Origin of the sequence: Spiroplasma endosymbiont of Amphibalanus improvisus, assembly GCF_964030645.1 — a bacterium.
In the GTDB taxonomy this organism is placed as follows: domain Bacteria; phylum Bacillota_I; class Bacilli_A; order Mycoplasmatales; family Mycoplasmataceae; genus CAXIPX01.
Genome location: NZ_CAXIPX010000003.1, coordinates 115,344 through 173,014 on the forward strand (window position 1 = coordinate 115,344; position 57,671 = coordinate 173,014).

48 protein-coding genes (2 of these 48 cut by a window edge) are annotated in these 57,671 nt (G+C 26.3%); 45 read left to right on the top strand and 3 right to left on the bottom strand.

Annotation, left to right across the window (positions count from 1 at the left end; translation table 4 throughout):
* The 7 genes from mnmA to infB all read left to right on the top strand — a co-directional run.
* Positions 1 to 1,081: the 3' portion of a tRNA 2-thiouridine(34) synthase MnmA gene (mnmA, locus tag AAHM77_RS00995; protein WP_342252607.1), read on the top strand. It extends 80 nt beyond the left edge of the window; only the last 1,081 of its 1,161 coding nucleotides appear in the window; its start codon lies beyond the left edge, outside the window; the stop codon is at positions 1,079 to 1,081.
* 10 nt (positions 1,082 to 1,091) lie between these two features.
* Positions 1,092 to 3,272 (top strand): SF1B family DNA helicase RecD2, encoded by a 2,181-nt coding sequence (recD2, locus tag AAHM77_RS01000; protein ID WP_342252274.1) that lies wholly within the window; start codon positions 1,092 to 1,094, stop codon positions 3,270 to 3,272.
* Between the two features lie 50 nt (positions 3,273 to 3,322).
* Positions 3,323 to 4,606, top strand: a complete 1,284-nt coding sequence (hisS, locus tag AAHM77_RS01005; protein ID WP_342252275.1) for a histidine--tRNA ligase — start codon at positions 3,323 to 3,325, stop codon at positions 4,604 to 4,606.
* Positions 4,590 to 6,335: an aspartate--tRNA ligase gene (aspS, locus tag AAHM77_RS01010; RefSeq protein WP_342252276.1), complete on the top strand. Its 1,746-nt coding sequence runs from the start codon at positions 4,590 to 4,592 to the stop codon at positions 6,333 to 6,335. Before hisS ends, aspS begins: the two co-directional genes overlap by 17 nt.
* Positions 6,336 to 6,447: 112 nt before the next feature.
* On the top strand, positions 6,448 to 7,692 hold the full coding sequence (gene nusA / locus AAHM77_RS01015; protein WP_342252277.1) for a transcription termination factor NusA: 1,245 nt from the start codon (positions 6,448 to 6,450) through the stop codon (positions 7,690 to 7,692).
* Positions 7,693 to 7,725: 33 nt separating this feature from the next.
* Positions 7,726 to 8,028 carry a L7Ae/L30e/S12e/Gadd45 family ribosomal protein gene (locus AAHM77_RS01020; protein ID WP_342252278.1) on the top strand — a complete coding sequence of 101 codons (303 nt, stop codon included), beginning with the start codon at positions 7,726 to 7,728 and terminating at the stop codon, positions 8,026 to 8,028.
* A 503-nt stretch (positions 8,029 to 8,531) separates the two neighbouring features.
* Entirely contained in the window at positions 8,532 to 10,388 is a 1,857-nt protein-coding gene (gene infB, locus AAHM77_RS01025; RefSeq protein ID WP_425288818.1) for a translation initiation factor IF-2, read from the top strand.
* A gap of 67 nt (positions 10,389 to 10,455) precedes the next feature.
* Here infB and AAHM77_RS01030 read toward each other — a convergent pair whose 3' ends face one another.
* Positions 10,456 to 10,854, bottom strand: a complete 399-nt coding sequence (locus AAHM77_RS01030; protein ID WP_342252280.1) for a hypothetical protein — start codon at positions 10,852 to 10,854, stop codon at positions 10,456 to 10,458.
* A 2-nt stretch (positions 10,855 to 10,856) separates the two neighbouring features.
* The gene (locus tag AAHM77_RS01035) at positions 10,857 to 11,702 is read right to left on the bottom strand and encodes a bifunctional 5,10-methylenetetrahydrofolate dehydrogenase/5,10-methenyltetrahydrofolate cyclohydrolase (RefSeq protein ID WP_342252281.1); all 846 of its coding nucleotides are present in this window, start codon (positions 11,700 to 11,702) and stop codon (positions 10,857 to 10,859) included.
* Between the two features lie 118 nt (positions 11,703 to 11,820).
* Between AAHM77_RS01035 and AAHM77_RS01040 the strand changes: the two genes are divergently transcribed.
* The 9 genes from AAHM77_RS01040 (at position 11,821) to AAHM77_RS01080 (ending at position 20,200) form a co-directional block, all read left to right on the top strand.
* Positions 11,821 to 13,038 carry a hypothetical protein gene (locus AAHM77_RS01040; RefSeq protein ID WP_342252282.1) on the top strand — a complete coding sequence of 406 codons (1,218 nt, stop codon included), beginning with the start codon at positions 11,821 to 11,823 and terminating at the stop codon, positions 13,036 to 13,038.
* A 416-nt stretch (positions 13,039 to 13,454) separates the two neighbouring features.
* The gene (locus AAHM77_RS01045; RefSeq protein WP_342252283.1) at positions 13,455 to 14,759 is read left to right on the top strand and encodes a hypothetical protein; all 1,305 of its coding nucleotides are present in this window, start codon (positions 13,455 to 13,457) and stop codon (positions 14,757 to 14,759) included.
* A 154-nt stretch (positions 14,760 to 14,913) separates the two neighbouring features.
* Positions 14,914 to 15,282: a hypothetical protein gene (locus AAHM77_RS01050; RefSeq protein WP_342252284.1), complete on the top strand. Its 369-nt coding sequence runs from the start codon at positions 14,914 to 14,916 to the stop codon at positions 15,280 to 15,282.
* A 24-nt stretch (positions 15,283 to 15,306) separates the two neighbouring features.
* Complete coding sequence (locus tag AAHM77_RS01055) at positions 15,307 to 16,647, top strand: hypothetical protein (protein ID WP_342252285.1); 1,341 nt, start codon at positions 15,307 to 15,309, stop codon at positions 16,645 to 16,647.
* Between the two features lie 196 nt (positions 16,648 to 16,843).
* The gene (gene truB / locus AAHM77_RS01060) at positions 16,844 to 17,737 is read left to right on the top strand and encodes a tRNA pseudouridine(55) synthase TruB (RefSeq protein WP_342252286.1); all 894 of its coding nucleotides are present in this window, start codon (positions 16,844 to 16,846) and stop codon (positions 17,735 to 17,737) included.
* 18 nt (positions 17,738 to 17,755) lie between these two features.
* Complete coding sequence (gene ribF, locus AAHM77_RS01065) at positions 17,756 to 18,658, top strand: riboflavin biosynthesis protein RibF (RefSeq protein ID WP_342252287.1); 903 nt, start codon at positions 17,756 to 17,758, stop codon at positions 18,656 to 18,658.
* A gap of 55 nt (positions 18,659 to 18,713) precedes the next feature.
* Positions 18,714 to 18,980 carry a 30S ribosomal protein S15 gene (rpsO, locus tag AAHM77_RS01070; RefSeq protein ID WP_342252288.1) on the top strand — a complete coding sequence of 89 codons (267 nt, stop codon included), beginning with the start codon at positions 18,714 to 18,716 and terminating at the stop codon, positions 18,978 to 18,980.
* Between the two features lie 17 nt (positions 18,981 to 18,997).
* Positions 18,998 to 19,360: a hypothetical protein gene (locus tag AAHM77_RS01075; RefSeq protein ID WP_342252289.1), complete on the top strand. Its 363-nt coding sequence runs from the start codon at positions 18,998 to 19,000 to the stop codon at positions 19,358 to 19,360.
* Positions 19,361 to 20,200, top strand: a complete 840-nt coding sequence (locus AAHM77_RS01080; protein ID WP_342252290.1) for an aldose epimerase family protein — start codon at positions 19,361 to 19,363, stop codon at positions 20,198 to 20,200. It abuts the gene before it with no gap.
* Between the two features lie 12 nt (positions 20,201 to 20,212).
* Here the strand turns inward: AAHM77_RS01080 and AAHM77_RS01085 are convergent, their stop codons facing one another.
* The gene (locus tag AAHM77_RS01085; protein WP_342252291.1) at positions 20,213 to 20,872 is read right to left on the bottom strand and encodes a hypothetical protein; all 660 of its coding nucleotides are present in this window, start codon (positions 20,870 to 20,872) and stop codon (positions 20,213 to 20,215) included.
* Between the two features lie 387 nt (positions 20,873 to 21,259).
* On the opposite strand from AAHM77_RS01085, the gene AAHM77_RS01090 reads away from it, so the two are divergent.
* The 29 genes from AAHM77_RS01090 to AAHM77_RS01230 all read left to right on the top strand — a co-directional run.
* Positions 21,260 to 23,290, top strand: coding sequence for a hypothetical protein (locus AAHM77_RS01090; RefSeq protein ID WP_342252292.1), 2,031 nt, complete (start codon positions 21,260 to 21,262; stop codon positions 23,288 to 23,290).
* Positions 23,238 to 23,669: a hypothetical protein gene (locus AAHM77_RS01095; protein WP_342252293.1), complete on the top strand. Its 432-nt coding sequence runs from the start codon at positions 23,238 to 23,240 to the stop codon at positions 23,667 to 23,669. Before AAHM77_RS01090 ends, AAHM77_RS01095 begins: the two co-directional genes overlap by 53 nt.
* Before the next feature lie 116 nt (positions 23,670 to 23,785).
* Positions 23,786 to 24,349 (top strand): hypothetical protein, encoded by a 564-nt coding sequence (locus AAHM77_RS01100; RefSeq protein WP_342252294.1) that lies wholly within the window; start codon positions 23,786 to 23,788, stop codon positions 24,347 to 24,349.
* 103 nt (positions 24,350 to 24,452) lie between these two features.
* Complete coding sequence (locus AAHM77_RS01105) at positions 24,453 to 26,159, top strand: hypothetical protein (protein ID WP_342252295.1); 1,707 nt, start codon at positions 24,453 to 24,455, stop codon at positions 26,157 to 26,159.
* A 71-nt stretch (positions 26,160 to 26,230) separates the two neighbouring features.
* A complete protein-coding gene (locus AAHM77_RS01110; protein ID WP_342252296.1) occupies positions 26,231 to 26,698 on the top strand; it encodes a hypothetical protein in 468 nt (155 codons plus the stop codon).
* Between the two features lie 73 nt (positions 26,699 to 26,771).
* Positions 26,772 to 26,993 (top strand): hypothetical protein, encoded by a 222-nt coding sequence (locus tag AAHM77_RS01115; protein ID WP_342252297.1) that lies wholly within the window; start codon positions 26,772 to 26,774, stop codon positions 26,991 to 26,993.
* A 391-nt stretch (positions 26,994 to 27,384) separates the two neighbouring features.
* Complete coding sequence (locus AAHM77_RS01120; protein ID WP_342252298.1) at positions 27,385 to 27,507, top strand: hypothetical protein; 123 nt, start codon at positions 27,385 to 27,387, stop codon at positions 27,505 to 27,507.
* Positions 27,508 to 27,543: 36 nt separating this feature from the next.
* Complete coding sequence (locus AAHM77_RS01125) at positions 27,544 to 28,554, top strand: alpha/beta hydrolase (protein ID WP_342252299.1); 1,011 nt, start codon at positions 27,544 to 27,546, stop codon at positions 28,552 to 28,554.
* 175 nt (positions 28,555 to 28,729) lie between these two features.
* On the top strand, positions 28,730 to 33,142 hold the full coding sequence (locus tag AAHM77_RS01130; RefSeq protein WP_342252300.1) for an AAA domain-containing protein: 4,413 nt from the start codon (positions 28,730 to 28,732) through the stop codon (positions 33,140 to 33,142).
* Between the two features lie 46 nt (positions 33,143 to 33,188).
* The gene (locus tag AAHM77_RS01135; RefSeq protein WP_342252301.1) at positions 33,189 to 34,133 is read left to right on the top strand and encodes a DNA adenine methylase; all 945 of its coding nucleotides are present in this window, start codon (positions 33,189 to 33,191) and stop codon (positions 34,131 to 34,133) included.
* 50 nt (positions 34,134 to 34,183) lie between these two features.
* Complete coding sequence (locus AAHM77_RS01140; RefSeq protein ID WP_342252608.1) at positions 34,184 to 35,029, top strand: DpnII family type II restriction endonuclease; 846 nt, start codon at positions 34,184 to 34,186, stop codon at positions 35,027 to 35,029.
* A 22-nt stretch (positions 35,030 to 35,051) separates the two neighbouring features.
* Complete coding sequence (locus AAHM77_RS01145) at positions 35,052 to 35,831, top strand: MurR/RpiR family transcriptional regulator (RefSeq protein ID WP_342252302.1); 780 nt, start codon at positions 35,052 to 35,054, stop codon at positions 35,829 to 35,831.
* A gap of 115 nt (positions 35,832 to 35,946) precedes the next feature.
* Positions 35,947 to 37,677 carry a PTS transporter subunit EIIC gene (locus tag AAHM77_RS01150; protein WP_342252303.1) on the top strand — a complete coding sequence of 577 codons (1,731 nt, stop codon included), beginning with the start codon at positions 35,947 to 35,949 and terminating at the stop codon, positions 37,675 to 37,677.
* A gap of 13 nt (positions 37,678 to 37,690) precedes the next feature.
* Positions 37,691 to 38,593, top strand: coding sequence for an N-acetylmuramic acid 6-phosphate etherase (gene murQ / locus AAHM77_RS01155; protein ID WP_342252304.1), 903 nt, complete (start codon positions 37,691 to 37,693; stop codon positions 38,591 to 38,593).
* Between the two features lie 204 nt (positions 38,594 to 38,797).
* Complete coding sequence (locus AAHM77_RS01160; protein ID WP_342252305.1) at positions 38,798 to 39,850, top strand: MupG family TIM beta-alpha barrel fold protein; 1,053 nt, start codon at positions 38,798 to 38,800, stop codon at positions 39,848 to 39,850.
* Between the two features lie 424 nt (positions 39,851 to 40,274).
* The gene (locus tag AAHM77_RS01165; protein WP_342252306.1) at positions 40,275 to 42,449 is read left to right on the top strand and encodes a PTS fructose transporter subunit IIABC; all 2,175 of its coding nucleotides are present in this window, start codon (positions 40,275 to 40,277) and stop codon (positions 42,447 to 42,449) included.
* A gap of 144 nt (positions 42,450 to 42,593) precedes the next feature.
* Positions 42,594 to 43,637, top strand: a complete 1,044-nt coding sequence (rmuC, locus tag AAHM77_RS01170; protein ID WP_342252307.1) for a DNA recombination protein RmuC — start codon at positions 42,594 to 42,596, stop codon at positions 43,635 to 43,637.
* Positions 43,638 to 43,670: 33 nt separating this feature from the next.
* Positions 43,671 to 44,561 (top strand): type I phosphomannose isomerase catalytic subunit, encoded by an 891-nt coding sequence (locus AAHM77_RS01175; RefSeq protein ID WP_342252308.1) that lies wholly within the window; start codon positions 43,671 to 43,673, stop codon positions 44,559 to 44,561.
* Between the two features lie 230 nt (positions 44,562 to 44,791).
* Positions 44,792 to 45,916, top strand: a complete 1,125-nt coding sequence (locus tag AAHM77_RS01180) for a hypothetical protein (RefSeq protein ID WP_342252309.1) — start codon at positions 44,792 to 44,794, stop codon at positions 45,914 to 45,916.
* Positions 45,917 to 46,067: 151 nt separating this feature from the next.
* Positions 46,068 to 46,823 (top strand): type I phosphomannose isomerase catalytic subunit, encoded by a 756-nt coding sequence (locus tag AAHM77_RS01185; RefSeq protein WP_342252310.1) that lies wholly within the window; start codon positions 46,068 to 46,070, stop codon positions 46,821 to 46,823.
* Positions 46,824 to 47,053: 230 nt separating this feature from the next.
* Positions 47,054 to 48,181, top strand: coding sequence for a hypothetical protein (locus AAHM77_RS01190; RefSeq protein ID WP_342252311.1), 1,128 nt, complete (start codon positions 47,054 to 47,056; stop codon positions 48,179 to 48,181).
* A gap of 93 nt (positions 48,182 to 48,274) precedes the next feature.
* On the top strand, positions 48,275 to 49,693 hold the full coding sequence (locus tag AAHM77_RS01195) for a hypothetical protein (protein WP_342252312.1): 1,419 nt from the start codon (positions 48,275 to 48,277) through the stop codon (positions 49,691 to 49,693).
* A gap of 14 nt (positions 49,694 to 49,707) precedes the next feature.
* On the top strand, positions 49,708 to 50,565 hold the full coding sequence (locus AAHM77_RS01200) for a hypothetical protein (RefSeq protein WP_342252313.1): 858 nt from the start codon (positions 49,708 to 49,710) through the stop codon (positions 50,563 to 50,565).
* Between the two features lie 206 nt (positions 50,566 to 50,771).
* Entirely contained in the window at positions 50,772 to 51,944 is a 1,173-nt protein-coding gene (locus AAHM77_RS01205) for a hypothetical protein (RefSeq protein WP_342252314.1), read from the top strand.
* A gap of 81 nt (positions 51,945 to 52,025) precedes the next feature.
* Positions 52,026 to 53,036: a hypothetical protein gene (locus AAHM77_RS01210; protein ID WP_342252315.1), complete on the top strand. Its 1,011-nt coding sequence runs from the start codon at positions 52,026 to 52,028 to the stop codon at positions 53,034 to 53,036.
* A gap of 164 nt (positions 53,037 to 53,200) precedes the next feature.
* Positions 53,201 to 54,127 (top strand): hypothetical protein, encoded by a 927-nt coding sequence (locus AAHM77_RS01215; protein ID WP_342252316.1) that lies wholly within the window; start codon positions 53,201 to 53,203, stop codon positions 54,125 to 54,127.
* Between the two features lie 349 nt (positions 54,128 to 54,476).
* The gene (locus AAHM77_RS01220) at positions 54,477 to 55,298 is read left to right on the top strand and encodes a hypothetical protein (RefSeq protein ID WP_342252317.1); all 822 of its coding nucleotides are present in this window, start codon (positions 54,477 to 54,479) and stop codon (positions 55,296 to 55,298) included.
* A gap of 362 nt (positions 55,299 to 55,660) precedes the next feature.
* Complete coding sequence (locus AAHM77_RS01225; protein ID WP_342252318.1) at positions 55,661 to 57,196, top strand: ABC-F family ATP-binding cassette domain-containing protein; 1,536 nt, start codon at positions 55,661 to 55,663, stop codon at positions 57,194 to 57,196.
* Between the two features lie 126 nt (positions 57,197 to 57,322).
* Positions 57,323 to 57,671, top strand: the 5' end (the start) of a protein-coding gene (locus AAHM77_RS01230) for a hypothetical protein (protein ID WP_342252319.1). Its footprint extends 1,034 nt past the window's final position; only the first 349 of its 1,383 coding nucleotides appear in the window; the start codon lies at positions 57,323 to 57,325; the stop codon falls past the right edge of the window.

The following is a 57,671-nucleotide window of genomic DNA, read 5'->3' on the forward strand; positions in this document are numbered from 1 at the left end:
ATTGTTGTTAAAACAAAATCCGGACTATTCTATTGAATTATTATTTATGCGTAATTGAGATAGTAATGTTAATAATGATATTTTAGGTAATAAAAGTAATGATTTAATATGTCCACAAGAACAAGATTATAATGACGCCAAAAACATTGCAGAACATCTGGGGTTAAAAATTCATCGGGTAGATTTTAGCAAGGAATACTGGGATATGGTTTTTACTAATTTTTTAACAGAATACCAAAATGGAAGAACGCCTAATCCAGATATTTTATGTAATAAGTTTATTAAATTTGATGCTTTTCTAAAATATGCAAAAACTAAATTGCATGCAGATTATATTGCGATGGGTCATTATGCAAAAGTACAGTATATTCCAGAAGTTAAAGAATTTCAATTGTTAAAACCAAAAGATACAAATAAAGATCAAACTTATTTTTTGAGCCAATTAAATCAAAGCCAATTGTCACAGACCATTTTTCCATTAGCTAATTTGACTAAAGAAGAAGTTAGAAAAATTGCTCTTGATAATAATTTATTGACTGCAAATAAAAAAGATTCAACAGGGATTTGTTTCATTGGTGAGCGTGATTTTCAATTATTTTTAGAAAATTATATTCCTAATCAACCAGGTAATGTTATTGATATTAATACCAAAAAAATAATTGGTCAACACATTGGTGTAATGTACTACACTATTGGTCAGAGAAAAGGTTTGAATTTATCTGGTTTTGAACATCCTTATTTTGTAGTGGGTAAAGATATGGAGAATAAAATTTTATATGTAGCAAATAGTGAAAATGAACATTATTTATTATCTGATAAATGCAAAGTTACAAATGTGAATTGAATTAATAATAATTTAAATCAATTCAAAAATATTAGAGTTAAGTTTCGTTATCGGCAAAAAGATATAAATATTGAATTAGAAATAATTGATCAAAACTCAGTTTGGGTAAAATATCCTCAAAGAGCAAAATCAGTATCACCCGGACAACAAGCGGTGTTTTATAGTGGCGATGTTTGTTTAGGTGGCGGTGTAATTGATACAATTTATTTAAATAATAAAAAAATAACTTTTATATAGGTAAAGAATTATGGAATTAGAAACTGTAACTGGAAAATTATTGAAAATTGTTTTTGAATCAAATAATGGTTTTATAATAGCGCATTTTAAAACCGAAGATAAAAAAACAATATCTATCAAAGGTAATTTGTCAGTTATGAACGAAAATAAAACTTACGATCTAAAAGGTTCGTGAACACAAAATAATCCAAAGTACCAACCTTCATTCAATGTTTCTGAAATTATAGAAAAAAAAATCAGTGATAATAAATCTTTAATTCAGTATCTATCATCGCCACTTTTTCCGTCAATTGGACCAGTTATGGCCAAACGAATTGTTGAGACATTGGGTATAGAATGTTTGGAGATTATTGATAATCACCCTGAGCAATTACAAGAAATTAAAGGTCTGAAACAAGAACAAATAGATATTTTATGCAAAATTATTGTCGAAAATAAACAAGAACAAGAAATAATACAAAAATTTAATAAATTTAAAATTGATTATAAAATTTTTGAAAAATTAAAAAATATTTATAGTTTATCTAAAATTAAAGAATTACTTTCGGTCAATCCATATTCCATTTTAGAAATAGATGATTCTGTAAGTTCTTCTTTTGATGCGCTAGATAAATTATTTTTAGGTTTTGTAGGCGAGCCTTTCGCAAAGTTAAGGATAGGTTATGTTGGTTGATACTTTGCAAAAAAGGACAATGCTAGAACAGGTAACACCTATTTAGAACTTGATGATTTAAAAAAGATGATAGTTAATTTTGTATCTTCGCATCGAAATAATTACGATTTGCCCGATAATGCAATAATCGAGGGTTTGATCTATGCCAAAGAAAACGGATTATTATTATTTAAAGATAAAAAAGTTTTTTTACCATGATTTTACAATGCTGAATATGAAATAAGTCAATTTTTAAACAAGTTGAATCAAATTGTAGAGATTGAAAATGAACAATTTTTAGAAATTGTTCAACAATATCAAAAGAGTAATAGTATTGTCTATGATTCAACGCAAATTGAAGCCTTGAAAAAAGCGGTTTTTAATAAATTCTCAATCATTACTGGTGGACCGGGTACTGGTAAAACTACAGTTATTAAAGGGTTGCTTAATTTATTTAATAAAATATATGATAAACCTAAAATTCTTTTAGCAGCACCCACCGGAAAAGCTGCTAAAAGAATAAAAGAACAAACCAATATGAATGCATCAACAATACATAAATTATTAGAATGAAATCCATCGGATACCGACTCTAATTTTGAACGAGACAAAATCATCAAGGCTGATATTTTGATTGTTGATGAGTCAAGTATGGTTGATTTAATCTTATTTAAGAATTTAATTTCTTATTTGCCAGATGTTAAACATTTAATTTTGATTGGTGATCCAAATCAACTGCCATCAATTCAGGCGGGTAATGTTTTAGCGGACATTATAGATTCAAAAAAATTTCCTGTTACTTATTTAAAACAAGTTTATCGACAAAGTGAGGAAAATCACATTATAGATTTATGCTATTCAGTCTTGTCTGCTGATATTAATTTTGAATTTGATAATAAAAAAGATGTAACTTTTTTGCATTACGATGACGACCAAGAAATTTTAGAACAAGTGATTACAAACTATATAGAGTTAACGAAACAAGAAGGTATCAACCCAATCAATGACATCCAAATTGCAATTCCAAAATATCGTGGCGTAACCGGCATTGATGCAGTTAATGATCAAATTCAAAAATATAATTTAATTGTAAACACCCCAAATCAAAGTATTAAAATTATGAATCAAGTTTTTTATCCAAATGATAAAATAATGCAAACTAAAAATCGTCCAGAATTAGATATATATAATGGTGATACTGGTATTATTGAAGAAATTGTATTTGAACGAGATAAGAAAAAAACAATCAGAGCAAATTTTAATAACACTATCATCACATACCCTAGTGATACATTGACAGACATTAAATTATCTTATGCTGCTTCAGTCCACAAACTACAAGGTAGTGAATATAATAATTTAATATTGGTTGTAAATTTCCGTGATATTTTTATGTTAAATAAAAATTTAATTTATACAGCAATTAGCAGGTCAAAACAAAAATTAATAATAATCGGTCAACACCAAGCATGGCTCAGGGCTATTAATACAGATAGTGTTAAACGGTTAACGATGTTAAAAGAAAGAATTAATGAGTAAACAAACAATAATATTTTGTTATGATATTATTAGATATTTTAAGGTGAACAATGATGCAAATAACTAAACCTCGTGGAACTGAGGACTGATTTTATGAACGCGCTGAGCAGTTTATGATTTTATCTACTATTATTCGAAATTTAATATACAAATATAATTATAAAGAAATTATGACCCCCATTTTTGAATCAAAAGATTTATTCGTTCGTTCGGTGGGTGATACTAGTGATGTAGTTAGCAAAGAAATGTTTGAATTTTTAGACAAAAAACACAGAGCTATGGTTTTACGACCAGAAGCAACAGCCGCTACAATTCGTGCCATCTTAGAAAATAATTTACACAATAAATATGAATTGCCATTAAAACAATTTTATATCGGACCTATGTTCCGCTATGAAAGACCGCAAAAAGGTCGTTTACGTCAGTTTCATCAATTTGGAATTGAATGTGTAGGATCAAAATCACCATATCTAGATGTAGAGATTATTACGATTATGTGACATTTATTGAGTTATTTTGAAATTAAAAATTGTCGATTAAAGATTAATTTTTTAGGTGATCAAAATACCATTAAAAAATATACTAAGGACTTGGTGAAAACAGTTTCTAAATTATTATTATGTGATGATTGCAAATCAAGAATTAAAAATAATCCATTACGTTTATTAGATTGCAAAAAAGATCAAAAACAATTTCAAAATTTACCATCAATTTTGAATTATTTGTCTAGTGGGCAAAAAACTTATTTCCAAACTATTCAAAATTTATTGACGGAATTAAAAATTGCTTTTGTGGTGGACCATAAATTAGTGCGTGGTTTAGATTATTATAATGATTTTGTTTTTGAATTTGTCCAAGACACTGATGAAGGCGAATTTACCATTTGTGGTGGCGGACGATATGATACATTAGTTAATCAATTGGAAAAAAACCAAAACCTACCTGCAATTGGTTTTGCCTTGGGAATTGAGCGATTACTATTGTTGTTAGAAAAAAATAATGTTCATTTAACGTCACCACCAATGATTGATGTCTATGTTATTTCATTGTCAAAAGCTGCTAAATTATGAGCGCATAAAATTATGTTAGATTTGAGAAGAGAAGATTATATTGTTGATTGTGATTTCATGGATCGAAATATTAAATCTCAGTTTAAGAGTTCTGAACGAAAAGGAGCTATGTGAACACTGATTATAGGTGACGATGAAATTAAGCAAAATAAAATTAATATTAAAAACCAAACAACTAAATTAGAACATTCCATTCCAATATCAGAGTTAATTAATTTTTTAAATCAAAAAAAGGAGCAAACAGATAATGAAAAGAACACATAATTGTGGTGAGTTAAACTTAAAATATGTTAAGCAAAACGTAATCATTGCAGGCTTTGTTAATAAAGTGCGTAAATTAGGAGCGATGACTTTTATTGATATTCGTGATATGTATGGATTAACACAAGTTGTGATTAATGAAAAAACAATCGAAAACGAACTGCTAAATAAAATTAAAAAAGAATGTGTTGTTAGTGTATCTGGAATGGTGACTAAACGAAAATCAATTAATAAAGATATTAAGACTGGTGATATAGAAATTATTGTTGAGAGTTTACAATTATTATCTATTGCAAAAATGACTCCTTTATTAATTCAAAATAATACCGATGCGCTAGAAGATATTCGATTAAAATATCGTTACCTAGATTTAAGACGCCCTGTAATGAAAGATATTTTTTTAATGCGCAATCAAATTAATTGAGAAATTCGTAAGTACTTACAAGATAATAAATTTATCGAAATAGAAACACCAATTCTTAACAAATCAACACCTGAAGGTGCTCGAGACTTTGTGATTCCTAGTAGAATGAATTCCAATAAATTTTATGCACTCCCACAATCACCACAATTGTTTAAGCAATTATTAATGATCTCTGGATTTGATAGATATTATCAAATTGCAAAATGTTTTCGTGATGAGGACTTACGTTCGGATCGCCAATTAGAATTTACACAATTGGACATGGAAATAGCTTTTACTGATTTTGCAGAAATTAGAAAAATAATTGAACCATTGTTTCAAAATATTTTTAAGAAAATTAAAAAAATTGATATTAAAGCACCCTTTAAAACTTTAACTTATGTAGAAGCAATGAAAAATTACGGCACAGATAAACCTGATTTAAGATATGATTTATTAATCAAGGTAGTCTGTGACGCCTTCCGTAAATCCCAATTTAAAATTTTTGAAAGTTGTGCAAACAATAAGGAAAAAGTTGTTAATTCCATTTTCGTTGAAAAAATTATTGATAAAAAACAAATTAATGAATTAACAAGAATCGCCACTCAAAATAAAGCACAAGGCTTAGCATGAATAAAATATGAAAATAATGAATACTCAGGACCTATTGTTAAGTTTTTAACTAACGAAGAATTGGAAAATTTTAGTCTTATTGTTAATCCTTCTAAAAAAACAGGTACTTTTTTAATTATTGCTGATTTCAAAAAGAATGCTTATCCAGCAATGGGAGCGGTGCGAGTAGAAGTGGCGAATATGTTTCAACTAAATAATAATGGAAAAAATGAATTTGTTTGAATTACAGAATGACCATTATTTGAATGAGATGATGAAGAAAATAAATTAACTAGTGCACATCATCCGTTTACTTCTCCTGTGTCAGAACATTTATCAAATTTTGACACTAATCCACTAGAAGCAAAAGCACAAGCTTATGATTTGGTTTTAAATGGATATGAAATAGGTGGTGGAAGCATCAGAATCCATGACCTGACAATTCAAAAAAGAATGTTCAACACTTTAAAATTATCTTCAAAACAAATTGAAGAAAAATTTGGGTGATTCTTAAAAGCTTTTGATTATGGTGTACCACCTCATGGTGGAATCGCTTTCGGTCTTGATCGAATTACAATGATTTTAAGTGAAACTACATCAATTCGTGATGTGATCGCTTTCCCTGTGAATTCATCGGGAGTGAATACAATGTGTGATTCTCCAGACGCTATTGATTCTAAACAGTTAAAAGAGTTAAAATTAAAACTGATTAAATAAGAGGTTATTTAAGGTTGACAAAAAATATTAATAAAATATAATTATTTTAAATTAGTTTGTTTAAAAAGCACGTCTAACGTGCTTTTTATATTTTTGGAAAGGAATATAAACATTGGCAACAAAGAAAACCGTTACAAAAGGACCTTCATTAGAAGAGATAAATATTTTAGAATTAGCAGATACATTGTCACAAGAAAAACAAATTGATAAAGACAAAGTAGTAGAAGCGGTAGTAGACGGAATAAAAAAAGTGTATGAAAAAAAATTTGATCCTGATGCTGAATTGGAAATCATCTTTAATGAATTAGGTGGTTTAAGAGTTTTTAAAAAATTGTTAGTAGTAGAAAAAGTAGAAGATGAATACGGTGAAATATCTTTAGAACAAGCAATTGAAAAATTTGATCCAGAAGCAAAAGTTGGAAATCATGTTTTAGAACAAATTAACTCAAAAGAATTTAATCGTTTAATTATTAATTCTGCTGTACAAATTATTAAACAAAATCTAAGAGAAGCTGAAAAAGATTCTGTAATTGAAAAATATAGTCCAATGATTGGACAATTAATGTATGGAGAAGTTGTCTCTCTTGAACGTCGCTTTGAAGAAGAATACTGATTAATTAAGGTGGACCGCACATTTGCTACTTTAAAAAAAATTAACGCTATTCCTGGTGATCGCTTTCATACTGGTGATCGAATTGCCTTTCATGTTGAAGATGTTGTCAAATCAAAAGATATCGGTCAAATTCAAGCTACAAGAAAATCAAATTTATTTTTAGAGAAAATTATGGAAATAGAGATTCCAGAAGTTTTAGAAGGTGTTATTAAAATTAAATCAATAGTTCGAAATCCTGGTGTACGTAGCAAAGTGGCGGTAATGTCAACAGATTCTAATGTTGATCCGATAGGTGCTTGTGTAGGTAATAAAGGTTCAAGAATTGTATCTATTTCTAATCAATTAAATAATGAAAGAATTGATGTTTGCGCTTGAGAAGAAGATAAACAAACCTTTATTATTAATGCTTTATCGCCAGTTAAAACTATCTCTATTAACAAATTAGAAATGGAGAATAAAGACAATTTAGAAATAAGCACTAACGAACTCGGTAAAGATAATTATGATTATCCTCATTATGATGTGGTCGTTCCTGATGAACAATATTCTTTATCAATTGGAAAAAGAGGGATGTCAATTTGATTAGTTTCACAATTAACTAAATCTAAATTAAATATTGTAAGTTATAAAGACGCTTTAGAAAAGGGGATGACAATTCATTGAAATGGTAATGTCCAAGAAAATGAATTAGATATGATTAATTTAAACGCAAGGTCTAGAAAGAATAGAAACAATAAAGAATAAATTAATAAAGAGAATATTGTTGATTAAAATTTTATGGCAGAAGAAACACAAATTTATAATTGAGTAGGAATCGCAACAAAAGCAGGCAAGGTGCTTGTAGGTTTTCGTTTACTAGAGGCAATTCAACAACAAAAAATATCACTAGTCATTATTGCTAAAGATATGGGCGGAACTCAATTAAAAAAAATTACTAATAAATGCAATTATTATAATATTAAATTTATTTTTGTGGTTAATTCAGAATATTTATCAAAAGCAATTGGTAAAATAAATATTAAAGCAATTGGCATTGCTGAAAAACAAATAGCTAACAAAATATTAAATTGTATGAATTAATAATGAAAAAGAAGCGAGGATGGGAAATGGCAAAAAAAGAAACAGAAAAAACTATAACTAAAAAAGAAACAGTCTTAAAAAATCTGATGGATGAAAAAACAAAAAAAGAGGCAACTAAAACTGCGTCAAAAGAAAAACCGACAGTAACTAAAAAAACTGTTGCAACTAAAAAAACTACAACAAAAACAGCAGTAGTTGATACAATTAAAAATCCTGAAACTAAAAAAGTAGTGTCAAAAGCAAATTATTCTGCACCTATTAAAAAAACAATTTCAAAAGAAAAAACCATTTCTAAAACCAAACCAACAGCTGAAAAACCAATCGCCAATAAATTGAGTACAAATTCTAAAACTGTTGCAAAACCAAAAACTAATGTCGCTCCTAAAGAAAATACTGAAAATAAAAAAAGTGGAAAACCTGTTAAATTATCTAAAAATAATAAAAACAATGCCAAAAAACCAGATAACTTTAAACCCAAAAAGAAAAATTCAAGTAAAAATAAGATAACTAAAAATAATGATTTTAAAGAAAAAATTAAATTACAAAAAGATAATATTAATAAACAATTAAAATCTATTGATACTGGAGTCAAAGATGGAGTTTTTGTCTATTCTTCTGAAATGACTATTATTGAATTTGCTGATAAAATAAATAAAAATGTCAGCGAACCAATTAAATATTTTTTCAATAAAGGAAAGATGCTAAATCAGAATGCTCTTTTAACTGAAGAACAAATAGGTGAATTATGTTTAGAATTTGATCTGGATTTCAAAAAAGAAGTTGAGGTTACTCACGAGAACTTGTTAGAAAATTGACAAGTAGAAGAAGATAAACGTAAATTAAAAAAACGACCTCCAATAGTTACTATTATGGGTCATGTTGACCATGGAAAAACTACTTTACTAGATAAAATTAGACAATCCAACATTACCGATTCTGAACACGGAGGAATCACTCAACATATAGGAGCTTACTCAATTAATCGAGACAAAAATAATAGTATTACTTTTATTGATACACCTGGGCATGCGGTTTTTACTCACATGCGTGCTCGTGGTTCAATGATTACTGATGTAGTGATTTTGGTGGTTGCTGCTGATGATGGTGTTAAACCACAAACTAAAGAAGCCTTAGATCATGCGAAAGATGCTGATGTACCAATAATTATTTTTATTAATAAAATGGATAAAAATAGTGCTAAGCCAGATAATGTAATGTCTAAATTATCTGAATTTGAATTAACTCCAGAAGAATGAGGAGGTTCTACACCTTATGTAAAAGGTAGTGCTGTCACTGGTGACGGTATTGATGAATTGTTAGATACTATTTTATTAGTCTCTGAATTACAAGAATTGAAAACAGATCCTAATCGTTTTGCTAGCGGAACTGTTTTAGAATCTAAATTAGACAAATCATTAGGTCCTGTCGCAACACTGTTGATTCAGTCAGGAACTCTAAAAGAAAAAGATGTATTAGTATGTGGTTCTTCGTTTGGTTATGTACGAAACATTAGAAATAGTGCCAATAAAATAGTGAAACAAGCAGGACCTAGCACTCCAGTAACAGTCACAGGATTAAATAATGTCCCTTATGCAGGTTCTAAATTTTTAGTTTTTGGTGATGAAAAATTAGCAAGGGAAGTTGCAGAAAAAAGAAAAAATAATTTAATAATGACTGAAAGACGTAAACAAAACGCGTTAACTTTAGAAGAATTAAATCAACAATTTAAAGATGGTCAATTAAAGCAAATTAAGATCATTTTAAAAACTGATGTTCACGGAACAATTGAAGCTATTAAAAATGGATTAAGTAAACTAGATATTCCTGGTGTTAAATTATTAATTATTCGTGGTAGTGTAGGAACCATTACAACGACAGATATTGATTTAGCAATCTCTTCAAAAGCTTTAATTATCGGTTTTAACATTAGACCAGATAACAATGTTCGTAAAAAAGCTCAAGAAGATGGAGTCGAAGTTTTATTATACAATGTAATCTATAAATTAATTGATGAAATTAAAGATGTTGCACAAGGATTATTAGACCCTGTAGAAGAAGAAGTTATTTTAGGAGAAGCAGAAGTTCGTAAATTATTTTCACATTCATCGGTAGGGGTTATAGCTGGATGTAAAGTTCAATCGGGAGTGATGAGAAAGAAAGCGAAAGTGCGCATTATTCGTGATAGTAAAGTAATTTATATTGGGGAAATTAATAATTTAAAACAAGGTAAAAATGATGTCAATGAACTTAAAAAAGATCAAGAATGTGGAATTACAATTAAAAAATTCAATGATATCAAAGAAGGTGACATCATTGAAGCCTATGAAATTAAAATAAAAAAGACATTATTAAATTCATAATTAAATCTTAAACTGTTAATTAATTCAAAATTGTTTTAAAAAAACTAAACTGTTTCAGTTTAGTTTTTTATTTTACTTTTATCACTTTGGCATTAGAATGCTTCATCACATCTACAAACCATATAATCGAAATTACTACAATAATAACAGCGGGAATTGATCAAATAAAAATAGTACTGGCACTAGAATCTGTAATCAATGAACCTATAAAAATCAATATACCTAAAATAAAAAATAATAATCCAATAAATAATTTAGTTTTTTTGGTATTAGCGAACATTGTTAATACAGCCAATAGTCAAGTTGCTAAAAAAATTATTGCACCACCATCATTATTGAAGCATTCATAACTAACACCCTTGATTGTTAATGCTAGTATTATTCCTATGAATAATCAAAGACTGGCAACCCAGCCAAATATTTTTACTCATGTAACATCTATTTTGATAGAACCCAAAGATTTCATATTTATTTCCTTTTATTTTGCGTTTTATATAAATTTAATAAATTTTCAAACAAACTCACAATAGTCATTAAACCGATGCCACCCGGAACAGGTGTATACAATTTTATTTTGTTAATTAATTTATCAGAGATTGCTAAGTCACCAGTAATTTTACCATTTTTTTCATTAATACCAATATCTAAAATTATAGAATTTTTTTTCACCATATGGTAATTAACTAAATCAGGGGCACCAGCGGCAATAATTATAAGGTCAGCATTTTTAGTATATTGAGATAAATTCTTTGTACTCTTGCTACACACACTAACAGATGCATTTTTATTTAATAAATAACTAACGATTGGCTTCCCGACAATATTACTTTTCCCGATTACACAAGCGTCAATTCCGCATAAATCTAATTCAATGGCATCTAAAATATGTGTGACTCCACGACATGTGGCAGGAACAATGCTTGGATTATCGATAAATAATTTTCCTAAATGATGAGGATGAAAACCATCTACGTCTTTATTATAATCAATTGCTTCAATAATTATTTTAGGTTCAATGTGTTTGGGCAATGGTAATTGTACCAAAATACCATTAACCTCAGGATTATCATTTTTTTCTTGGATTAATTTTAATAATTGTCTTTGTGTAATTGTTTCTGATAATTTATTTAAAACAATTTTCACACCCAATTCTTCACCAACTTTTATTTTATTATTAATATATTTAGTGCTGGCAAAATCAGTGCCAACTTGTATGATTTCTAAACAAGGATTTATTTTCTGTTCTAAAATTTCATCCTTAATTTTTAATTTTATTGAATTGGCAATTTCGCGACAATTTATTTTTTTATTCATGATGTATCCTTAAACTTTCAATTTATTAATTATAACATTTAAAAGTAATTATTATTTTGAAATCAAATAATTAATATATAATATATAATAAATTAACAAAATGTATGAAAGGTGAATAATGAAAAAATTATTAAGTTCCATTGGGGCAGCAGGGTTATCTCTGATGCCAATAATGTGTGTAGTGGCATGTGATGATGATGGACCAATTGATCAGAGACTAGATTTAGGTTCTTTATCATTTGGTCAATTTAACATTAATCGTTCTGTAACTAAAACTAACGAAGACTTAAAATGACCAATATTGGCAGGAATAGAAAATATCAGTAATGTTAATGTTCAAATTAGTGATTTTGACATTACAGTAAAAGATAATCATGATTGAATACATGATGATTCCATTTTTGATGTTAGTATTCAAGCTAGAGAAAGCAGTTCTGTTTTAAGAGGTTCTACTACTGTAAAGGTTAATCCAAATCTAAATAAAGTAGATATATCTCAAATTAATCAATTGACTTTTGCGAAAGACTATAATGTAAAAATAGGTAATAGTCAGGATGATTATTATGCTTCTGGTTATTATCCATCTGAACAGTTAAGTGATGTTGAAGCATTTCAGAATGATTTTGACAAGAGTTTAAAAACTTACATAAATACTATACCAAATACTGATGCAAGCAACGTAACATTTACTTTTAACTGGGATAATAAAGATGATTTTAAAAAACCAGGAGCAATTGTAAAAGGGTCAGTTAAGGTTGATAGTGATCCTGACGGTATTTTAGAAGACTCTGTATTACACTTTAGATTCACTAATTATGCTCCATTAGATTTGACACCAATATTAACCAATCATTTTGAAGGCAATGATCCGGTCAATACTTTTGAAAATACTGCTATGTTTAATAATTGTCCCGATGCAATGATTCCAAAATCAGATACAGCATTTTCACAGAAAACAGCAGGAACCATTTATCATGATATTACATCTGCAGAAAACTACAGTATTCCACCGGAATATCAAAGTTATTTTTCATCTAAATCAATCAATCTATTTTCACAATATAATTTTAGTGAACCAGATCAAAATGGTTATTACACATTTCAAGATGATCAAATAAAATCTCCGGGAGTTATATTGTTAGAATTGACCCCTCTAACCAATGAGGACAAAACTAACCAAGTTAATAAGGATTGAAATAATAAATGTACTATTGATGAAAATGAAATATCTATAGCAATTACAGCTACAATAGATCAGCAGCAATATGGACAAGATTTTATTTTAACAAATGATGAGAAGCAGATTATTTTTAAATATTATTTTCCTACAATTTAATCTAAATGTTTGATTGTAACCTAGCACTGTTATTGAAAATGTTGATGTGATTAGTGAATTTTAAAATCATTATATTTTAAAATGTTTAAACAAACATAATTATGCATTTATAATTATAAATGCATAATTACTAGTTGCATAATGAATTTGACTTACAATTAATTTTAGTTTTAATAAAAAAACCTATTTAATTAGGTTTTTTTATTTATAGAAGCTTATTTTCAAATTAAATAAAAAATAAATAATATTACTATAGCTAAAACAATTTAAATAAAATGATAATTTAAATTATTAATTATGTAATATTTATTGTTTTATAATTTTAATTATTGTAAAATTATATACTTAATTTTTTTTTTTAAAAAATGATATAATTATAATATAGTTTTTTAAAAATAAATTTTAGGTGGTCGCATATGAAAAAAATCTTGAGTTTGTTATCAACAATGAGTGTAGCGGTAGTACCTGTGATGAGTGTTGTCGCTTGTGGAAGTGATGATGTTGTTGATACAAGATATGATTTAGTTAATTTAACTGATAGCATTAATATTAATCGAACAATAACAACAACTGATGATGCTTTGGAAACTTTAATTTTCAATATGATTAATGCACAAAATAACTCTGTTGATATAAGTGAATTAGTTTTTGATATTCCAGAAAATTGATATGATGCAACACAAGGTGAACAATTTGATTTGACTGTTACAGCTGCTGATAATAGTCAAAATATAAAAGGTTCAAAAACGATTGCTGTAGAACAAACTTCGCAACAAGTAGATTTGGGAGCAATAGATAAATTATCATTATCTAAATCTTCAAATGTAAAAATAGCTTCTAATAATGCAAATTTATTTTATTCTGGTTATTATCCTTCAGAATATAACAATTCAGACACAGGCGTTCCTTTAGATGCTGATCAATTTGAAAAAGATTTAACTGCAGCTCTACAAGGTGAACTTAGCCAGATAGATTCAGCGTATGGTGATGCAGAATTTAATATTGTAGTTAATGGTGATTTTACTAACGGAAGTACAATAAAAGGGACAGTGACTGCAAAAACTCATACTGATAAAATTACTGGAACTTTATCATTTAACACAAAATGTTATGATGCGTGTCATTTAGAGAAAATTTATAGTGGTTTTGCTCATTATGAAGACAATGAATTATCTAATTTCTTTCTTTTGAGTAATGTAGATTCAAGTATGCAACCTGATCTTGATGGAGGATATAATGATCCATATTCTCCACTATCAGCTGGAACTATTGCACATCATGTTTCTACAGTTTTTTCTAACAATAATGCAGCAATTCCACCAGAATATAAATCTTACTTAAGTGCAAATAATTTGGATCTATCACCACAATATAATTTTAATGAACCAGATGAAAAAGGTTATTACACATTTAAAGATACAAACACAACTTCAGGACAAGCGGTCGCTAAGTTTTTAATGAATGGTGAAGATGGTGAAGAATTAATACCATTACTTCCAACTGATACAGATCCTACGACGACTGCACAAAAACAATGGATACATGCTGTTTTTACAAACAATTCTGAAGACGGTTCAACTATTCAAGCTTGTACAAGTTTTCAACTTACAGTTAACAAAGAATATCGAGATGATTTTATTTTTTATGATGACATCAATAATTTAAGACCATATTATACGATTATATTTCAATATTATTTTCCATCAGTATCAATAGCATAGTTATAAAATTTTAAATATTTTATTTTAAAAAAAACATCAATATTTATTGATGTTTTTTTTAAAATTATGTTAGAAAACATTATAATTTAAACAAATATTTTAAAAAATTGTTATAATAATATGTAATATTTGAAAGAAAGAATAAAAAGGTTATATGAAAAAAATAGCAGATTTTATTATTCGTCCATTCATTAGAACAACATTATTACTATCTGGAATTACATCAATTGTTTTTGGTGTGTTAATGATTTTTGATGTGCTGACACCTTATCAACTGATGTTTGTTTCAGCAGATAATTGACAAATCACCACAATTTTAATTTCTATAATTGCCGGTTTTGCTTTGATTATTTTACCATTTTTTGGATTTACCAAATTTTTGGTCATACCTTTGTCTGTAATAATAATAATTTTTTCACTATATTTTATTTTGTCTGTTTTATTAGTTACTTCAGCACAACTAATATATATTATTCCTTATTGTATTTCTTTGTGTTCAGCAGGTTTATGATTGTTTTTTTAATATCATTGATAGATAGGTTATTTTATGAAAGTAGAAGATTTAAAATACATAAAACTTAATAGTGTGGTTAAAAAAATTTTAAACATTGATAAGATTGTAAAAAAAAGTATTGATGAAAAATTTAATTTGATTTTAAATAATGCTAGCAAGAAGGGTTATCAAACAAAAGGCTTAAGTGAATTTGGTACTAAAACTTTAGTAGAAAAAAAACAATTGATTGTTAGTATTGCAATAATTAAGAATAAGCCTCATAATATTGATAAATTTTGAAAGCAATTTTACAGCGATGTTCAAGAAATATTATTAAAAGTATTTGGAAAGAAAGAAGAAGTTAAATTAACTAAATTTGGATGTTTTCATATAAATACTATTATTGAATCTTTAAATGTACGTTTTCAAGTTATACCATTTATTTATAAAACAGATCATGACAACATCGATCGTTATTACATTTGAGTTAATGAAGCTAATAAACATGACAATGCCATTGTAGTAGTAGACGCTTTCAATAAAATGAATAAGTTATCCAATGGATTATTAAGGACATTGGTTAAAATTATTAAATCATCAACTGATGGTACTTTTGAATATAGTTATGTTATTTACACTACAATTAGTCGTTGATTTTATGAGTTTTTTTTAATGAAATATAAAAAATTTTTAATTAATTTTGAAAAGAAAAATCCAAAATTAAAATTAGATGATTTTAAACAAACTAAGTTTATTCGTAGTTGAATAGGAAAACACATTAATCCAGATGATTTATTTTACTTCATTTTAAAAAAAGTATGAAATAAAAATTCTCATTTTTTCCGTGAATTTGAATTCATTGAAGAGGAAATCTTTAATTCCATCTCTCGTTATAGTTGGTTTGAAAATAATTGTTTTTTAACACCATACGATTATTATGTGGATTTTGAAATTTTTGATTTAAAAAAATATGATGATTTAACTTATGTTCAAAATAAGTTAACATCAGACCAAATATCGCGCACCGAATTTGACAGGGTAAGATCGCATGATGGAAGAATATATGTTACACCTATTAAAGATAAGGGAGTAGCAGGGTATAGTGACTATGCAATTAATTTTAATACTAAGAATGATGAATTATATGCACAATTAGATCCTATTAAACAAAAACAGGCAATGAATTTGAACCAGCGAGAAATTATGGATGATTTAAATTTAATTGCGCATAATTGGCTTAGCATCTATAAGGAACGTTTTATTTATTCAAAAATCTTTTTTGATCGTAAATATCCAATGATTAAAACAAACAATTATTTCATGCGAATCCAATCGATGTTGCAGTCATTAAAAAAAATAGAAGATAAAGATTTTTTAATTGGTTATGAATTTTAGCAATAAAAAAAGCAAACTAATTTCGTTTGCTTTACAAAATAATTTTAATTAGAATAATTGAACCTCTAATCTGAAAAAACAAATAGAATTAAATTGAACCCCTAATCCAACATCATTAGACTAATTAAATATCTACATATACAATGAAACCCACTTATCATATATACATTATAATTATAACATAATAGAAAAAATAATGCTAACACAAAATTTTAGCAAAGGAGCAAGTATGCGCGGAGTATTACTAGTTGATAAACCAGTGGGGATAACTTCAAATGATGTTCTTCAAAAAATAAAAAAACAGTTAAACATCAAAAAAGCGGGACACACCGGAACTTTAGATCCGCTGGCTTCTGGTTTATTGATAGTGCTTATTAATCAAGATACAAAATTATCAGATTTTTTATTAAATGATGATAAAGAATATGAATTCGTTATGCAGTTATTTATGCAAACAAATACTGGTGATTCAGAAGGTAGAATCTCTGCTGTGCAAAAACCAAAATTAATAACTCAATTAGAGGTTGAACAATGTGTGAGTTATTTTAATGGTTTAGAATATGACCAAATACCACCAATTTATTCAGCTATTAAAGTTAAGGGTAAAAAATTATATGAATATGCTATTAAAGATGAGCAAGTTGATGTATCATCCAGAAAAGTAACGATCAAAAACTTAACTTTAATGAATTATAATAAAAAAGATGGAACAATTAAATTAAAAGCTAATTGTAGCAAGGGTACTTATATACGTAGTCTATGTAAAGATATCGGCATTTTTTTAGGTACTTATGCTACAGTTGTAGAATTAATCCGAACTAAATCTGGTCATTTTGATTTAAGAGATGCTAAATCACTTGAAAAGGTAGAAATAAATGACATAATATCTGGGTATGAAGCATTACTCACAAATAAAAAACCAATGATTGTTCATTATAACATTGATGAAATTAAAAATGGAGTACCAATTATTATTGATGGTCACTCAGAACCGTTTATATTTTTGATAAGTAAGGATAAATCCTTACTAGCTGTTTATGAACATATAGGAAAACATATGTATCGTTGTAAACGTGGATTGTGAACTTAATTTTTTAAAGGCAGGATAATGCAAAATTTAGTTTTTGATAAATCAATTAATAATCTAAAAATGAATTCTACAATCATTTGTTTAGGTGCTTTTGATAGTTTTCACTTGGGTCATCAAAAATTATTAAACAAAACTTTAGAATTAGGAGAAAAAAATAATCTACAGACTATTTTTTTCTCCTTTAATAATGTCGCAAATAATAAGTTAAAATTTAAACCATTAATTTTAGATTATGATTCTAAAATGGAAGTAGTTAGAAAAATGCATTTTGATTATTTTTTAGCTTTTAATGCTAATGATAGTAACTTGCAAATATTACCAGTTGAATTTTTAAAAATATTGAAAAATAATTATAATGTAAAACAAGTTATAGCGGGTAAAGATTTTCATTTCGGGTTCAAGGCTAAAGGTAATAATAAATTACTACAAACATTTTTTGGTAAAAAAAATGTAACTTTGATTCATGATGTTTCTTATCATAATAGAAAAGTCTCTTCAACGATGATAAGAAAATTTCTGCATAAAAATAATTTAGTTAAAGCGAATATGTTAATGAAACAACCTTACACAATCAAAGGGATGGTAGTTGAAGCTAAACATCTGGGTAGAAAGTTAGATTTCCCGACTGTTAATATTATTTTGGAAAATAAATTATTAATCAATTATGGCAGTTTTTATACCAAAACTTTTGTTGATAATAAATGATATTACTCAATGAGTTGCTATCGTGAGATTGATAATCACTTAGTTTTTGAAACTCATATACTAAATTTTAATCAAAATATTTATGGTAAAAATATTAAAATTTATGTTTTAGATTTTATGAGACCCAACTTAAAATTTACATCTGAAAACCAATTGAAATATCAATTAAATATAGATTTAAAAAATACAGTAGAATTTTTTAAATTATTAAAATAATTCTTTTATTTATAGTTTAGAGATGTTATTATATAATAAAAAGAAGGAAATTTTAATGGTAAGTAAGGAAAACAAACAAGAATTACTGAAAAAATATGGTAAAAACCCAAAAGATACTGGTGCTACAGAATTTCAAATTGCACTATTAACTCATGATATTATGAATTTAACAGAACATCTTAAGACTAATAAAAAAGATTATCCTACAAAAAGAAGTTTATTAAAAAAAGTAGCTCAAAGAAAACATTTTTTAAATTATTTAAGCATTAATAATCATGAAAGTTATAAAAATATAATTAGCGACCTTTCAATTCGTAAGTAGCTATATATTTGTTTTTTATGAAAAATTCAAAAATTCAAAAAATAATCATTTTTAAAAATAATCATGAACCTGGATCAGGTTCATCTTTCTTTTTTATGTATTTAAATTCCAAATATAAAAAAATCGATACCCAAATAACGATTGCTTTTGATTTTTTTAACCTTTATCCAACTACAATTCCTATCTCAGAAAATAAATTTTTACACTTTGAAAAGATATATAATTTATTTTTAGAAAAAGGCTTAGTTGGAGATAAGCCCTTGTTGATTAAGGGTTTTTATGACGAAAGTAGTCAATTAGTAAATAATGTTAATATTCGAAAACAAAAGTTAGATAAATTAGAACAACATTTTCTAACTTATAAAAAAAAGGATAATTAAATGATTTATGAATTAAAAAATAAATATATAAAAGTTGAAATTAATGATTCACCCTTAGAAATATGTTCGATAAAAATGAACGATCAAGAATATGTATATCAAAAGGCTGATGCTTGAAAAAAACAATGACCGATTTGTTTTCCTTGAACAGGTAAATTTATTAATAATGAATATTTTCATAAAGATAAAAAATATCAAATGAATAATCATGGTTTTTTTCGTTTGATAAAAAATTGAAAAATTTTATCAAAAACTAATGAAAAAATTATCTTTAGTTTTGAAGATAATAATGAATTTATTGATATATATCCATTCCATTTTGCATTAAAAGTTTTTTTCGAAATTAAAAATAAAACTATTATTAGCAATGTGGAAATAACAAATAATTCAAACGAAGAAATGTTTTATGGTTTCGGATGACATCCGGCATTTTTAATAGACAGCAAAACTGCCCAAGTAAACTTTTCAAAAAAACAAAAAATTATAACTGTTCCAGATGATACATTCATGGATGATAATTTACCAACAACTGTTATTGATAGTCTTGTTGTTGATGAATTTAATTTCGCAAAATCCAATGCTTATTTTATCTTTAATGATGAATCTATATTTTCTTTAGTAGATAAAACAAGAGAGTTGGCAATTGATTGTGAAAATTATAAATATGTTGTATTTTGAAAATGTGACAATGAAGCTAATTACTTTTGTGTAGAACCATGAGCAAGTCACCAAGATGTCAAAGGTAATGAAAATCAAACGTTAAAAACTAAACCAAGTGTTTTAAGTTTACAACCTATGCAATCACAAAACTATAGTTTAAAAGTATCAATTAAAAAATAAATAGTATAAATACTATTTATTTTTTTTGTTTCATTTTTTAAAATTATCTAAACCAAAACCATTTCTAAAGCGATGATGATTTTTAGAGTTAAAATCTTTAATTTTTTGTTTATTTTTGAAGTTGACTATTTTTGGATCAGAATCAGTTTTTGTACTTTGAGTTAACGGTTTATCAGTTTTCTTTATTTTTTTGACATATCTATCATCTGTTAAATCTTGTACCTGAATAACATCAGTTTTATTATTTTCATCTTTAAAGACAGTTTTATTATCTAATTGATTTATATTTTTTGGTTCATAAATTACATTTGGTTCTTTATTAAATTTATTAAAACCAAGTGCTTTTGCTGAATTTAATTGTTCAATTAATTCTTTAGCTTTATTCGTGAAAGAATCGTCAAAATTTGTGGAATGACCAATCAAACGATTAATGTTTTTTAAAACTTCTTTTTGTTCAATAGAAACTTCATTTTTAAAATTAATTAACTTTTCAATAGTTGCAGTAGAAAGCCGTAAATTAGTTAATTCTTTTAAAATAACAACTAATTTCGGGTCTTTTATTTTTTTACTTAATTTATTCACGATCTCTTGTAATTTAGCATCATTTTTATTATCAGTAACAACTTTTACTTCTCTAACTGATTTAAAATTATTATTATCATTTGAGTACATTTATAAATAACCTTTTATCAATAATATATTTTATTTAATGATAACACATATTTTATTTTTAAAATATAAAAATAATAGTATAATTATATTGCCCGCAAGGGCAATTCTCATAACGTTTTTTTTAACGTTACAGGTACTTAAGGATTATTAACCGCTCAACAAGTCAGCAGCTCTACACTTAAGTACTATTTCAGCGGTTCAGAGCTGTTTTTTTATGCCAAAATTAATTTAAAATTATTTAAAACTAGAAATTATTAATACATTAGTATATAATTTTTTATCATTATTTTTTTTATTTTATTTTTAATCTATATAAAAAAATGTTATAATTAATTTATATGTTATCTTTCTTTTGATACAAATGGGGTTATTAACAGGGGTTATATTATGAATAAATATCTTTTTAATTATAAAATAAATGAAGCAAAAAATATTCAGTTTGTTTATGATGTTTTAACAGAGTTAAAAATCAGTGATGAGTTGAAAGAGATAATTTCTAATGCTTGAAAACAATCTGCCGATCATTTACTTTTAATGGATGAAATTGAAATGATTAAACTTGAACGTGAAGAGTTAGATATTATTTCAGAAGATATTGAATTATATTACCAAAAAGAATTTAGTCATTTTGTAGAAAAAATGATGAAAAATAAACCCAAAAATACTAAAAAATCTGCGTCAAAAGTAGCAGTGAAAAAAAGTGCGACTAAAGAGTTAACTTCTGAAAAAAAAGGTGTTAAAAAATCAACAGATAAAAAAGTAACTAAACCAGCAACTATAAAAAAACCTGTAATTAAAAAAAGTTTACCTGAAACCAAAGTTGAAAAAACAACTAATAATAAACCCAAGAAAGCTACAACAGCAATTCCATCAGCAAGTAAAAAATCTGCATCAACTAAAACAATCGATGTTGAAGAAAAACGTAAAAATATCATCGAAAATGCCGCGTTATATCCAGCTACTTTGAAAATTTTACATCACTATAAAACACCTGAAGCAAAACCTACAGGTTTAGGACGCGAATTATTTTCAACCAAAAAAATTAATTTTTTTATCAAAGCTCAAAACTATGAGAAAAGTACTATCGCTGAACGTGAAAAATTTTCAAAACAAAATACTCAATTTAATAAAGTTATTAAAGAGACTGATACTAGTTTAGAGTTAGTTATCAACAAAGCACGTGCTGATGCTAAAAAAGCAAAAGTCAATAGTAGTTATAAAACTTTTAATGAAGTAATTAAAGAGTCTGCAAAAACTGGTGGTTTGAACCGTCAACAAATTCACTTAATTCGTCATCGTGATGATTCTGAAGAATCTGTACGTTTAATTCGTGAAAATTTAAAAAAAGCCACACGCTTTTTAAATTTACCACCAGAACCAATAATCATTAAACCAGCCAAAGTCTTAAAGCGAGAATTACATTTAGATGACAAAGTAGAAACTTTATTACAAAAAAGAGATTCTAAGGTTGCAAGAAAAAATTTTGCCGACCTTGGTGTGAAAGAAAAAAAGGTTGTTGAAAAAGATTTTTCTGATGAAAATTTAGAAAAAGTTACGCAATCACTTAATTTAACTCCAAAACAAGTTCATTTATTAAAGTTAAGAAATTCACAAGAACGTTTATTTGAATCTGAATTAAATGATAAACAAAGTGAAAAACAAAAATTAAGTTATCATGAGTTAATCTTAAATAAAGTTAAAAAAAATAATTTAAAAAAAAATAAAAAATTAACTTTAGAACGTCAACATTTTGAAACTTTTGGAAATAAAGATCAACAACTAACGCGTGTACAAGAAGGATTTTATTTGGATAGCGATATTGTTCAAGATATTAAAATTTTTCCTAAACCTAACTTTAAAAAAATTGCCCAAGAAGAAATTGCTAAAGAACAAAAGAAAATTAGACAACAAAAGTTAGAGGAACGTAAACGTGAAAAAGAAATCAATCCACCAGAAATACGTCCAAAAAACTTTGATGATAAAATTAAAGAAAGTAAAAAGATTGATGAAAAAATAGTCAAAATAAAAAACAATTATGTGTTAAATAAGAAAGAACCACATAATTGAAATTATATTTCTGAAAATGATTTAAATTCAATTAATTATATTTCTCCAGAAAATCGTCCCGATTTAGTAAAATTACAAAATGGGATCGAAGTATTAAAAGATTCTGATGATAATTTTGAAAATAGCAAAAAAAGTATTCTAAAAAAACCAATTGAAATGCAAACTAGTGCAACATTGATTGAATCAAAAAAAACAGGGGTTAATAATTTAGAAGATATTTCTTATCATAAGAATTTAAAAGATTATAAAATTGATTATCGTGATCCAAAAAAAAACACCAGATTTAGTAACTGATTATGTGGCAATCCAAAATTATCATTATGATGGTTATTTGCCTTCAGAAATCCGTAAAATTGAATTAGAAAAATTAGCTAATAATCAAGAAATTATTCGTAAACAAAAATTATACGAATATAATTTAAAAAATTCCGGAAGAGTAAATCGCGATTATCGCAAACGTGAATTACATTATAAAAATCACCCACCAAAAACACCGAAAATTTTACAAGAACGTGAAGAATTTAAAAAAATTATTAACAATAATAAAATTAACTTCCGTTTATCTGAAAAGGATGTTGAGTGAGTTAAAAGAGTAGAAGAAATTAAAAAAATACCAGATTTTAAAGCTCAACAAATAGCTTTAAAAGTTATTAAATTAGATTTTGAAATTAAAAAAAATGAAATTAGAATTGCTAAACAAGAACAAAAATCAAGTTTATTCAATAAGTAAATAAATTATGTTGATAAAAATTTAACTTATTTTTAAGTTAAATTTTTTATATTATTATTAATTTAAAGAAAGTAAAAGAATCATTTATAAGTAAAAAATAATAAAGTGGTGAATATATGATTAAAAAAAAATTAAGCATTGATAACATTGAACCAAAACGCAATTCTCCAGAGGATGAAATTATTGCTAAATACTTCGATGATGTGATCACATCGTTTGGTGTAGATTCTGCAAAACGCCCGGAAGTTGCTACTAAATGAGCCATAGAAAAAGAAAGATGATTAAATAATAAAGATCAGGTTTTGAAGCAAAATTTAACCAAAGCCATTAAAGTTAAAAAACATAAATATTCTTTAATTGAATTACAAAAAATTCATTTACAAGAATTAACAAAACGATCTGTTTTTTTAAAGGAACTTAATAAGAACAGTAAATTACCAAAAATTAGTAATAATTTTTTAGCATCTGATTCTGGAATTACACCACCAAGTATTGTAGAATCACCAAATTTATTTGAACTAGAAGATAATATTAAAACCTCGTTAAATTCCGGGGCGGGAATTATGCGCGAAATTGCTAAACAAATTCAAGAGCAAAACGCTATTTATCAAAATTTACCTCCAGAAGAAACAAAGCAAAAGAAGAAACATTTTATAAAATCTTGAAAAAATAAAAAATAATTTAATTATATTGGCATTTATTTGTTTTTAGTGTATTATTTATTACTGATTTTATGGTATAATTATATTAACAATAGTAATTTATAATTGGATGGGGAAAATAATGGCAATAAAAAAAGACTCACAGAAACAGAATGACAAAAAAATAAATTATGGTCATATTATTGATTCTAACCGCGACATCAATGACTTGTACATTAGTAAATTAACACCACAAACTATCAAAATGCTATATGGAAGTATGCATTTACGTGATGATGATTATAAAAAATTAACACAATATTATTCTGACGAACAAGAAAAAAATAATTTAAAACGTGGTGGAATTAAAAAAAATGATGTCATTTATAAAGGGAATCGCACTTGAGAACAAGTACGTGCTCGTTCTGCGTATATTGATCCAAAATTGTATAAAGTAGAAAAAACTGAAGAATTTGAAGGTGTTATTGATACTGTTGAAAATATTTATAAAAAACGTGAAAAAGAATTAAACTCAATGAAACATCAAGAAATTAAAGTTGAAGGTAGTTCAATAGAAAACCAAGAACTTAAATTCAATAAAGAAAATAAAAAAGATAAAATTTTAAAAATAGCTCAACAAAAACTAAAACGAAATTCTGAGTTAACACAAATTATTGAAAATAAGTTACAAACTATGCAAGAGAATGAAAACCGTTTTGACTTGCATCAATCCCATGGTTCAGGTGGGTATGACAATGTTTCAATTAACAATACAATTAATTTAGATGAAGAAATTTTAGATAGCCAAAAGATAATTAAAAAAAATATATCACCAAAAAAAGTTTATCGAAAGCACGAAGATGAAGAGGTGAACATTATGCCAGATCGCCGTCCCGTTCTTAGTCAACAAGTACAAAAATTAAAAGAACAAAATTTATCATTGGTAGATTTTAATATTTTACCAGATGAAATTTTAGAAGTAGAAGAAACTCAAAATACCATTTTAATACGATTAATTCAAAATATTAATAAGGAGGTTTCTTACCGTGAATTTGCTGCACCAGCACCACGTCCTGAGAAACCAAAAGAATTTGAAATTATCCGTAAAACTAATTATAAATATGAAGATAGCGATTTATTAGAAATTAAAAAAGATATTAAAAATATCGATAAATTGGTTGGTGTTTTACCAGCCTCTGATATTCATCGTTTAAATGAAATTAATGAAGAAATTCAACGTAAAAAAAATAAGCGTAAAAATAATACAAATGATGGTGAAGGAATTAAATTTAATTGAAATTATACACCTTCTAAAAATGCAAAAGTTAGCATGGAAAAATATAAAAATACTAATTATAATTACCGCTTTGATACAAATAAAAAACCAACATTGCGTGAAAATAAAACTTACGAAAAACAAATGATATATTATCTTGAACAAGTTAAAAAACAACACGATTCTGGGTACAATCGCCAAGTTTCTATAGAATTAAAAAATTTTAATAACATTATAAATTCAATGTCAAATGTAAAAGCTAATACCGAAGAACTAAACCTTAAAATGGATAGTAACAGAAAACATGCCATTGTGTATTTAAAAAAACATATTGAATTAAATGAGCATAAAGAGGAATTGGAATTAAAATTATTAAAAAAACAATTAGTAAATAAAGGTAAAATCGCTAATTTGGAAAAATTTATGAAATCTTTACCAGAGTTTCAAAAGATTTTAGGAATTCGTGATCACATTAAAGATAATAGGACACTATTGATTAATTGTTTACAAAAATTAATTTCTTTAACTGAAGAAATTAAGAGTAATCTAAAAAATCCTAAAATAAAAAAATAGATTTTTTAAAAATAAATCTATTTTTTTATTAACTAAATAACAATATTTATATGTAAGGAGCAGTAAAGGAAATGGCGCGAAAAATTAGCAAAAATAAAACAAATCAATATTTAAATTTATTAGAAATTAAGAAAGATTTTGTTTATTCAACTAATAAAGATAATATGAAAGTCGTTGTTAGTTCCATTAATTATCGCGATAAGTCTGATTATTCTACAAAAGATATTGAAAAATATGGTAATTCTATTAAATATAAATTTACTTGTTTTCCGTTATACATAGAATCGGAAATTGATAATAAAGATTTGAAAAAATATGATAAAGTTTCTGCTGTTAATAATGTTGGTGTTAATTTGTATATTTCAGTGGTTCATAAAACAGATTTACTGATAAAAGATTTTGTTGGTTCTATTTTATTTAACGGTGAAGAAATTCAAATCACTCACGATTCACTAGATCCTCGTAAGTGAAAAACTCAAAATGTAAATAAAGATTTAGATTACACTATTTTAGTTAACTACTTAAATGAAAAAAAATAGGGGCATTCTACTGAAATAACCTTTAAAATATGGTATAATTAAAGAGTAGTAATTATTTAGGGGAGGTAACAGAATGTCAAAAAACGTTAGTTTTAACAATTCTTACACATACAACGATCCTAATAATGAAAAATCTTTAAAAGAAGCTGAACAAAAATTTAATAAGTGATTCGAAGACAATCTAAAATCTAGCCCAAAAGCTAAGATGGACAGATCCGGATGGGATAATGACAAAAGTTTTAAAAATGTGAAATGACAGGGTGGCAAGCGCTTCATTGATCAATACTTTAAATAAAATTGTTCAAAAAGGTGATAATTCATTATCACCTTTTTTTATTGCATTTTTTAGTGTATAATGAACAAATATTTATATCTCTCTATATTATTTATTTTTTATTAATAATTAAGGAGGTTGCATCATTAAACCTAATACAATAGAAGAAAACTGAATTTATTTAAATAATAGTTGCATCATTGGTAAATCAGCTACTGAGAATGTTCTAATTTCATTTCCACAACATAAAAATTATGGTATTTGAATTAGAAAAAATGATGTAATTATTCCAAATAAATTCCATGAACGCTCAGAAAAATTTGCTGTAAAAATATTTGAAAATGCAATTTATTCTTTAGAACAAATAACAGAAATACCCGATCAACATAACCAAAAAGATCCTACACGTGAAATGTTAGTTGACATTTTAGAAGAGACTGAAAATTATTCGGAATTAAATTTTGCTCAATTTATTTTAAACAATCAAAAAATTTTAGGCAAAAATTTAAAATTTATTTTATCTTGTAAAGGTTAATAATATTTTAATTTAATTGAAGGTGGTGGTTTTTTGGTGAACTCAAGATTGAATTATAAAAAATATACTAAAGAAGAATACCAAGAAATTATCAATAATAAGGTAATTTATCTTAAATTATTAACAATTAAGAAATTGCTAAATTTCCGTTTATCTAACGACTGAGTTGCTCGAAAAGAAACACAAGAAAATATTAGTGAATTAGAAATTATTAAAAAGTATTTATTTAATAACAAAATTGAAATAAAAGATAATGAATTAAATGAAAAATGTAATTTTCAATCTTTATTAGTCACAACAGATGATAATGTAAAAATTAAAACTACATATATTAATTCATGAGTTAAAAATCCCAAACTTCAAAATGAATGGGTAGTGTTATCGCACGGCATTAACAATCATCGTCAACAAGCTATGATTTTTGGGATTGAATTGTTAAGAATGGGTTTTAACATTGCAATTTTTGACCATCGAGGCCACGGTGATTCAGATAAAAAACAAGTGACATTAGGACTTGATGAAACAAAGGATTTATCGGCAGTGGTTAATTATTTAATTAAAAATTATCGATGTTCAAAAGTAAACTTTTTTGGTTGAAGTATGGGCACTTTCACTATAATGAATTATTTTAAACAAAATGGTTTTGATTTTAAAATCAATGATTGAGCAATTTTAGATAGCACCACATCTTCTTTTCGAGAATTATTAGAATGATTTATGGAGAATATTATTATTTTAAATTATTATGAATATTTTGATATTGTACAAAAATTTATTTATTCAAATTTTCATTTTGATGTTAATAAAATTGAACCAGGGTTGGATTTAGAATCATTGCACCAACTTAGATGTTTATATATCGGCAGTGAATTTGATCGTATTATTCCAATGAAATACGCTAAAAGAGCATACCAAAATAAAGTTAAATGTGAACCAGAAATTATTTCGGTATGAAAACAGTATAAGTGTAGACACATTAAGGGGATTAAAAACTTTAATGAGGAATATTTAAATGATTTAAAGGAATTTTTAAATTTAAATAAATAATAAATATTATTTTTAAAATATCATTTTTTTATGAAAACAATTTTAATTGGCACTTAATTTAGACACATAGAAAAACAGGATTACCTTATAATGTTTAATAAATTGAATATATTTTTTTATAAAAAAATTGGTTTATTAAATTATGTTATAATTATTCCAGAAAAGGAGATACATTGTGTCTAAAGATAATTCCAAAGATAATATAATAAAAGATGATGCTGTTTATAATCCAGTTGATTCCGATAATTCCAAAGATAATGATATTAATTTATCAAATCATGAAAAATGAGAAAAATTAATTCAATTCTATAAATCACAAGCATTAAATTCTAAATCGTCAGATGCTACATATTTTACACGTTTTAAACATAAAATCGGTGGTAGTACTATTAACTTTAAAGATTTAGAAACTAACAAACTAATATTAGATGTTAAAAATGATTTCCCAATTTCTATTCAAGATGCTTTTAAAAAAGGTGAATTTAAAATTAATGTTTATCCCAAAGAAGAACTGTTAGAAGAACTAGCGAAACAAGAATTAGGTTCGCTAGATAGTGAACTAAACCAACAATTAGAAACTACAAAATATGTGTTAACAGTGCCCAAAGATGAAAAAGAAATTGAAAAATTAAAAAAAACTAAACTAAATGATATAAACAAAGTAATTCTTAAAATTAAAAAAATTATCAATAAAAGTAAAGAATTATTAGAAGAACGAAATGTTGATACCTTTTATGTAGGTTATCCGTTTGTAAAGGCTTTTATTAAAAACGATCGTAGTGGGATTGCACGCGCACCGTTATTTTTATGAAAGTTAGATGTTGAACAAAAAGGTGGTTATTGAATATTAAAAATTATCAAGGAATCACCAGTTTTAAACAATGCTTTATTAGCCAATTTTTCTGCATCTAGTAAACAAAATTATACATTTCAAGAATTAAATTTTGAATTATTTAATCAAGAAGATTTTAAGATTAAAAAATACATTCATGATTTATTCGAAAACATTGGATATTCTATAAGTGAAAGTCAATTTATTAATGTTTTTAAAGCGCTAAAACATAATTTTATTGTAGATACAGGAATTGATACCAAACCTGAATTATTAGAATCTTACAATAACGTTGGTAGAACTCCTTCGAAGCAGATATTTATCGAAAATGTTTGTGCTATTGGAATTTTTGATTTATCTAAATCTACAGTTTTAGGTGCTTATAAAGAGTTAGAAAAAACTAATTTACAAGAATTTTTTGGTGAATTATTTCAGTTTAACGACAATTTGTTCAATGATGATGCTGAAAAAGAACTACAAATTAAAAAACAAAAGCAAGATTTAACTTTAATTACGCCTTTAGATGAATCACAAAAAAATGCTGTAACCAAATCATTAACAGAATCATCAACAATTTGAGGACCTCCCGGAACAGGTAAATCACAAACACTATTAAATCTAACTGCCAATATCATGCACCAAAATAAAAATGCTATTTTTGTTACTCAAAAACGTGTAGCATCAGATGTAATTTTTAATAAACTGGGTAAATTAAATAAATTTATTTTTCGTTTATATGATAAAAAATTAGAAGCTAAAGATTTGAACAAATCATTATCTGAATCAATAAAAATGATTGTTGAAAAAACAAGAAATTATACGGGCCCTAAAAAGGAATATGATATCTTTTTACAATCATATAAAAAAGAAAAAACAAGATTAAACCAATTAGAAATAAAACATCGTACTAAATACGTTGATTTTATCGAATCAGCTAGATTTCAAAAATACTTAAAATTAACTGATGCAGTTGAAGATTTAACTAATGGTGAATTATTAAAAAATTTTGATTGCTCTAAAATAACATCATCTTTTATGAAAGAAATTAGAGAATTTATTTTCACCGGAACAGAACCGATTAACTCGGAAAAAATAAATTTGTTTGTAACTATTTTTGAGTTAAAAAACCAAAATTTTGATAATAACCATATTTGAAAAATATTTAAGTTCCCTAAAAATATCTATCAAGATTATTCTGATTTTTTAAATGCCAATATTTTTGATAAGACTGCAAATAATGTTGATTTCAAATTAAACAATTTATTTTTAGCAACCAAAAATAATCAATGAGATTCTGAAGCGATTCTAAATTTACAAAATTTTGTTAATGATTTTGCTTCAAAAGAATTTGATTTAATCCAAAGAATTAATGACCAATCCGATACAGAAATTGCTGATATATTGTTTAAATTATTTCGAAGTGTCCATGATTTAGTTGAACTTGGTTATACTGACGACATCATTTATAAAATTTTTACTTCCGAAGAAACATTCCATAAATTTTTATTTAATAATAATAAATTAAACAATAAATTTATGGATTTAAACTTCACTAAGCACCAGAATCGTAAGTTTAATAGATTTATTAAAAAAAGATTGCATGAATATAATGAATGAATTGAATATTATGAAAAAATTATAAATACTCTCAAACCAGGTGAAATCAAATCTTGAATTAAAGTATGTTTTAAATTAAAACCTTTCAGTATTGATAATAATTATGTTTTAGAAGATTCTTCAGATCTGAAAACAATATCATCACTTCTAAATGATCAAAACCAATTTATTGCACAATTTATAGATTTTAATAACGCTCAGAAATGAATAAAATTTATAGAAGATTTCAAAGAATATTTAAAAGTTTCTGGTTTTAAATTAGAGCATGTTGATCAACTGAATAAAACACTATATGCTATTAAAAATTTCATAGAAACCGATAATAAGACAAATTTTTCCATTAATGATGAAATTGAATTTAAACAATGATTTGATTTTGTAAATTCCTTTACAGATATTTTAGTTGCCAATAATATAAACAATTTAAATCAAACTTTAATTAATGAAATATTCCTGAAGATTGCAAAAGAATCATACGAATTACAAGATGAACAATATTTAGAATATGTATCATTTATTAAATTTAAATTTAATCCGTTCAAAAAATTAAAAATACTAGAAGAAAATTTCATTAATAAAGCTGCTGATAAATTGTACAATGATGTTATAGATAATATCATTGCTAAAATTAAGATTGTTAAAAGTATTCGTCAAAAATTTGTAGCATTAGGTAAAGTTTATGCTTCTGGGAAAACTAAACATATCAGAATTTTATTTCGAGATTATTATGAAATTATTAAATTGTTGTTTCCAATTATAATGTCTGATCCGATACATATTTCTAATGTTAATCATTTCCCAATGGTTAGAAATGAATTTGAATATGCAGTTTTTGATGAAGCGTCTCAAATTTATTTTTATACAACTCTGCCAATTTTATATCGTGCTAAAAAACACATTGTTTCAGGTGATGAACAACAAATGCCACCTTCAAATCAGTTTGAAAAAACTAATGCTTTCGATGAAGAAGATGAAGAATATAATGTAACAATTGCAAATACAACTAAATTAGAAGGACTAGGTGATTATAACTTCAATAACCTGTTAGAATTTTCACAATTTTATAATGATAATAAAAATATGCTACAGTATCATTACCGAAGTCAGTATGAAGAATTGATTGCTTTTTCTAATTCAAAATTTTATGAAAATAAATTGCATATTATTAATAAAAAAGAAATTGATAATAAATTAAAACCTTTAAATTTAATTCAACTAGAAGAAGGTCATTGAGATGGTAAAGTGAATGTTTTAGAGGCTAATAAGATTATTGATTTAATTAAAGAGTTAACTGTGCGTTTCCCTGATAAAACTATTGGTGTGATTACTTTTAATCAATCACAACAAGAATTAATTCAAATTAAACTAGAACAAGAAGCAATGAATAATACAGATATTTATAAACAACTTGAAAGAGAAGCGACAGAAGCATTATTTGTAAAAAACATTGAAAATGTTCAAGGTGATGAACGCGATATCATCTTATTTTCAATTGCTTATTCTAGAAAAGCTGATGGAACATTTTCAAACCAATACGGATCACTTTCCAAAGACCAAGGTGAAAAACGATTGAATGTTGCAATCAGTAGGTCAAAACATTGTGTGTACATTGTTAAGTCATTAGATAACAGTTTGATTAAATCAAGCAAACGAGGACCAAGATTACTAAAAGAGTATTTAGACTACATTGAATTAATGCAAGATTATGAAAATAATCATGAAAGTATTAAATTATTATTAAATAAGGAAACAAACGATTTTAGTACCAGTTGAAAATTAGCTTCTTTTGATTCTGATTATGAAATTGAAGTATTCGATCATTTAAGAGCACTTTTTAAAGATGAAGAGAGAATTGAAGTACGCAATCAAGTTTCAGTTTTGAATTATCATGTAGATTTAGCATTATTTGATAAAAAATATAATCAATATATTATGGGTATTGAATGTGATGGAGCACAATACCACAGCAGTCAGGATCAATTGTTAAATGATCATGTTCGTCAAGCGATGATAGAAAATAAAGGATGAACAATCGAACGTATTTTGAGCACTGATTGATGAAACTTGAAACATAAAAAAAGTGAATTTTTAAATAGTGTTAAATTATTTGTTAACGATTATGTAGCTGATTATGAATAAATATATTAATGAAAGTTATGAATTTAATAAAAGGTAAATTTAGGGTATGAATAAAAATATTAATAAAGTTATAAAGGATGATGAATCAATTTATCCGATAATTATTAAAAATAAAGATATTGATTTGCAGTTAAAACCTTTCTTAAAATGACCCGGAGGAAAAAGAAATATATCCAAACATATCTATGATAGCATGCCAAAAAATTTTAATAATTTTATAGAACCATTTGTAGGGGCAGGTTCAGTTTTCATGGGTTATTTTTCTGATTTAAATTTAAATAACAATTTTGAAAAAAAAATTTTAATTAATGATATTAATTCAGAATTAATAAATGTTTATAATTGTATTCGTAAAGATTATAAAAAGTTAATTTGTGAAATTAATAAAATAAATGATGATTTTATGTTAGATCCAAAAAATAAATTTTATGAAATTAGACAATGGGATCGCGATGAAACTTTTAAAGAGATAGATGTTTTTAAAAAAGCTGCAAGAACAATTTTTTTAAATAAAACATGTTTTAATGGTTTGTTCAGAGTTAATTCAGATGGCTATTTCAATACACCTTGAAATGGGAAAATAAAAGTTAATTTTTATGATATTAAAAATTTAAAAAATATATCTAATTTTTTAAAAAAAGTTAACATCTTGAATAAAGATTTTAATGATATCATAAATTATGTTTCTAAAGGTGATTTTATTTATTTCGATCCGCCTTATGATGTTTTAAATAAAAATACATTTACATCCTATGATAAAACTGGTTTCAACAGAGATGACCAAAAGAAATTAGCAGATATGTTCAAGAAGTTAGATAAAATGGGGTGTTTTGTTATGATGTCGAATCATAATACAGAATTTATTCAAAATTTATATGAGCAATTTAATTTTAAATATATCAAAGCGAGTAGAAATGTTAATTCTGACGGTAGCAAAAGAAGTAAAGTCACAGAATTAATAATCACTAATTATAAATTAGAAAAAAATTAATAAAAGAGGTATTTATTATAGAAAAAATAAAGAGTGAATTTAATATTTTTTTAAATTCAATGCAAAAAACATTAAAGGAATATGATTTTTTTACTGATTTTACAAAAGTTAATAAGAATTTAGATTTTTCAATTTCTTTTATAAAAGACTTAGAATCTTTAAAAAAATCAAAATCAATAGAAGATGACTTATTAAAATTATTAAATAATAAACCAGATTTTTTAAAATTTATATTTTTATTGTTAGCAAAAAGAATTGATAAAAAAGAAATGAATCAATATTTTTTAATAAATAATGAAATAATAAATTTTAATTTGGATATATTTGAAATAAATAAAATAAATTTATATCGTGATTTTTTAAAAAAATCAGGAATAATAAAATTGATTAATGAAAAAATTGATTTTTATTCTTATATTAAAGGGATAGAAGTCGGTCTAGACTCTAATGCTAGAAAAAATCGTAGCGGAACATTGTTTCAAGATTTAATTGAAAAATATTTACAGGAAAATAATTTTGATTATATTAGAGAAGCTACGAATATTTCAATAAATAGAAAATTAAAATTAAATTATAATGATTTGTATAGTGAATTTAATTTAATTCCTAAAGAAAAAGCCAAAAGATATGATTTTGCATATTTTAAAAATAACAAATTATATTTAGTTGAATGTAATTATTATAGTTCTTCGGGTTCTAAATTAAATGAAACGTCTAGAAGTTATATTGAATTAAATAAAAATTTTAAAAATAAACAAAATATCAAATTTGTTTGATTAACAGATGGAATTGGTTGGAATTCAACTAAAAATTCTTTAAAAGCTGCTTATGCGGAAATTGAACATTTATATAATTTAAACGATGTATATAAAAATAGAGTGTTATTAAAAATATAAATTAAAAATTAGGAAGTAAATAATGAAGAAATCAGCATTAACTTATATTTTTAATAACAAAGATAAAGATGATATTATCTGTGATTACATTTATGAATGTTATAAAAAAAATATTAATTTAGATATTAATGAAATTTCTAAAAATTGTTTTTTGTCAACCTCTAATGTTACAAGGTATTTTAAAAAAAATGGTTTTGAAGGATTTAAAGAATTTAAATATTTACTACTAAATGAAAATGAAAAAATTGTTGAAAATTTAGATAATATTGATTTTGAAAAAGAGTATTTTTTTGAGCCAATCATTCAAACCAATATTGTTAATAGTGATGAACAATACGAAAAAATCAATGAATATATCATCAATGCCAAAACAATAGTAATAGGTTCAGTAGGGGGCAATAATCCGATAGCACTTGAATTACAAACCCGTTTATTACGATTAGGTTTTAATGCTAAATTTGAATTTGATCCACATTTAAATTATGTAAATGCGACTAATTTAAAAGAAAATGATTTATTAATTATCTTATCTTATAGTGGACAAACTAAAGAAATATTAAAAATGTTTTATAAAGCAAAATTAAACAAAACTAAAATTGTTACAATTAGTGGCAATAATAATTGTGAATTATTTAAAGAGGCAAATATAGCATTAATGATTAATTCTATGGATAATTACTTGAAAATTTTGTCAATTAAATCGCGAATAACTATGTTATATTTGATTGAAAAAATTATTTTAAAATTATATTTATCGAATATAAAGAAATATCAAAATATTCAGGAAAATAATCGCTATTAAATAATTAAAATTATTTTTAATTTATGATAACTAATTGCATAAATTTGTCTTTTTCTTTTATATTTTCATTTTAAAAAATAAAATTAAAGTATAAAAAATGAAAGGAAATTATATTATGGCGAAAAAAGATGCCAATAAAACGGCCAGTGAATTACTGAGTTTAATTGGTGATCAAAAAGTTCAGACTGTAACCAATTGTCAAACCCGTTTAAGAATTAATTTAAATTCTGGAATAGATAAAGAGACAGTTAATAAAATCAAATCAACCGAAACTGTTTTGGGGGTCATTCAACCTTCAGACAAAGAAATTCAAATTGTCTTAGGACCAGGTTGGGTAACTAAAGTGCGTGAGAAATTTGAAAAAATATGAACAGAACAAAATAATGAAGTTTTAAATTCAGAATCTTCTAGCGATGAATTTAAAAGTGCTGGTGAGCAAGGTGCTGAATTTAAAACTGAATTAAGAAAAAAACAAACTAGTTGGATTCAATTATTTTTGGCTAAATTTAGTAAAATATTTGCCCCTATGATTATAGGTTTCATTGGAGCTGGTATTTTATCGGGAGTCGCAGGTATTTTACAATCAACTGCCAGCACTAACGGTGTTTGAGATAGTGTTGTAGCTCAATCATGGTTTAACTTTTTATCTGTATCACTAAATCTATGAAAAGATGCCTTTATTGTGATCGTTGGATGAAGAACCACTGAAGTTTTTGGCGGAAGTGGTGTGCTTGGAGCGATTGCTGCATGTATGTATGTTCCATCGTTCGCCACTCAGGTGGTATCGCCATTTGTGCTAGATGGTACAACTAATCACTATACATTTTTAGGAATTCATATTTCTAATAATTTACATAATTGATTAATTGTAGGTTTTAGACCAGCAATTGATGCAAACGGAGTAATTAATTTATCATATGCCTCAGGTAATATTCTAGGTGCTTTATTAGCGGGTGGAACCGTACTGTGGTTAGAAAAAGGAGTACGCAAAATTGTTCCTAATCTGTTAGATACAATCTTAACTCCTACAGTTGTAATTTTTGGAATGTTATTTGTCAACTTTTTCTTATTAATTCCAATTTCAGGATATTTATATACAGCTGTAGCATGATTTTTTTCAACCTTGTACAATAACCCGTTTGGTGCTTTTTTCTTAGCTTCTATTTTCTTATTAGCAGTGGCATTCGGAGTTCATCAGGGATTTGTACCAATTTATCAAGTTTTAATTGATCAAACTGGAGTAAATGGATTATTCCCAATATTGGCAATGGCCGGATTTGCACAAGTCGGAACCGCTATGACCTTATACCTATTATCTGAAAAAGGTAGTGATTTAAGGAAACAAATTTCAGGGGCCATCATTCCAGGAATCTTTGGAATTGGTGAACCCTTAATTTACGGGGTAACTTTACCAAGAATTAGACCATTTATTACATCTTCAATTGGCGCTGGTTTTGGAGGATTCTTCATGGGTGCTGTATCGATGTGAGGAGGTTGTACAATTGGTTTGAATACTATGTTTGGACCTTCAGGATTACCAGCTGCTTTCTTAATGACTACCCCAGATGGTCGTATTGGTTTAGCTGTATCAATTTATTTATTAGCGTTATTAATCTCTGCTACCGCCGGGGGATTAATTACTTACTTAGGATATTCACGACTAGCGATGGTCGGTACTGCAGAGATGAAAAAAATTTACACTGAAAAAAATGTTGTAATGTGAGAAAAAGTTTTATGAACATTAGCTTTTATAACTATTATTGGAATCTTTGCTTTTTGAATTTATAAATATTATCAAAAACCTATTGATGAACGTAAACAAATCAATAAAGTAAAAGTAGTATAATTTGGAGAATAAAATGAAAATTGATTTAACTAAAATAAATACTGAACAACAAAATGAAAATTCCTATCATATCGATCGGCAATCAACTGCAGGAATTTTAAAAATTATTAATAATGAAGATCAAATTATTGCCAGACAAATAGCTTTGAAAATTCAGAACATCGAAAATGTGATTGATAATATTTTTCCTAATTTCCAAAAGAATGGTCGTTTAATTTATATTGGTGCAGGAACAAGTGGGAGATTAGGAATTTTAGATGCATCAGAAATGTTACCAACCTTTAGTGTTGAACCCGGGAAAATTATAGGTTTAATAGCTGGTGGTAAAGAGGCGATTGAAAATCCAATTGAAGGTGCAGAAGATGACACAGAGTTGGCATTAGACGATTTAAAAAGAATTAACTTTAATAAAACAGATGCGATTATCGGTATTAGTGCTTCTGGTAGAACCCCTTATGTAATCAAGGCTTTATCATACGCTCGAGAAATAGGAGCATATACTGCTGGTTTATGTATGACAACTGATTCTGAAATGAAAACAGTGACCAAAGATGTCATAGATATTATTACAGGCGGAGAAGTAATTACTGGTTCAACTAGAATGAAATCTGGCACTGCTACTAAAATGGTATTAAACATGATCTCTACAACCCTGATGGTCAAATTGGGGAAAGTCTACAATAATTTAATGATTGATATTAAGGCTACAAATGAGAAATTGAAGGAAAGATGTGTCAATATTGTAAAAAAAATTACTAAAAATTCTGATACCGATTTAATTCGAAACACCTTAATTGCAACTAATTACAATTGTGCTATTTCTAGTTTAATGATTTTAAAAAATCTAGATAAAAAGGAAGCTCAAAAATTACTGCAAGAAAATCATAATATTTTAGCAAAGATCATTAATTTGTAAGTATGAGAAATTTTAATTCTGTTCAGAAATTAATTTTTAATATTAGTTTAGTTGTCGCTTTTATCTTTTTGGCTATCGGTGGTATTTTATATTGATGTAATGTTTTGGTGTGTGGATTAGTATTTATGGGAATTAGTGGATTTTCCTTCATTATAATTATGATTATCTATTTAATCTTTGAGTTTATTAATAAGCGAAAAAATAATGGTGCATAACAATATTGGGATTTCTTGTTATCCAGGTTTAAATATAAGTTTACAAGATAACATTGAATATATTAAATTAGCTGCACAAAAAGGCATTAAGCGTTGTTTTTTATCAGCGCATATTCCAGAACAAAATAATGATATTTATTATGAATTAACAGTGATTTTAAAATTATTAAAAGATTTAGATTTTCAAATAGTAATAGATATAAGTAAAAATTACTTAAACCAAATTAAACCATTATTAGAACATGAGATGCATCTAAGATTAGATTTTGGATTTACTAAACAAGAAATTGTCGATTTATCTCATCAGTATTTTATTAGTATTAATGCAAGTACTATTGATGAAGCGATGTTAAAAGAATTAATTATTCTTGGTTTAAATTTAAAACAAGTGGATGCTTTCCATAATTTTTATTTAAAACCTTTTACTGGTTTAACTTTAGATTATTACTACAACCAGAATCAAATGTTTAAAAAATACAATTTGTTAATCAGTAGTTTTGTCGGTGGTCAAACTTATAAACGACCACCTTTAAAACAAAGTTTAGTAACCCTTGAAGAACATCGGCAACGTTCCTTATTTGAACAAATACAAGAGTTAAAGTTATTAGGATCAGACTTTATTTATTTTGGCGATTTAAAAACCAGTACAGAAGAATTAGTGGTTTTAGTCAATCAAAATAATAATTTCTCTCCATTTCAATTAATAATTAATTCTAGTCATAAGTTAACTAATGAAGAAATTCGACTGCTTAAAAGTACACATCAGTTGCGTGTGGACAATAGTGGATACATGTTAAGAAGTGATAAATTAAATTTAAATTACACAGACTTTAATATTGTCCCAAATCACAATGATATGCCAATTGAAGCCTTTGATGTCACAATTGATAATAACGAATTTTCTCGTTATAAAGGTGAACTGAATATTTGATTAAAACATGGCGCTAGTAGTAAAAGGATTAATGTGGTCGGCAAACTTCAAAATCATTATATTTTAAAATATTTAAATCAACATCGGTATTCATTTATACTTAAAAAGTAAGCAATTGTTCTTTGCATAATCAGAACATTCATTAATTTTAATTTCTATTTACTCCGGAGTTGATAATTTTCAATGACAAGAAAGTAAACGATGATACCAATGAATGAATTTTTCAGAGAATAAATTTGAAATAGTCATTAAATCACAAAACACAGAAGGAACAATGGATAATTCAGGTCCTACAGCAATATGGTAATACACAATATTTATTGATTGTTCAGATATTTACTAGTTTTAAAATAATTTATAAATTAGTTAAAACATAAGTAAAATTTATAAATAAAAAAATACCTAATAAATTAGGTATTTTTTTATTTATAATACAAATTTTGAATGAATGAATTTACTTATTTGTACTATTTTTTATCATAAATAAGTAGTATAAATAAAATATGTGTTAAAGAACACAGAAAGGAGTGTTTATATGGATAACATTTTTTTCGACAGTAATTGTACTATCTTAGATTCCAATGCTAAAACTCAGGATCAAGCTTTTCAAGAAATTGCTGACTTATCAGAAAAATTAAAAATTTCTGATAGTTCTAAAGCCACTAAAGATGGTTTAATCGCTAGAGAAAAAGAAGTTACTACTGGTTTTGAGGATGGATTCGCTATTCCTCATGCAAGAGTTAAAGCGATTTTAAAACCTTCAATAGTTTTTATGAGATTTAAAAATGGAATCGAATGAAAATCATTAGATGGTTCTAAAGTTAAAGTTGCAATTTGTTTACTAATTCCAGAAGATAAATCAAGTAGTATTCATTTAACATTATTAAGTAATATTTCAAGAAGATTAATTAGCAAAGAGGTTAGAGATCAACTGCGTAATGCTAAAAATCATGATGAGATTAAAGAAACATTATTATCAGAATATAAAGAAGTTAAAAATGATGATAATGTTAAAAAATTAAATAAAAAAATAGTTGGTATTACAGCTTGTCCAGTAGGAGTTGCGCATACTTATATGGCAGCAGATAAACTGACAGAAACTGGACAAAAATTAGGTTATGACATAAAAATTGAAACTCATGGTTCAAGTGGTGTGGGTAATGAAATTAAACCTAATGAAATTAAAGAAGCTGATGTAGTGATTATTGCAGCAGATATTGGGGTTGATTGCTCAAAATTTGTTGGTAAAAAAATATTCAAAGCTCGTGTTTCTGATGCGATTAAGAATCCTGAAAAATTAATTGAGGATGCTTTTGCAAAAGGTAAAGTCACAGAAAAATCAGAAGATGATGATAGTGATGATATATTTAAAACAAATGGTTCAAAACAAGGGATTATGCAACACTTAATGTCTGGAGTATCTTATATGGTTCCTCTAGTTATATTAGGTGGAATTTTTATTGCTCTATCAATTGGTTTGACTAAATCAATTTATGGTCCAGATGCGAATCCTGATACATTACCGCAAACTAATATTTTATATTATTTATTCTGAATCGGTAGTGCTTCATTTACATTAATGATTCCAATTTTAGGAGCATTTATTGCAAATTCAATCGCTGGTCGAGCTGCTATCGCTCCAGCACTGGTTGTATCGTTTATTGGTAATACACCAGCAGCATTTTATCCTATTGGTGGGATCACAGTAACAACTCCTACTGGTTTTATTGGGGCGATTGCTGCTGGTTTAGCTTGTGGTTACACAGTTAAATGAATCAATGACACTTGAAAAGTACCAAAAGGGATGCGCCCAATAATGCCGATTTTTGTAATCCCAATTTTAGTTGGTTCAGTATATTCATTAATTATGATGTTTGTTATTGGAGCACCTATTGGTTGAGTGATGGAACAATTTTCAAATTGAATCGGAGATACCTGAGGTAACACCGATAATGCATCAAATGTCGCCATTAGTTTAGGATTCGGTTTATTAATTGGAGCAATGGCCGGATTTGATATGGGAGGACCAATTAATAAGGTTGCATTCTTAACTTGTGTTGGTTTAATTTCTAATCATATCTATACACCGATGGGAGCGATGGCATGTGCAATTCCAGTAGCTCCATTAGGAATGGGAATGGCAACTTGAATCTTTAGACCATTATTTAGTCAGGAACAAAAAGTAATGGGTTCAACAGCATTTGGAATGGGATGTATTGGAATCTCAGAAGGTGCAATTCCTTTTGCAGTTAACGACCCAAAACGTGTTATCCCTTCAAATATTGTAGGTTCAGCAATTGCTGGTGGTATTGCTGGTGTTGCAGGTATTGCAGATATTGCTGGACACGGTGGACCAATTGTATGTTTTCTAAGCGCTGTTGGTCATGGTAATGGCAATACTGGACAATATGGTTGAGGTGATGCTTGAACATGAACATTATTAGCATTATTAATTATGTTTATTGGAGCAACAATCACTGCTTTAATGTATGGTTTCTGATTGTTATACGATAAAAAACGTAATGGCGAAGATATTTCTCTTAAAAAATTTGATGTAAAACGTAAAAAAGGGGAAGGTACTTTAGAAACTATTAAAAACTCTAAAAAAGTTGAAAAAGAAAAAGTTGAAAGTACAACTTCAAAAATTTTATTTAATAATTATTATTTAAATAAAATTTATAAATCAAATTTCAATATATATCGTCATTAAAAAAATATTATTTTATTAATATTTTTTATAAAAAAAGGACAACATAAAGTTGTTCTTTTTTTATAAAATTAATAAAATTTAGTAAAGTATTAATATAAATTAAAATAACAACAATGATCATTGTTTTAGTTAGGAAAATTAAAAATGACAGATATTATTTCTTATATTATTTTAGTAATTTTATTATTAATTATTCTTATCGGTGGATTTTATGTTTTTAAAAATAAGAGTAGAAGTAGTAAGAATATTGTTGAAGGAAATACAGACAACAGTAAATTAGATTTTTTAAATGAAAAAATTAAAGAATTAAATAACTCTATAAATGATTTTAAAGATAAAACTCACCAAAACGATTTAAACAAAGTAGCTAAATTAACAGACGCAACTGGTAAATTAGAAAATAATCTACAATCAATTTATGAATTAAAACAAAATATTGTTGATATCAAATCAATTTTTATATCATCTAAAAATCGTGGTAATTTAGGCGAATATTCTTTATATAAAATTATAGAAGATTTTTTAGGTGCCCCTAATGGAAAGAATTGAGAGAAACAATCTCAAATTACTGTAGATACAAATAATAGTGGTTATGGGAATGTAGATGCAGTTATTTTTAATGGTTATAAAAATATTTTAATTGATGCAAAATTTCCATTAGAAAATTACAGTAAATATCAAAAGGCGGCTGAACAATCAGAAAGTAATAAAAATGAAATTAAAGAATGTCAAAAGCATTTTGAAGAAGATATCAAAAAGAAAATTAGTGAAATTAAAAAGTATAAAAAACCTGGCGATAATAATGTTTTAATTATGTTCATTCCATCAGAATCAGTATTTGGGTTTATTATGAGCAACTTTCAAACACTAGTTGTTAAAAATCAGAATGAAGTTAATTTTTGTTCACCAACAACTCTTTCATTAATGTTACGCTTAATTTTAGAGGACGATAAAAAACAGAATTTAATTAAAAATGCTGAAAAAATTTATAAATTAATCAATGAAATTAGTTATGAATACAGTCGATTAAACGAAAGATGGAACAAAGTTAAACAACAATTAGATAAAACCACAAAATCAGCAAAAGATTTAGATATCACTTTTGAAAAAATTGAGAAAAAAAGTTTACAAATTGAAAGACCGAATAGTAATGCTGGATTAAATAATCCGGTCAATATATTAGAATAACAATTCAGTAAAAATATGAAAAGTGAGGATATTATGAAAGTGTTAAAAATTAAACCGTTCTTTTCAGAACGATTATGAGGTGGTGATAAACTGAAAGAATTTGGTTTTAAATTACCAGATACAAATTTATATGGTGAGGCTTGATTAATTAGCGCCTTAGAAAATGGAATGACTTATTTAGAAGGTGGTCAATCTTTTAAAGAATTTTTTGAAAAAAATAAATCATTATTTGGAAATATTGAACAATTCCCATTATTAACTAAAATTATTACTGCCAATGATAATTTATCAGTGCAGGTTCACCCCGATGATAATTATGCTATTAAACATCATAAAATGTTAGGGAAACCTGAATGTTGATATATAATTGATTGTCCAGTTAATGCGGAATTAATTTATGGTCATTATGCCAAAGATGCAAAAGAGTTACATGATTTAGTAAGTGACAAAAAATGAGATCAATTATTTCAAAAAATTAAAATTAAAAAAGGTGATTTTATTAATGTTCCCTCCGGAAAAATTCATGCAATCACAAAGGGTGTTAGTGTTTTTGAATTACAAAGATCATCAGATATCACTTATCGTTTTTATGATTATGAACGTAAGGATAAAAATGGTGATTTAAGAGAACTACACATTGATCATTGTTTAAATGTGACAACTATTCCTGATAATGAATTTTTCATTAAAAACATTAATGATGGAGAATTAATCAACAATAAATATTTTACATTGCATTTAATCACTAAGAATCAAACATTAAAATTAGACAATGAGTGGGCACAATTAACTATTATTGAGGGTTCTGCGGTAATTAATGACTATCAAATAAATAAGGGTGATTCAATATTCATTTATAATTTTGATCATAAACTAAATATTCAAACTAACGGAAAAATATTATTAAGTTATAAAAATGTTTAAAATATTTTATTTTAATAATGAAAACAAGGACTCTTTTTGTATTTAAAATTTTATTTTATAATTTTATAAACTTAAATAATTGACAAAAAAAATCAATAAGCATGTATTATTGATTTTTTTTGTCAATTATAGTAAAATTATATTAAATATATAAAGTTAATAATACCAGATTATTTATATTAATTCAAATAAATTTTAACTTTAAAATAAATTTGGAAAAGGTCTTAAAAATGAAAACTAACAATAAATTTCCAACAATAAATAATGACTTTGGTGTAAATGATTCTATAAATCATAATACTGATGTTTCTGAAAATAATATTTACGACGAAGATACTTCTGATGATATAACAGTTGAGAGCGAAGCAAATGATAATGATGCTGAAAATACCATAGATGAAATATTAGAAAATGATGAAGAAAATTTAGCATTATCTCCAGGTTCTGGTAATAATGCAGTTTTAAATAGAACGCCTAAAAATTGAAAAAAAATATTTAAAATAACTGCAATATGCTATTTAATTTTCATTTTTGTAGTTATCATAATGTTGTTTAGTTGAGTTGTCTTCTTCTTATTTCCCGATTCTATCGCAATTGATTCTAAAGAGATAAAGGAAGATATTAATAAAGGTGGGATTATAATGATTAGATCTCAACCACATAAAGCAACAGACCCTAGTACAATTGTAAGTACTTCTGAGGAAATAGAAGCTGAATTTGTTAATTGATTCAATGCAAAAGTTGAATCAATTAACGGTCATAAAGTTCAAAAAGATGTGGATTATACTTTAAAACTTATTAGTAATAATGGTCAAGATGATTGAACTGATTCGATACTTCCGGATGATACATGGTATGACTACATTGTAGTTAAAGAAATGGAAATCACACCTTTACCAGGATCCAAATATATAAAAGGCTATCCAATTGATTTGCCATTTGTTGTTAGCCCTTATTTATGTTTTACAAATTATGATTATAGCAAAACGATTAATTTAACAGCAGATGAACAATATTATATTTCACTTCCCGGTATTATTTTACATGATAAAAAATGAATGCTAGATGGCAATAAATTTAACGATGATGATAGTTTAACTTCTTATTTATTGGATCATATGGATCAAAATCTTATTGGTTGAAATTATGATTATATAAAAACTAATACTAGACTAGTTAAAACTGCAGGGACTGATTATACTGATTTTGTAGAAGGTGCACCATTTACAATTGCTGCAAGGAATAAGGACGAAAGTAATCCATACTGATTTGGTAATACAAGTACATGCATTATGGACTCATATTGAATTGGTGGTACTTCTGATTATTGCATAGTGACTTATAATACTTATTAATTAATTTTCACCATTATATTTAAATTGACTTATAATAAAATAGATGATTTAAAATATTTTAGGTGGTGATAAACTGAAAGAATTTGGTTTTAAATTACCAGATACAAATTTATATGGTGAGGCTTGATTAATTAGCGCCTTAGAAAATGGAATGACTTATTTAGAAGGTGGTCAATCTTTTAAAGAATTTTTTGAAAAAAATAAATCATTATTTGGAAATATTGAACAATTCCCATTATTAACTAAAATTATTACTGCCAATGATAATTTATCAGTGCAGGTTCACCCCGATGATAATTATGCTATTAAACATCATAAAATGTTAGGGAAACCTGAATGTTGATATATAATTGATTGTCCAGTTAATGCGAAATTAATTTATGGTCATTATGCCAAAGATGCAAAAGAGTTACATGATTTAGTAAGTGACAAAAAATGAGATCAATTATTTCAAAAAATTAAAATTAAAAAAGGTGATTTTATTAATGTTCCCTCCGGAAAAATTCATGCAATCACAAAGGGTGTTAGTGTTTTTGAATTACAAAGATCATCAGATATCACTTATCGTTTTTATGATTATGAACGTAAGGATAAAAATGGTGATTTAAGAGAACTACACATTGATCATTGTTTAAATGTGACAACTATTCCTGATAATGAATTTTTCATTAAAAACATTAATGATGGAGAATTAATCAACAATAAATATTTTACATTGCATTTAATCACTAAGAATCAAACATTAAAATTAGACAATGAGTGGGCACAATTAACTATTATTGAGGGTTCTGCGGTAATTAATGACTATCAAATAAATAAGGGTGATTCAATATTCATTTATAATTTTGATCATAAACTAAATATTCAAACTAACGGAAAAATGTTATTAAGTTATAAAAATGTTTAAAATATTTTATTTTAATAATGAAAACAAGGACTCTTTTTGTATTTAAAATTTTATTTTATAATTTTATAAACTTAAATAATTGACAAAAAAAATCAATAAGCATGTATTATTGATTTTTTTTGTCAATTATAGTAAAATTATATTAAATATATAAAGTTAATAATACCAGATTCTTTATATTAATTCAAATAAATTTTAACTTTAAAATAAATTTGGAAAGGGTCTTAGAAATGAAAACTAACAATAAATTTCCGACAATAAATAATGACTTTGATGTAAATGATTCTATAAATCATAATACTGATGTTTCTGAAAATAATATTTACGACGAAGATACTTCTGATGATATAACAGTTGAGAGCGAAGCAAATGATAATGATGCTGAAAATACCATAGATGAAATATTAGAAAATGATGAAGAAAATTTAGCATTATCTCCAGGTTCTGGTAATAATGCAGTTTTAAATAGAACGCCTAAAAATTGAAAAAAAATATTTAAAATAACTGCAATATGCTATTTAATTTTCATTTTTGTAGTTATCATAATGTTTTTTAGTTGAGTTGTCTTCTTCTTATTTCCCGATTCTATCGCAATTGATTCTAAAGAGATAAAGGAAGATATTAATAAAGGTGGGATTATAATGATTAGATCTCAACCACATAAAGTAACAGACCCTAGTACAATTGTAAGTACTTCTGAGGAAATAGAAGCTGAATTTGTTAATTGATTCAATGCAAAAGTTGAATCAATTAACGGTCATAAAGTTCAAAAAGATGTGGATTATACTTTAAAACTTATTAGTAATAATGGTCAAGATGATTGAACTGATTCGATACTTCCGGGTTATGGATGGTATGACTACATTGTAGTTAAAGAAATGGAAATCACACCTTTACCAGGATCCAAATATATAAAAGGCTATCCAATTGATTTGCCATTTGTTGTTAGCCCTTATTTATGTTTTACAAATTATGATTATAGCAAAACGATTAATTTAACAGCAGATGAACAATATTATCTTTCATTTCCCGGTATAATTTATAATCATGATAAAAAATGAATGCTAGATGGAAATAAATTTAACGATGATGATAGTTTAACTTCTTATTTATTGGATCATATGGATCAAAATCTTATTGGTTGAAATTATGATTATATAAAAACTAATACTAGACTAGTTAGATCTGGTGGGACTGATTATACTGATTTTGTAGAAGGTGCACCATTTTCAATTGCTGCAAGGAATAAGGACGAAATTAATCCATACTGATTTGGTAATACAGGTACATGCATTCAAAACTCATATTGAATGGGTGGTACTTCTGATTATTGCATAGTGACTTATAATACTTATTAATTAATTTTCACCATTATATTTAAATTGACTTATAATAAAAAATGCTATATAATATAATAAAATAGATGATTTAAAATATTTTAGGTGGTTTTTATGGCTAAAAAAGGAGTTAATAGTAATAATCAAAGTCCTGTCAATAATAATCAAAACTTAACAAGAACGATTCAAACTAATTACGATCCTTTGTCTAATACATCAACCCTTTTTTCTCCTACAAAAGTCTATAATCCTGTTGTCATAAATCCTAACCAAGTTCATCAAAATAATCTTCAAAAACAAAAACCTCGTAGTCATCAACAAATGATTTTGAAACAAAAAAATAATAATTTTTTGTGAGCTTTTTTAGTAATTATTATAATCGCAGTTTTCGGAAGTATTATAGGTGTTATTATCGTATCTATCAATAATAAAGTTGAAAAATATAATATTAACACTGCTTTTGGATCTAGTGAAGAAGCTACATTAAATTCTAATTCCATTTATTATGTTAATGATAATTTTAATGATTTTCAAAATAATTTTTTCAATATCACCTATAATATTTTAAATACTGCCTTACCTGGTCAATATCCAATTATATCACAAGAACAACTTGTAATTGATTGACAAGGAGTTGATGATACTCTACCTGGTACATATGGAATAACTATTTTTACTTATGGAAGAGATGATTTGGAAGGGAAAAAAAGTGAAACTATCCAGGTGGTTTCAAATGAACCAAATGATATTGGAGACATAAATTTTGATAGTATATTTGATCAAGAATATTATGTTTCAAATCGACCAGACGCTATTGCGGACCAATATGCACAACAAGTTGTACAGGAAATAAATAACGCAACTGGAGTGATAGTCAGTACTTCAGACATTAAAATAACTTTCAAAAATGATACTGGTATAGGTGATCAAAATGTCTTAAATGCAAGTAGAGATACTATTACAAATACAGCAACCATTCAAACAACTGGTTCGAATTCAGAAATAACTGGTTCTTCATCTGGCCATAAAGTTAAATTAAAGGCGTATCAGTGTGATGATCCACATTTATGATACGAAAATCCAGACACAAATAGTAGGACAAGTGATGCAGGAGATGAAACATCAGGGCATTTGCGTTCAGATGGAAGATACAATTATAATACTAAAAAAAGTACATTTGATGGTTATATAGATAGGGGTGCACATCAACCAGTTCTTTACAATAATGTTAGATATAAACTAGCATATTCTGATATTCTATATAGCATTAAAGAGATAGTGAAAACTCCTTATGATCAAGGTGGGATACCAACATTACCAGTGGATGATGTAATGAATGGGTATACTAATGATTCAGAAAGAACGCTGTTATTTGAAAAATATTTGTCACCTAAAAACTTCCCTCAAGATGGTACTGTTAAAACATGAAATTACGATAGAAATGGTTTCTGGAAAGTTATTTGTATACCCGCACAACCAGGTAATGGTGTATTTGAAGGTTATTTTTATTATCATATTTGCTTTTATGTATAGTAAGGAGAAGAACGATGAAGAAATTTTTAAGTATTTTAAGTATTAGTTTTTTTTCAATTATTCCTATAACTAGTGTTGTTGCATGTGACTTTAAAAAAGATGATGATATAAGACCAATGAATCCTTCAGATCTGAAAAGTTATATTGACAGCAACGGTAATGGAATCGAACTTCACTGAGAAGGTAATGCAACTGACACGCAAAATAATTTTAATGTTTGAATCGAAGAACAAATAGATTCTTGATTTTTAGATACACGAAATATTGTTGTACATGCACAAGCAGGAGTGGATTTCACTTCAGAAGGTGTTTTTGAGAAATGCGATTATGAAGCTGCAGATAAAGGTAACGGCTATATAAGTGGTTGGGGGAGCACTGACATTAAAGTTAAACCAATACAAAGTTCGACATTATTTTCATCTACACAAATAATTACATTTCACGTTTCGGTTTTAGACCAAATTAGTAATGGACCTAATAGCCCAATATGCTCTCAATATATGGGTTCGATTAACGATGGTTTTATAAGTCCAAATATAAATACGGTGCCATCAAAATATTATGGTAATGGTGTACCGAGTTTAATAATGGGGAAAAATGATGTTGTAACCGATGATGAATCATTTTTTAAATATTTTAAAAAAATATTTACCCATAATTTAATAGGTTTTGGTGTAAGTTATGATGATTTATTTAGAAATGCTACTTATGAATGTAAAGATTATATAGGGGAAAATGACCCATATAAAGATGAACCAGCTGTTTATGTATATGATACTAACAAATCAGATCAAGTTGAAGTTTATAATCAAATTAAAATAATGGGTCCATATTGAGATGCACAATCATGCATTATTTTCCTTAGCTTTTAAATTAAAATAAATATAAGAATTATCTTAATAATGTAAATTTAAAAAATATATTGAAAAGCAATCACGGTGTGTAATTGCTTTTTTTTGCATATTATAGTAAAATTATATTAACTATATAATCAACAATAATATCATATTATTATTGTTATTTCAAACAATATTTCATTGTATCTTAAAAATTTATTTCCAAATAAAAGGTGCTAAGTATGAAGAAAAAGAAAAAAGAAGAATTTTTGAATACTAATAATCAAAATTTTTCAGGCATCCCAGAAAAAGAATCGCAGGTTCCAGATTTTTCTTTCGATCAAGAAAATCAACAACATGAAAATAACGGAGACATTGATATTTTTATCAATGATAATAATGTTTATGAACCAGAAGAATTTTTTAATGATGATTTTAACCAATATAATGGTGGTGATTTCATAAATGAAAGCGATGCAGAAATGTACGAGAATAAAGATAATGATAAAGGTCATATTAAACCTGAAAATGTTAATTTTATAATGAAATTATCTTGAATTTTTCTAATTGTGGTGATCTTAATAAGTGTAATCGCTGTTGTGTTTTTTATCTTTTATATCGTAATTCCATCAACTTATGATGACCCATTATATTCAAATTACTTAAAAAATCAAATCAATAAAAATGGTAGACTTATTTTCATTAAATCACAATATTATGATTATGATAACGGAAGTATGCCAGTAAGTACTTCTGAGGAAATAGAAGCTGAATTTGTTGAATGGTTTAATCAACAAATTGATACAGAACTTCCCGGAGCTGATGCTGACATTGACATTGACTATACAATAGAAGTATTAGGTGGTGGTGATTTCAGTGATTGTACACTAGGTTCTAGTATACCTGTAAAAGAAATGGAAATTACACCTTTATCAGGTTCAAAATATTTAGAAGGGCCACCAATGAAATTTTTCTTTGTTGTTCTTCCAGGTTTAGCTTGAAATAATTTTGCTTTCGATAAAACAGTGCCTTCCGAAGATCAGGTAGGTTTTGATGCTAGAGATTTGGCCTTTGATACAATCAGTGCAAGATGAAATTCAAATCACATAGGGATTAATGCCGATGGGGCGAAATCGGATGATGATTTAGTTGAACCATTTTTAAGGGGTTTTTCTCAAAATCTGATTGGTTGAGATTATGATGATGTTATGAACAGAACAATAATTATTGGTAGTACAAATACGTGAGATTGAAGCCAACCTAATTGAAATGGTGGTCAAGATATTTTAAGGACTGAAACCGTTGTTGGGAGCGGAGAAGAAATTTGGTTATCTGATGATAATAGTTCTAAGGCGAAAGATTCAGTCTATAACTATGTGAATATGTATGATGATGATCATTGACCATGAAGTTAATTTCATTTTGATGAATTCTATTTATCAAAATGATATAATTATAATAGTATTAACATACTGTTTTTTTTATGGGGGTATATTATGAAAAAAATGTTAAGTATGTTATCAACAATGAGTATCGCTATTATACCAATGGTAAGTGTTGTTGCTTGTGGGGATGAATTAGAAACCCAACAACCTGAAAGGTTAAGATTTGATTTAGATTTTTTAAATGATCAAAATCATTCTATTTATAGTTTATTAGCATTACCTATTTGAGACAATAACACAAATTCAGGTTATGGTTTCTATCCATCAGAATGGGATCCCACTATTGGGACATTAAAAGATGATGGGATGTACTCATGAATGTTTGATGGGAGCGCTGAATCTTATGTTAATAATAGTGTTGTTAATTTTATTCAAGATTTTACATATACCAATAATGAAGGAATAACAACAAATCCTTATAAAAATATTACAAGTGATAATATAAATGTTGAATGAAATTATGACACTACTGCAGGTATCTATAAAGAAACAATTACACCTAGTGATACTGAAAATGCCCAAAATTTATTGACTGGAAGTTGTGAGTTTTACATTAATAACTTTGCTCCAATTGATTTATCAAAATTGGGAGATAATGGTGTAATTACAATTCCTGGCGAAGGAATTTTTGATTCAAAAATATCTGCTGAAAATATTAATCTACAAACATCTCGAAAAATATCAGATGCTATATATAACCATTTTACAGATGAAAAATTTTTTAACAATAATAATTTAAGTATGTATAATGGTTACTTTGGTAAAGATAATTTATCTCAAGATCCTAATGGATATTATTTTGCTAGTTCATTTTCAACAAATGGTGGTGATGATTATCCTTACAGTTATGATGATTTAGAAAAATCATTAATTTTAATTCCAATTGCGAAAAATTGAAATGATTTAAACGAAGAAACTTGGCAAGCAGATATAATTAATAAACAAATTACATTCACAATAGAAGCAAATTATAATAATCCAAACATAGAACACCAATCACCACATGACCCTACAGTTATTGGTTCATGTACATTTATAATTGATTATTCTGATGTACAATAATTCTAAAATAAATAATTTAAAAATTATTAAAGAATAGCTATTTTTAATATTTATACATTATAAATATTGTTTAAATTAAACATTTAAGGTATAATAATTTCCTTAAATATGTTATAATTAATATAATAAAATTAATAATATACTACATTCTGTGGGGGTATATTATGAAAAAAATGTTAAGTCTTTTATCAACAATGAGTATCGCTGTTATTCCAGTGATGAACGTTGTAGCTTGTGATGATCCAGATTCATCAAAATTTAATTTAAATATTTTAAACGATCAAAATCATTCTATTTATGCTTTATTAGCATTACCTATTTATGAAGAAGGTTATGGTTTCTATCCATCAGAATGAGATCCCATTAACGGGACATTAAAAGATGAGGAAATGTACTCATGGATGTTTGATGGGAGCGCTGAATCTTATGTTACTACTGTCGCTGTTTCAATAATCGCACTATCATACGAAGGAATTACAAGTGATGATATAAAAGTTGATTGAAATTACGACACTACTGCAGGTATCTATAAAGAAACAATTACACCTAGTGATACTGAAAATGCCCAAAATTTATTGACTGGAAGTTGTGAGTTTTACATTAATAACTTCGCTCCAATTGATTTATCAAAATTGGGAGATAATGGTGTAATTACAATTCCTGGTACAGGAATTTTTAAACCCAATGAATTACCTACAACAGGTACAGATCTCGGTATACACACAGCCAACAGAATATCGGCTGCCATCTACAATTATTTTACAGATGAAGAATTTTTTAATAATAATAATTTAAGTATGTATAATGGTTACTTTGGTACAGATAATTTATCTCAAGATCCTAAAGGATATTATTTTGCTAGTTCATTTTCCGATGAAGACGGGAATGGTTGATATAGCTATGACGATATGGATAATTCGCTAATAACAATACCGGTTGCATTAACATCCGCTGAATTGTCGAACAATCCATGAATTGTAGATGTGGCTAATAAAACAATTACATTTACAATAGAAGCGAAACATTCAGCAGAAGACCCTACAGTTATTGGTTCATGTACATTTACAATTGATTATTCTGATGTACAATAATTCTAAAATAAAAAGTCTAAATGAATTTAGACTTTTTATTTTGAGTGATAAAGTTATATAAAATAAATAATTTAAAAATTATCTATTTTTAAATTATTATGATATAATTATTAGTTTATACACAATTGAAATAAAATGTATTTTATTATATAATATGATTATATATTATAAACTTTATTTTTTAATTATTTTTACAAAAGAGATTGTGCAAAGATGATAGCTGAGTTTTTTTAATTTTTGTAGAAATTTATATCAAAAAATAATTTCATTCATTATTTAGCAAATTGTGATTATCATAATATTTTCTCAGTGATTTATATTTAAGTTTTAATCATGTTGTGGGTACATTATGAAATGATTTACAAGATTGTTTATGTTAATTATTTTACCGATTGGTTTGTCAATGGGTGTTCTTTATTTTTTATTAAACTTAAACACCACAGAAATGGTAAGTTCAGAAACTGTTGCCAATAAAATTGATCATGACGGAAATATTATATTAATCAATCCAGAAAAAGACGAAAGGTCTACAAGAATTAGTTTCACAAAATGATTTGATGCAATAGTAGATTCGTTCATACCCACAGAACATGTGTACGAAAGTGTTGATTACACAATTAAAACAACTGGTGATTTTCAAGCATTCCCCAAAGACACTAAAAAAAATGGTCAATTGTCTATAACACCTAAAATAATCACTATAACTCCTATTGGAAATTCTGATTATTTTTTTGGTGAACCAATTAGTTTTTGATACATTGTTACAGACAAATTGATATTAAATGATAATATTTATCTTACAAAAACTACAAAAGAACCATATTTGATGTTAAAACCAGATGCAAAACAACTATATGTAATAGACCATTATGCTGTTCAAGACACAGTAAGTAACATCCATAGCGATCAAGAATTTGTTGAACATATAATCAATGATTATTACACCGAAAACTTAATAGGTTATAGTGATTATTTTTTAAGTAGTGCATTTGATTTTAATTCAGATAACATAACTGTTTTAGATGGTAATGCAAATCCAGTTGATTGAGATAGTGAAAATAATATTATAAAAACAATTTGAATTAAATTAGATGATACTAATTATTGATTTGAAAATACTGGCACTCTGACTTACATGAATACTTTATATTTATCTGTGCAATTTATATAATTTAAATGCATAATAAATAAATTCAAAAGTTATATTAGTTTCATTCAGTTTAAAAAAGTGAGAGATGAAATTAAGAAAAATTATATTGACTTGAACTATATTTTAAAAAGATATTAGTTTTTTAACAATGATGAATCAAAATTAAAAATATTGTTGGCATTATTATCCAATCATAAATTTAGAATTATATTTTCTGTTTGTAAAACATTTGTTTATTTTTTAATATACCAGATACTTTTCAAATAAAAACGATGAACTCATTGTTTTTATTTGAGCAATTTATTAAATTTTTATCTAGTCTATAACTTTAACCAGTGTTATTATATATTATATATATTTATTTTTTTGGAAAGAAACTAATTTTGAGCATTTTAAGAGCAGAGAATATTACTCACAAAATTAAAGGTAAACCATTATACGAAGATGCGACGCTAATCATTAACAATGGGGAACATATTGCCTTAGTGGGACCAAATGGAGCTGGTAAAACAACTTTGTTGAACATACTATCTAAAAAAATTAATCCCGACAATATTTTTTTTAAATTTGGTAAAAATTGTAAGATTGGTTATTTAGATCAACATCAAGATGTTGATCGTAATTTAACTGTCATTCAGTATTTACATTCTACTTATCAAAATTTATATGATAAATCACAAAAAATTGAAGACATTTATTCAAAAATGTCTGAAGAATATAATGAAAAAGAATATATGAAAGCAATGGGATTACAAGAAGAATTAGAGCATTCAGGTTTTTATTCTATCGATCAAACAATAGGTAATTTAATTGATGGATTAGCGATTGATAAGGAATGACACGATAAGAAATTAGAAGAACTATCTGGAGGGCAACGCGGTAAAGTTCTGCTTGCGAAATTATTATTATCAGATAATGACTTGTTATTACTAGATGAACCAACTAACTTTTTAGATGTACAACAAGTTAAATGATTAATAAAGTTTTTGAACAATTATAAAAATGCTTTTTTACTTGTTTCACATGACCGAGACTTTATTAATCAAACTTGTTCAATTATTTATGCTATTGAAAATAAAATAATTAATCGTTATGTGGGGAATTTCGAAAAATTCATAGAACAAAGTGAATTAAGACGCGATCAATATGAAAAAGCATATGAGAGTCAAATTAAAAAAATAGATAAATTAAAAACTTATGTTGATAAAAATAAAGCTCGTGCTTCAACTGCAAAAAGTGCGCAGTCACGTCAAAAGCAAATTGATAAAATGGTTAAATTAGATAAATTGGCCAAAGAACCTTTGCCAAAATTTAACTTTAAATATATTAGACCATCTACTTCTTTATTTGTTAAAGCGGATAATTTAGAAATTGGTTATAAAAATAAAGCGCTTTTAAAACCCTTAACATTTGAAATAAGAGAAAATGAAAAGTGGATTGTTAAAGGATACAACGGAATTGGTAAAACAACTCTATTAAATACCCTATATGGATTAGTAGATAAAATATCGGGTACTTTAAAATTAGGTGATCAATTGAAAATTGGTTACTTTAAACAAATTGAAGATCTTGATGAACGCACTCCGATTGAATATTTAAAAACCTTAAAACCTAATTTAGAAGACAAAGCAATCAAAACTATTTTAGCTAGCGTTGGAATTAAAACTTCTTTAATGTTTAATAAGATGAATCAATTATCAGGGGGACAACAAACAAAAGTTCGAATTGCCGAGTTATGTTTAGAACCTTATGGTTTATTAATTTTAGATGAACCAACCAACCATATTGATATTGCTGCTAAAAGTGCCTTATTAGAAGCGATTCAAAAATTTAAGGGCGCAATTTTAATTACAACACATGACATTAATTTTGAAACTAATTGAGCAGATAAAATTTTAAACTTTGAAGACCTAATTTAATAACTGTTGTATTTTAAATAATTTATAATATAATTTTAAATACTTTACTTTTGATTTTACATTGACCTTATTTTTAGGTATATTTATTATAATATAATTTGTTATTTTAATTGGCGGTTTTCTATAATGAAAAGTTCAAAATATAATAAATCATATAAAATTGAAAAATATCCTTTGAAAAATATTGTTTCAAATAATAGCGCTGCGCTTATGTGTGATTGCAACATTTGTACACGTGTAACCCAAGGCCGATACTCTTATGTTAATTACTTAGATAATTCCAAATGTTTAAAATACAAAACTAGGTTTAACCCTAGTGAGCAACCAAGACCTCGACCTAATGGTTTTGACATTCCAAAAGTAATACAACCATTCAAACCTTATGCTAATAATAAACCTTTGAATCAAGGGTTCACACCTTATGTTAATAATAAACCTTTGAGCCCAAGTATAACTCCTGTTAAAATTGAAGATA